This is a genomic window from [Roseibacterium] beibuensis, from assembly GCF_039542305.1.
GTDB classification, from domain to species: domain Bacteria; phylum Pseudomonadota; class Alphaproteobacteria; order Rhodobacterales; family Rhodobacteraceae; genus Roseibacterium; species Roseibacterium beibuensis.
In genome coordinates, this window is sequence record NZ_BAABHW010000005.1 from 221023 (window position 1) to 277597 (window position 56575).

At 66.8% G+C, this 56575-nt stretch carries 58 protein-coding genes and 1 tRNA gene (2 of these 59 running past the window's edge); 28 read left to right on the forward strand and 31 right to left on the reverse strand.

Features of this window, described 5'->3' with window-relative positions; all coding sequences use genetic code 11:
* Positions 1–153, forward strand: partial view of a PQQ-dependent sugar dehydrogenase gene (locus tag ABD923_RS15960; protein ID WP_405048328.1) — the 3' end only. It extends 1071 nt beyond the left edge of the window; 153 of the gene's 1224 nt are visible here — the last part of the coding sequence; its start codon lies beyond the left edge, outside the window; its stop codon occupies positions 151–153.
* 76 nt (positions 154–229) lie between these two features.
* Here the strand turns inward: ABD923_RS15960 and ABD923_RS15965 are convergent, their stop codons facing one another.
* From ABD923_RS15965 to ABD923_RS15995, 7 genes are all read right to left on the reverse strand, one after another.
* Positions 230–685 (reverse strand): hypothetical protein, encoded by a 456-nt coding sequence (locus ABD923_RS15965; RefSeq protein WP_259552286.1) that lies wholly within the window; start codon positions 683–685, stop codon positions 230–232.
* Between the two features lie 121 nt (positions 686–806).
* Positions 807–2732: a hypothetical protein gene (locus tag ABD923_RS15970; protein ID WP_259552284.1), complete on the reverse strand. Its 1926-nt coding sequence runs from the start codon at positions 2730–2732 to the stop codon at positions 807–809.
* 199 nt (positions 2733–2931) lie between these two features.
* Positions 2932–3381 (reverse strand): hypothetical protein, encoded by a 450-nt coding sequence (locus ABD923_RS15975; RefSeq protein WP_259552282.1) that lies wholly within the window; start codon positions 3379–3381, stop codon positions 2932–2934.
* Between the two features lie 46 nt (positions 3382–3427).
* Positions 3428–3838: a hypothetical protein gene (locus tag ABD923_RS15980; protein WP_259552280.1), complete on the reverse strand. Its 411-nt coding sequence runs from the start codon at positions 3836–3838 to the stop codon at positions 3428–3430.
* A gap of 439 nt (positions 3839–4277) precedes the next feature.
* Positions 4278–5606: a trigger factor gene (gene tig, locus ABD923_RS15985; RefSeq protein ID WP_259552276.1), complete on the reverse strand. Its 1329-nt coding sequence runs from the start codon at positions 5604–5606 to the stop codon at positions 4278–4280.
* A 137-nt stretch (positions 5607–5743) separates the two neighbouring features.
* Entirely contained in the window at positions 5744–6679 is a 936-nt protein-coding gene (locus ABD923_RS15990; RefSeq protein WP_259552275.1) for a lysophospholipid acyltransferase family protein, read from the reverse strand.
* Positions 6680–6802: 123 nt separating this feature from the next.
* Positions 6803–6887 (reverse strand) — tRNA-Leu (locus ABD923_RS15995).
* 288 nt (positions 6888–7175) lie between these two features.
* Here ABD923_RS15995 and ABD923_RS16000 point away from each other — a divergent pair.
* Positions 7176–7703: a Hint domain-containing protein gene (locus ABD923_RS16000; RefSeq protein ID WP_259552273.1), complete on the forward strand. Its 528-nt coding sequence runs from the start codon at positions 7176–7178 to the stop codon at positions 7701–7703.
* Positions 7704–7709: 6 nt separating this feature from the next.
* On the opposite strand, the gene ABD923_RS16005 is transcribed toward ABD923_RS16000, so the two are convergent.
* Complete coding sequence (locus ABD923_RS16005; protein ID WP_259552271.1) at positions 7710–9254, reverse strand: NAD(P)H-hydrate dehydratase; 1545 nt, start codon at positions 9252–9254, stop codon at positions 7710–7712.
* A gap of 191 nt (positions 9255–9445) precedes the next feature.
* Here ABD923_RS16005 and ABD923_RS16010 point away from each other — a divergent pair, with 191 nt between their 5' ends.
* On the forward strand, positions 9446–9784 hold the full coding sequence (locus tag ABD923_RS16010) for a P-II family nitrogen regulator (RefSeq protein ID WP_259552269.1): 339 nt from the start codon (positions 9446–9448) through the stop codon (positions 9782–9784).
* A gap of 100 nt (positions 9785–9884) precedes the next feature.
* Complete coding sequence (gene glnA, locus ABD923_RS16015; protein WP_259552267.1) at positions 9885–11291, forward strand: type I glutamate--ammonia ligase; 1407 nt, start codon at positions 9885–9887, stop codon at positions 11289–11291.
* 70 nt (positions 11292–11361) lie between these two features.
* Here the strand turns inward: glnA and ABD923_RS16020 are convergent, their stop codons facing one another.
* The 12 genes from ABD923_RS16020 to ABD923_RS16075 form a co-directional block, all read right to left on the reverse strand.
* Entirely contained in the window at positions 11362–11946 is a 585-nt protein-coding gene (locus ABD923_RS16020) for an MliC family protein (protein WP_259552265.1), read from the reverse strand.
* 86 nt (positions 11947–12032) lie between these two features.
* The gene (locus ABD923_RS16025) at positions 12033–12242 is read right to left on the reverse strand and encodes a hypothetical protein (protein WP_222186880.1); all 210 of its coding nucleotides are present in this window, start codon (positions 12240–12242) and stop codon (positions 12033–12035) included.
* A 109-nt stretch (positions 12243–12351) separates the two neighbouring features.
* Positions 12352–13038, reverse strand: a complete 687-nt coding sequence (gene scpB / locus ABD923_RS16030; protein ID WP_259552263.1) for an SMC-Scp complex subunit ScpB — start codon at positions 13036–13038, stop codon at positions 12352–12354.
* Positions 13035–13832 (reverse strand): segregation and condensation protein A, encoded by a 798-nt coding sequence (locus ABD923_RS16035; RefSeq protein ID WP_259552261.1) that lies wholly within the window; start codon positions 13830–13832, stop codon positions 13035–13037. Before ABD923_RS16035 ends, scpB begins: the two co-directional genes overlap by 4 nt.
* Positions 13825–14841, reverse strand: coding sequence for a glycoside hydrolase family 3 N-terminal domain-containing protein (locus tag ABD923_RS16040; protein ID WP_259552259.1), 1017 nt, complete (start codon positions 14839–14841; stop codon positions 13825–13827). Before ABD923_RS16040 ends, ABD923_RS16035 begins: the two co-directional genes overlap by 8 nt.
* A 1-nt stretch (position 14842) precedes the next feature.
* The gene (locus ABD923_RS16045; protein ID WP_259552257.1) at positions 14843–15901 is read right to left on the reverse strand and encodes an SPOR domain-containing protein; all 1059 of its coding nucleotides are present in this window, start codon (positions 15899–15901) and stop codon (positions 14843–14845) included.
* Between the two features lie 99 nt (positions 15902–16000).
* Entirely contained in the window at positions 16001–17731 is a 1731-nt protein-coding gene (argS, locus tag ABD923_RS16050; protein ID WP_259552256.1) for an arginine--tRNA ligase, read from the reverse strand.
* 89 nt (positions 17732–17820) lie between these two features.
* A complete protein-coding gene (locus ABD923_RS16055; RefSeq protein WP_259552254.1) occupies positions 17821–18168 on the reverse strand; it encodes a hypothetical protein in 348 nt (115 codons plus the stop codon).
* On the reverse strand, positions 18165–18620 hold the full coding sequence (locus ABD923_RS16060; protein WP_259552252.1) for a hypothetical protein: 456 nt from the start codon (positions 18618–18620) through the stop codon (positions 18165–18167). The genes ABD923_RS16055 and ABD923_RS16060 overlap by 4 nt, the downstream gene beginning before the upstream one ends.
* Before the next feature lie 59 nt (positions 18621–18679).
* A complete protein-coding gene (locus ABD923_RS16065; protein ID WP_259552250.1) occupies positions 18680–20536 on the reverse strand; it encodes a cation:proton antiporter in 1857 nt (618 codons plus the stop codon).
* 198 nt (positions 20537–20734) lie between these two features.
* Positions 20735–21082, reverse strand: a complete 348-nt coding sequence (locus ABD923_RS16070; RefSeq protein ID WP_259552248.1) for a hypothetical protein — start codon at positions 21080–21082, stop codon at positions 20735–20737.
* A 59-nt stretch (positions 21083–21141) separates the two neighbouring features.
* The gene (locus ABD923_RS16075; protein ID WP_259552246.1) at positions 21142–22320 is read right to left on the reverse strand and encodes a deoxyguanosinetriphosphate triphosphohydrolase; all 1179 of its coding nucleotides are present in this window, start codon (positions 22318–22320) and stop codon (positions 21142–21144) included.
* Between the two features lie 137 nt (positions 22321–22457).
* Between ABD923_RS16075 and ABD923_RS16080 the strand changes: the two genes are divergently transcribed.
* Positions 22458–22784, forward strand: a complete 327-nt coding sequence (locus ABD923_RS16080) for a HesB/IscA family protein (protein WP_259553083.1) — start codon at positions 22458–22460, stop codon at positions 22782–22784.
* A 77-nt stretch (positions 22785–22861) separates the two neighbouring features.
* Complete coding sequence (locus ABD923_RS16085; RefSeq protein WP_259552243.1) at positions 22862–23263, forward strand: SpoIIAA family protein; 402 nt, start codon at positions 22862–22864, stop codon at positions 23261–23263.
* Between the two features lie 3 nt (positions 23264–23266).
* Here the strand turns inward: ABD923_RS16085 and ABD923_RS16090 are convergent, their stop codons facing one another.
* Positions 23267–23623, reverse strand: coding sequence for a hypothetical protein (locus ABD923_RS16090; RefSeq protein ID WP_259552241.1), 357 nt, complete (start codon positions 23621–23623; stop codon positions 23267–23269).
* 167 nt (positions 23624–23790) lie between these two features.
* Between ABD923_RS16090 and xth the strand changes: the two genes are divergently transcribed.
* A complete protein-coding gene (gene xth, locus ABD923_RS16095; protein ID WP_259552239.1) occupies positions 23791–24573 on the forward strand; it encodes an exodeoxyribonuclease III in 783 nt (260 codons plus the stop codon).
* Here xth and ABD923_RS16100 read toward each other — a convergent pair.
* The gene (locus tag ABD923_RS16100; protein ID WP_345229529.1) at positions 24570–25580 is read right to left on the reverse strand and encodes an AbrB family transcriptional regulator; all 1011 of its coding nucleotides are present in this window, start codon (positions 25578–25580) and stop codon (positions 24570–24572) included. The two genes, xth and ABD923_RS16100, sit on opposite strands and share 4 nt — an antisense overlap.
* Before the next feature lie 495 nt (positions 25581–26075).
* Between ABD923_RS16100 and ugpB the strand changes: the two genes are divergently transcribed.
* From ugpB to ABD923_RS16155, 11 genes are all read left to right on the forward strand, one after another.
* Positions 26076–27398, forward strand: a complete 1323-nt coding sequence (gene ugpB, locus ABD923_RS16105) for a sn-glycerol-3-phosphate ABC transporter substrate-binding protein UgpB (RefSeq protein ID WP_259552235.1) — start codon at positions 26076–26078, stop codon at positions 27396–27398.
* Between the two features lie 79 nt (positions 27399–27477).
* Complete coding sequence (ugpA, locus tag ABD923_RS16110; protein WP_259552234.1) at positions 27478–28359, forward strand: sn-glycerol-3-phosphate ABC transporter permease UgpA; 882 nt, start codon at positions 27478–27480, stop codon at positions 28357–28359.
* Positions 28359–29207, forward strand: a complete 849-nt coding sequence (gene ugpE, locus ABD923_RS16115) for a sn-glycerol-3-phosphate ABC transporter permease UgpE (RefSeq protein ID WP_259552232.1) — start codon at positions 28359–28361, stop codon at positions 29205–29207. Before ugpA ends, ugpE begins: the two co-directional genes overlap by 1 nt.
* Positions 29208–29210: 3 nt before the next feature.
* A complete protein-coding gene (locus ABD923_RS16120) occupies positions 29211–30263 on the forward strand; it encodes an ABC transporter ATP-binding protein (RefSeq protein ID WP_259552230.1) in 1053 nt (350 codons plus the stop codon).
* Between the two features lie 151 nt (positions 30264–30414).
* Positions 30415–31080 carry a Crp/Fnr family transcriptional regulator gene (locus tag ABD923_RS16125; protein ID WP_259552227.1) on the forward strand — a complete coding sequence of 222 codons (666 nt, stop codon included), beginning with the start codon at positions 30415–30417 and terminating at the stop codon, positions 31078–31080.
* A 115-nt stretch (positions 31081–31195) separates the two neighbouring features.
* Positions 31196–31681: a YeeE/YedE family protein gene (locus tag ABD923_RS16130; protein ID WP_259552226.1), complete on the forward strand. Its 486-nt coding sequence runs from the start codon at positions 31196–31198 to the stop codon at positions 31679–31681.
* Positions 31682–31695: 14 nt separating this feature from the next.
* Entirely contained in the window at positions 31696–32145 is a 450-nt protein-coding gene (locus ABD923_RS16135) for a DUF6691 family protein (protein ID WP_259553082.1), read from the forward strand.
* Between the two features lie 30 nt (positions 32146–32175).
* On the forward strand, positions 32176–33060 hold the full coding sequence (locus tag ABD923_RS16140) for an MBL fold metallo-hydrolase (protein ID WP_259552225.1): 885 nt from the start codon (positions 32176–32178) through the stop codon (positions 33058–33060).
* Between the two features lie 124 nt (positions 33061–33184).
* A complete protein-coding gene (locus ABD923_RS16145) occupies positions 33185–34858 on the forward strand; it encodes a bifunctional protein tyrosine phosphatase family protein/NAD(P)/FAD-dependent oxidoreductase (RefSeq protein ID WP_259552223.1) in 1674 nt (557 codons plus the stop codon).
* Between the two features lie 140 nt (positions 34859–34998).
* Positions 34999–36747 carry a SulP family inorganic anion transporter gene (locus ABD923_RS16150; protein WP_259552221.1) on the forward strand — a complete coding sequence of 583 codons (1749 nt, stop codon included), beginning with the start codon at positions 34999–35001 and terminating at the stop codon, positions 36745–36747.
* A gap of 123 nt (positions 36748–36870) precedes the next feature.
* Complete coding sequence (locus tag ABD923_RS16155; protein ID WP_259552218.1) at positions 36871–37446, forward strand: peroxidase-related enzyme; 576 nt, start codon at positions 36871–36873, stop codon at positions 37444–37446.
* A gap of 7 nt (positions 37447–37453) precedes the next feature.
* On the opposite strand, the gene ABD923_RS16160 is transcribed toward ABD923_RS16155, so the two are convergent.
* Positions 37454–38977 (reverse strand): tetratricopeptide repeat protein, encoded by a 1524-nt coding sequence (locus ABD923_RS16160; protein ID WP_259552216.1) that lies wholly within the window; start codon positions 38975–38977, stop codon positions 37454–37456.
* 120 nt (positions 38978–39097) lie between these two features.
* Between ABD923_RS16160 and ABD923_RS16165 the strand changes: the two genes are divergently transcribed.
* The 5 genes from ABD923_RS16165 (at position 39098) to ABD923_RS16185 (ending at position 44891) form a co-directional block, all read left to right on the forward strand.
* Entirely contained in the window at positions 39098–40630 is a 1533-nt protein-coding gene (locus tag ABD923_RS16165) for a UbiA family prenyltransferase (protein ID WP_345229534.1), read from the forward strand.
* Positions 40627–41049: a GtrA family protein gene (locus ABD923_RS16170; protein ID WP_405048327.1), complete on the forward strand. Its 423-nt coding sequence runs from the start codon at positions 40627–40629 to the stop codon at positions 41047–41049. The genes ABD923_RS16165 and ABD923_RS16170 overlap by 4 nt, the downstream gene beginning before the upstream one ends.
* Positions 41046–42371, forward strand: coding sequence for an FAD-binding oxidoreductase (locus ABD923_RS16175; RefSeq protein ID WP_259552210.1), 1326 nt, complete (start codon positions 41046–41048; stop codon positions 42369–42371). Before ABD923_RS16170 ends, ABD923_RS16175 begins: the two co-directional genes overlap by 4 nt.
* Entirely contained in the window at positions 42368–43105 is a 738-nt protein-coding gene (locus ABD923_RS16180) for an SDR family oxidoreductase (protein ID WP_259552209.1), read from the forward strand. The genes ABD923_RS16175 and ABD923_RS16180 overlap by 4 nt, the downstream gene beginning before the upstream one ends.
* Positions 43106–43379: 274 nt before the next feature.
* Positions 43380–44891: a hypothetical protein gene (locus tag ABD923_RS16185; protein WP_259552206.1), complete on the forward strand. Its 1512-nt coding sequence runs from the start codon at positions 43380–43382 to the stop codon at positions 44889–44891.
* A 110-nt stretch (positions 44892–45001) separates the two neighbouring features.
* On the opposite strand, the gene ABD923_RS16190 is transcribed toward ABD923_RS16185, so the two are convergent.
* Positions 45002–45379: a PAS domain-containing protein gene (locus ABD923_RS16190; RefSeq protein WP_259552205.1), complete on the reverse strand. Its 378-nt coding sequence runs from the start codon at positions 45377–45379 to the stop codon at positions 45002–45004.
* Between the two features lie 283 nt (positions 45380–45662).
* Here ABD923_RS16190 and ABD923_RS16195 point away from each other — a divergent pair, with 283 nt between their 5' ends.
* Together ABD923_RS16195 and ABD923_RS16200 are read left to right on the forward strand one after the other, a co-directional pair.
* The gene (locus ABD923_RS16195) at positions 45663–45917 is read left to right on the forward strand and encodes a hypothetical protein (protein ID WP_259552203.1); all 255 of its coding nucleotides are present in this window, start codon (positions 45663–45665) and stop codon (positions 45915–45917) included.
* Positions 45918–46032: 115 nt separating this feature from the next.
* Positions 46033–46212, forward strand: a complete 180-nt coding sequence (locus ABD923_RS16200) for a hypothetical protein (protein ID WP_259552201.1) — start codon at positions 46033–46035, stop codon at positions 46210–46212.
* 217 nt (positions 46213–46429) lie between these two features.
* On the opposite strand, the gene ABD923_RS16205 is transcribed toward ABD923_RS16200, so the two are convergent.
* On the reverse strand, positions 46430–47452 hold the full coding sequence (locus ABD923_RS16205) for a formylglycine-generating enzyme family protein (RefSeq protein ID WP_259552199.1): 1023 nt from the start codon (positions 47450–47452) through the stop codon (positions 46430–46432).
* 4 nt (positions 47453–47456) lie between these two features.
* On the reverse strand, positions 47457–49223 hold the full coding sequence (locus ABD923_RS16210; RefSeq protein ID WP_259552197.1) for a hypothetical protein: 1767 nt from the start codon (positions 49221–49223) through the stop codon (positions 47457–47459).
* 331 nt (positions 49224–49554) lie between these two features.
* Between ABD923_RS16210 and ABD923_RS16215 the strand changes: the two genes are divergently transcribed.
* The gene (locus tag ABD923_RS16215) at positions 49555–50148 is read left to right on the forward strand and encodes a hypothetical protein (protein ID WP_259552195.1); all 594 of its coding nucleotides are present in this window, start codon (positions 49555–49557) and stop codon (positions 50146–50148) included.
* Here the strand turns inward: ABD923_RS16215 and modC are convergent.
* From modC to ABD923_RS16240, 5 genes are read right to left on the reverse strand one after another with little or no spacing between them, the layout of a single operon-like run.
* Entirely contained in the window at positions 50145–51227 is a 1083-nt protein-coding gene (gene modC / locus ABD923_RS16220; protein ID WP_259552194.1) for a molybdenum ABC transporter ATP-binding protein, read from the reverse strand. The genes ABD923_RS16215 and modC overlap by 4 nt on opposite strands.
* Entirely contained in the window at positions 51224–51916 is a 693-nt protein-coding gene (gene modB / locus ABD923_RS16225; protein WP_259552192.1) for a molybdate ABC transporter permease subunit, read from the reverse strand. Before modB ends, modC begins: the two co-directional genes overlap by 4 nt.
* Positions 51917–51919: 3 nt before the next feature.
* Positions 51920–52672 (reverse strand): molybdate ABC transporter substrate-binding protein, encoded by a 753-nt coding sequence (modA, locus tag ABD923_RS16230; RefSeq protein ID WP_259552191.1) that lies wholly within the window; start codon positions 52670–52672, stop codon positions 51920–51922.
* Positions 52673–52729: 57 nt separating this feature from the next.
* Positions 52730–53086 carry a winged helix-turn-helix domain-containing protein gene (locus ABD923_RS16235; RefSeq protein ID WP_259552188.1) on the reverse strand — a complete coding sequence of 119 codons (357 nt, stop codon included), beginning with the start codon at positions 53084–53086 and terminating at the stop codon, positions 52730–52732.
* Entirely contained in the window at positions 53083–53637 is a 555-nt protein-coding gene (locus tag ABD923_RS16240; protein ID WP_345229530.1) for a pyridoxal-phosphate dependent enzyme, read from the reverse strand. Before ABD923_RS16240 ends, ABD923_RS16235 begins: the two co-directional genes overlap by 4 nt.
* 216 nt (positions 53638–53853) lie before the next feature.
* On the opposite strand from ABD923_RS16240, the gene ABD923_RS16245 reads away from it, so the two are divergent.
* Together ABD923_RS16245 and ABD923_RS16250 are read left to right on the forward strand one after the other, a co-directional pair.
* On the forward strand, positions 53854–54939 hold the full coding sequence (locus tag ABD923_RS16245; RefSeq protein ID WP_259552186.1) for an efflux RND transporter periplasmic adaptor subunit: 1086 nt from the start codon (positions 53854–53856) through the stop codon (positions 54937–54939).
* 11 nt (positions 54940–54950) lie between these two features.
* Positions 54951–56575, forward strand: the 5' portion of a protein-coding gene (locus ABD923_RS16250) for an efflux RND transporter permease subunit (RefSeq protein WP_259552184.1). It continues 1435 nt past the right edge of the window; 1625 of the gene's 3060 nt are visible here — the first part of the coding sequence; the start codon lies at positions 54951–54953; the stop codon falls past the right edge of the window.

Here is a 56575-nt window from a genome sequence, read left to right on the forward strand (position 1 = left end):
CTGGACCTGAACGGCGACACGGTCGCGGGCGAGGAATGGCTGATGCGGGGGATCGGCCGCGTGCGCGACATGGCCGTGGACGAAGACGGCGCGATCCTGACCGTGCTGGACCTGCCCGATGCGCCGCTGGTGCGCCTGGTGCGCGAGGACTGATCGGACCGCGCTTCACGTCTGAAACGCAAAACGGCCCGCCACTCGGCGGGCCGTTCGCATGTCCGACCGTCTTGGATCAGAAGGTTTCGAGCGTCAGCGTGGCCGAGCAGTAGCCGGTGCCGTAGGTGCCGACCCAGACGTCCCACACGCCGTTGACCGGGTTGTAGACGTCGATCGAGGGGTTCAGGTTGCCCAGCCCGTCATCGTTGAACCACCAGCCGCCGGTCGAGTCGTTGACCAGCAGGACGGTGTCGCAGCTGCCCACGGCGCGGATGTTCAGGCGGTTGTAGCCCTGCAGACCGTCGATCTGGAATTCGAAATCGGGACGCGAGATGACATAGCCCGAGTGGTTGAACCCACAGTTGCGCAGGTACTGGTCGCCCCCGGCGGTGACCGAGTAGCTGTTCGGCGTCCAGAGGTCCTGGCCGGTGGTGTAATAGGATTGGACACCGGGAAGCTGCCAGTTGGGACAAGCGGTCGCGATGCCGGTCATGCCGATGAGGAAAAGGACGGCGGCGAGAAGACGTTTCATGGGAAGATATCCTTGGACTTAGACGTGTTGTTCGTTGGTGGACCCAGGCTCAGGTCCGGTTCGGGGGTGGCCGGGGCCGCTGTCGGGGCGGCGGCCCAGGCCCTTTTGTCGGGGCGCTTCCTCAGAAGTTCCAGGTTTCGAACTCGACACTGGCCGGGCAGCTGGTCCCGCCATAGGTGCCGACCCAGACATCCACCCGGCCGTTCAGGGCCTGCGTGTTGGTCAGGTTCAGCTCCGGCGTAAGGCTGCCGCCCGAGTCATCGTCAAAATGCCACTGACCAAAGGCGTCACGGACCAGAAGGGTGGTGTCGCAGTCGGAGTTCACCTCGATCTCGAGCCGCCCGTAAGAGGCCATATCGCTGAGATACATGGTGAAGTTCGGCGCGGCATTGGCATAGCCACGCCCCGGCAGACCGGCACAGTTGGAAAGCGGCGTGCTGCCTCCGGCCATGGTCTGGAACGTGTCGGGGCCATAGAGGTCCGAGCCGGTCGACGAGATGACCATGCCCTGAAGCTGCGGGTTGGGGCATCCGCCGATGGGCTGCGGCATGGGCTGCGGCATCGGCTGCGGCTGCACCGTCGGCATGGCCTGCAGGGTGAAGGTCGCCGGGCAGCTTTGGCCGCCGAAGGTGCCGACCCAGACATCCACCCGGCCGTTCAGCGCCTGCTGGGGCACGTCGAGGCGGGGCTGAAGGCTGCCGGCACCGTCGTCGTTGTAATACCACTGGCCGTCGGCACCATGCACCAGAAGCGTGGTATCGCAGGAGCCGTTGGCTTCGAGTTGCAGGCTGTAGCCCTGCATGCCCGACAGGTAGAGGCTCGTCTGCGGTGCGATGGTGGCGGTGCCGCCACCCTGGACGCCTGGGCATTCCGAGACGCGGGTTTCAGAGCCCATGGCGGTCAGCGTGAAGGCTTGCGGCTGGATCAGTTGGCCCGCGGTGAAGGTCAGCGCCGGGCCCGCGATCGTCGGGTTCGGGCAGCTTTGCGGCGCGGGCGGTGCCAGCGGGATGGCCTGCGCGGTGATCGTCGCCGGGCAGCTCTGTCCACCGCCGAAGGTGCCGACCCAGACATTGAGCTGGCCATTGGCGGCCGAGGCCGGAATGGTCAGGCGGGGCTGGAGGCTGCCTGCGCCATCGTCGTTGTAGTACCACTGGCCATCTGCGCCATAGGCCAGAAGCGTCGTGTCGCAGGACCCGTTGGCTTCGAGTTGCAACTCGTAGCCCTGCATGCCGGACAGGTACATCGTGTATTGCGGCGCCATGGTGGCGGTGCCGCCGCCGGATACGTTCGGGCAGCTGTTCACGCGGGTTTCCGAGCCCATCGCCATGCCCTGGAAGCTTTGCGGTTGCAGAAGCTGGGCGGCGGCGAAGCTGAGCGGCTGGCCGGTCATGGAGGGGTTGGGGCAGACTGCCTGCTGCATCGGCGCGGGGGCCGGGGCGGGCATCGGGGCGGGTGCGGGAGCGGGAGCCGGGGCCGGAACTGGCGCGGGAGCGGGCGCAGGCACGGGGGCCGGAGCAGGTGCCGGAGCGGGTGCTGGCGCAGGCGCGGGGGCCGGCATCGGGGCGGGCTCGCCGCCGCCTGCCATCTCGTTGGTCAGCGTCAGCGTCGCGTCGCATCCGCCACCGAAAAAGGTGCCGACCCAGACATTCACCGTCCCGGTCATCTGCGCGGGGTCCTCGATGGTGATCGCGGGGTTCAGGCCGTTGGTGTCATCGTTGAACAGCCACTGGCTGTCCGAGGTGTAGACCAGCATGGCGGGGTCGCAGTCGCTTTCGACCGCGAAGGTCACGTTGCGGCCTTCCATTCCGAAAATGTCAAACGAATAATCGGGGGCCGACCGGAACTGCCCGGTGCCCAGAACGCCAAGGCCGCAGGCATCGAGCGTCTGATCGCCCCCGGCGGCGACGGCAAAGCTCTGCACGCTGCCCGGCGCCGCGGCGTCGCTGGTATAGGGTTGCGCTCCGGTGGCCAGCAGGCCGCTGGGACAGGCCATGGCGGCCCCTCCCATCGCGGCAAAGCCGATCACGCTGAGGGTGAGAAGACGCATGGTTCGGTTCCTTCCTCGCTGCGCGAGAGCCTTCCGGCCAAAATCATGGGCGGCGGACTCACGTCTCTGTTGGATGCTTCAAGTCTATGTGTTCGCAGTGTTTGTCGTAATTGCGGAAACCCTGACCTTTTGCATGCAACCATGACGATACTGCGGGGTCCTGGTTTCTCATAGGAAAAACCTTGTCTCCTGATTGGCTTCAGTGGCGTGGCCACCCCAGGTGGGGGGCCGCGCCGAAGGGAAAGGCCGAGCAATCCGCGCCGACCGCGTCGCACAGGGCCGACAAGCGCCCCAGCGGCTCGAGACCGGGCGAGGTCCAGGGCCGATCCGCGCGCGGGGCCGGGTCGAACTGATACTCAAACCGATGCGCCATGCCGGGCGGGACCAGCGCAAAGGGCCAGGCCGGGAAAGACGGCCTGCGGTGGGACCAGCCCGGCCAACCCTCCCAGCGCGGGGCGGGATCGGGCGTGCGCCAGGCGGGGGGCATATGCGGATGGTCGGGCCACGCGAAATGCGGGCGCTCCAGATCGTGGGGCGGGGTCATGGGCCACCAGTCATGCGCCTGCGCGGGCGCACTCAGGATGGCCCCGGCCAACGCCACGGCCAGAATTGGCTGGGCACGGTGGCGGCGGGGAAAAAGGCGGGACATCTGAAAAACTCCGGCAAAAATGCGGGCTGTTTGACATGCGGCGCGTTCAGCGCAGGCGGGCAAACACCTCCGACGGGAGGGGGATGGCGCGGATCATCGCGTCGCGGTCCCCCGAGGGGGCGACCAGCCCGCTGCCATGGCTCAGAACCGTGTGGCGCTGTCCGTTCTGCACGATGGTCGCCACATTCGCGCCGAGGGGGGCGGCCTCTGGCAGGGCGGCGATCGCGGCGGGGCGTTCCACCGGGCGCAGCGAGGTCGCGGGCGCAAGGCCGATGGCGATCAGGATGCGCGTAAAGAAGCCGGGGTCTGCCGTGGGCTCGACCGGCGCGGTCGCGGGGGCGACGGCCATGGGCGCGGCCTCGTAGGTGACGATGGTGTCTGCCGCGACCGGCGCGGCCAGAAGGGCCATGGAAGTGGCGGCGGCAAGGACGGGGCGGAGGAGAGAGGGGCGGGTCATGGGAAGGTCTTTCTGCTGCTCGATCTTGGGGCTTGGAGGGCTCAGCGCAGGGGCGCGTGCGCCGGGGTGACAGAAGTTTGGGGATGGAAATGGGTATCGGCCCGGACCGCGGAGACGGACACGCCGAGGGACAGGCCCAGGCCGATACCGATGAAAAAGAGCTTGTTGAAAGTCATTTCGCTGCCTCGTGTGTCAATCAGGTGATGAATGGATCGGGTTGAAAGGGTCTTGAGTTCCGAAAGGCACCGCCGGGGATGGCGGCGATGGGAAAACCCTGCACCCAAGGCGCGCTGTTATCCAATATCGGGGCGGCGCTATCGCCTGACGCGGGGTCGGAACCGCCCTGCCCCGCAGAGGGGAGACACCGCACAAGCCCAATGAAAAAAGGCGGCCCGCTGGGGGCCGCCTTTCCAAAAGCGATTGATGTGGCGCCTTGGGCTTACTCGTCTTCGAGCGCGTCCACGGCGGCCTTGAGATCGTCCTTCGAGACCTCTTTCTCGGAGACCTCGGCCAGTTCGAAGACGTAATCGACGACCTTGTCCTCGAAGAGCGGTGCGCGAAGCTGCTGCTGGGCGGCCTGATTCTGCTGGATGAACTCGAAGAAGGCGCGTTCCTGGCCCGGGTACTGACGGGCCTGGTTCATGATCGCCTGGGTCATCTCGGCGTCGGTGACCTGCACCTCGTTCTTCTGGCCAAGCTCGGCCAGCAGAAGGCCCAGCTTCACGCGGCGCTCGGCCAGTTTCTTGTGCTCGTCGGTCGGCTCGATCTCGGGGTGATCGTGGCCCTGCACATCGGGGTTTTCCTCGTGCCACAGCTGGTGGGCGATCTGGCCTGCCTCGGCCTCGACGAGGCTGGGGGGCAGCTCGAAGCTCACCTGCTCGTCCAGTTGGTCGAGCAGCTTGCGCTTCATCACCGCACGGGCGGCGCCCGCGTATTCCGCCTTCAGGCGCTCGGTGATCTGGCCTTTCAGCGCGTCGAGATCCTCGGCGCCGTATTTCTTGGCAAGCTCGTCATCGACCTCGGCCGGGACGGGCTTTTTCACTTCCTTGACGGTCACGTCGAAAACCGCGGCCTTCCCGGCGAGGTGCTCGGCGCCGTATTCCTCGGGGAAGGTGACCTCGACGGCCTTTTCCTCGCCCTTCTTCACGCCGATCAGCTGATCCTCGAAGCCGGGGATGAAGGAGTTGGAGCCCAGAACCAGCGGGTAATCCTCGGCCGCGCCGCCTTCGAAGGCCTCGCCGTCGACCTTGCCGACGAAATCGATCACGACCTGATCGCCATCGGCGGCCTTGCCACCCTTCTTGGTGGCGAAGTTCTGCGCGCTTTCGGCAAGGTTCTTCAGCGCGTCCTCCACATCCTCATCGGCGGGGGCGACGGTCATCCGCTCCAGCTTGATGGCCTTGTAATCCACCTCGGGGATCTCGGGCAGCTTTTCGTAGGCCATGGACACGACGACATCGTCGCCTTCTTTCCAGTCCTCGTTGACCATCTTGATTTCGGGCTGGGCCGCGGGGCGGTCGCCGGTTTCATCGAGGTGGCCCTGCATCGCGCCATCGACGGCTTCCTGCATGGCCTCGCCCATCACGCGGGGGCCGAACTGCTTGCGCAGGAGCGCCATGGGCACCTTGCCCTTGCGAAAGCCCTTCATCTGCACCTCGGGCTGCGCCTCGGCCAGTTTCTCGGTCACGCGCGCCTCCAGATCGGAACCGGTGATGGTGATCTGGTATTCGCGCTTGAGGCCTTCGTTCAGGGTCTCGGTGATCTGCATAGGGGTCCTCACGGGATCGGGGCCGCAACCGGGCTTTCCGGCGCGGCACGCGTTGGGTCTTTAAAATCAGGGGCCCTTCTAGGTGCCGTGCGGAAGGTGTGCAAGGGGGAATGGGCACGACGCGCGCGGCTCGGCGGTCAGTAGACGGGCGGTGCGCCCTCGGGCCGGTGCAGGAAGCGTTCGAGGCACCACCAGTAGGGAGCGGGATCGTCGCGGATCAGGTCCTCGATGGCGGCATTCACGCGGCGGGTGTCGGCCTCGATATCGTCCGAGGGGAAATCCGCCAGCGGCGGGCGGATGTCATAGACCAGCGCGCCGTCGGGGTCTTCGCGGTAGCGGACGGGCAGAACGATGGCTCGCCCCATGCCGGCAAGGCGCGCGGTGGCCGTGGTGGTGCCCGCCGGAATGCCGAAGAAATCCACGTAGACCGCGCCCTTGTTGGCCTTTTCGAGGTCGGGGGCGAACCACGCGACGCTGCCCGAGCGCAATTCACGCACGATGCTGCGGATATCCTTGCCGGGGATGATCCCGTCGCAATATCCCGAGCGCGCCCAGCGCAACACCGCATCGGCGGCGTCCTGCCCCGGCTGGCGGTAAACGCCGACAAGGCGGCGTCCGCCAAGGGGAAGCTGCCCGGTCAGGCTGCCATGCACCTCGGGCGCGCCGTAATGCCCGGTGAGCAGCAACACCCCCTGCCCCGTCGCCAGCGCGGCGTCGAGATGCTCCTGCCCGTCGATCCGGGCCAACGGGTAGGCCGGGCGCGTGCGATGCTGGCGGATCCAGACCTTGAGGCTTTGCAGAAGCGAAAGGGCGAAGCGGCGCGTCGTATCCCGCGCCAGCCGCGCGCGGGCCGCGTCGTCCATCTCGGGCAGGCAGACCTCGAGGTTGCGGGTCGTGACATGACGGAACCGCCTGATGCGCCACAGGCCCCACCCAAAGGGACGCGCCAGCGCCCGCCGCGCGCCCTCGGGCAGCCATGCCACAACGAAAGCGCCGCCAAGCAGCAGCAGGATCGGCCAGTTGCGGGGCCGGATCAGCAGGTGCAGGGGAAATCGGGGGCGCGCGACGCTCATGCCGGGTTGCATAGCGGCCCGCGCCGGATGCGTCCATCGCAAGCGCGCGGATCGCCGGGAGGCAGCCGTGTCGCGGGGGCGCTGGTGGGACACCGTCCTGCCCTCATCTGCACTACGGCAGGTTGGTGCGGGTGAAGGGACTCGAACCCCCACGCCTCGCGGCGCCAGAACCTAAATCTGGTGCGTCTACCAGTTCCGCCACACCCGCATCGCGGGCGTCTTTAGCAGAGGCTTCGGGCGGTGGCGAGGCCCATTTCAGCCCTGCCCCTGCCGCGAATTCGGCACAATTGGCCCGTTAATTGAATGGAAAGGTTTCGACCCCATGATGGTGGAACCGCTGCCCGGAGACGCTACGGCCATGTCGATCCAGTTCCGCCGCCCCTTCCCCGAATTGCGCTTGGCGCCAGAAAACGCTGTGCCGAACGGTCCCGATGCCCTATGCTCGCCCCATAAAGAACGAGGCACGGAGTGCCCGCAAGATCGAGCAGGTGGTTCCATGACCCCATCACAGACCGGCGCGGCCCCGGGGTCGCGCAGCGCGTCGGCGTTGCGGATCGGCCAAGGGGCCGGTGGCGTTGCGCCTGACGCGCAGATCATGACGGCGGACGGGATCATCCCCGCCGCCTATCTTTCCGCTGGCGACAGGATCATCACGCGGCGCGGCCTTCGCCCGCTGCGCGCCATCCTGCGCCGCAGTCTTAGGCCCGGTGCGCCCTGTGTGCTGGTCGGCAAGGACGCGCTTGGCGGCAAGCCCGAGCGGGACGTGGTTCTGCTGCCCGGCCAGCGGGTGCTGATCCGCGACTGGCGGGCCAAGGCGATGTGGGGCCGCGAGGCCGCCGCGCCGGAGCTGCGACAGCTGGTCGACGGGCAATATATCCGCTGGGTCGAGGATGGGCCGGAGGCGGTTCTGCAGCTTTATTTCGGCCAGCCCGAGATCCTCTATGCCGACGGGCTGGAACTGGCCTCGGCAGATCCGCTGCCGAAAGGCGCGAAACCGACCGGGACGGTCAGCACCAGGGCCTGATCCGGGTCAGAGCGTCGCCAGAACGGACGGCAGGGCCTCGGGCAAATCCTCGGCGATCAGGCCGGGACCGACGGCGCGCGCAGCCTCGACATGCAGCCATGCGGCGGATGCCGCGGCCTCGACGGGCGCAAGACTCCGCGCCAGCAACCCCGTGATCAACCCCGCCAGAACATCGCCCGCCCCTGCCGTCGCCAACCAAGGCGCGGCGCGGTCATAAGCGGCGGCATGGATGGCGGCCCATCCATCGGGTGCGGCGATCACCGTATCGGGTCCCTTGAGCAGAACGACCGCGCCGGCCCGCGCCGCCGCGTCGCGGGCGGCATCGACGCGGGAATAGGCCGGCCCGGTGTCCGGCTCGCCGCGCAACCGTTCGGCCAGATCGGGGAAGAGACGTGCGAATTCGCCATCGTGGGGCGTAAGGACTGCCCGGTCGTGCAGCCGCGTGAAGAGCGCCGGAGGGTCCTCGGCGAAGGAGGTCAGCGCATCGGCGTCCAGCACGACCGCGCGGTCCTGGTCCTGCAACGCCGCGCCGATCAGCACGCGCGTCGCCTGCCCCACGCCGAGGCCCGGCCCGAGGCAGAGCGCGTTCAGCCGTCCATCCTCCAGCAGCGCGGCCAGATCCTCGGCCCCGTCGCAGCGGCGCAGCATGATCGCGGTCAGTTGCGCCGCACATTCCATCAACGCCGATCCGGGCGCGGCCACGGTCACCAGGCCCGCCCCCACCCTGAGCGCGGCGCGCGCCGCCATCCGCGCCGCGCCGGTGCGCCCCATCGGACCGGCCAGGACCAGCGCGTGCCCGTGGTCGTATTTGTGACCGGCGCGTTTTTGGACCGGACCGGGGCGCGTCACCAGCCGGATCGCGTCGCTCGGCGGTGAGGGCTGGCGCAGGCCGATATCCACGATATCGAGCGCGCCGCACTCCTCGGGGCCATCGGCAAGGTAGTGCCCCGGCTTGGCCGTGTGGAAGGTCACGGTCAGATCGAACGAGTGCGAAAGGCCCATGCGCCGCCCACTGTCGGAACAGAGGCCCGACGGGATATCTACGGCGACGGCCGCGAAGCCGAGCCCGTGGTCGCGCAGCTCCAGCATCTGGGCGAAGGCATGGCTCAACGCCTCGCTCAGCGGGCGCGCGAGGCCGGTTCCGAACACGGCATCGACGAACAGATCGGGGGGTGCCGCCCGGACCGCGGCGAACTCTGCCTCGGACAGGTCCGCAAGGTTCAGGACGCCCCCGCGTTCTATCCATCGGCGGTGGTTTTCGGCGGCATCGGGCGGCAGTCTGGCCGGGTCCCCCAAGGCCCGGACCGACACCTGCCAGCCCCAATCGTGCAGCAGGCGGGCGATAACATAGCCATCGCCGCCATTGTTGCCCGGCCCGCACCAGATCACGGCGCGGCGCGGGGCGGCGGCCAGGTCGGGCCAGCGCGCGAAGATCGCGTCGACCACCCCGCGCCCGGCGCGCTCCATCAGGGCGAGTCCCTCTGCGTGCCCGGCGGCCATCTCGGCGCGCTCGAAATCCCGCATCTGCGCGGCGGTCAGAAGCCCCGTCACAGGACTCGCCCGGGCCTGAGATTCAAAACTGCTGTATTTTTGTGCGCCATGCTCAATCCTTGATCGCCATTCGCGGAATCCCGCGTCGGTTTGCCCAACGAACAGGCTAGCCGATGGACGGCCCGGTCACAAAGTGGTGTCACGGGTCCGCGCGGCACACGCTGCGGTCAAAGGCGAGGAGACACCCAAAGATGAAAAAGATCGAGGCGATCATCAAACCCTTCAAGCTCGACGAGGTGAAGGAGGCTCTGCAGGAGATCGGCATCCAGGGCCTGTCTGTGACCGAGGTAAAGGGCTTTGGCCGCCAGAAGGGCCACACGGAGCTGTATCGCGGTGCGGAATACGTGGTGGATTTCCTGCCCAAGGTGAAGATCGAGGTCGTTCTGGCCGACGATCAGGCCGAGGCCGCGATCGAGGCGATCATCGCGGCAGCCAAGACCGACAAGATCGGCGACGGCAAGATCTTCGTCTCCGACATCAGCCGCGCCATCCGCATCCGCACGGGCGAAACCGACGAGGACGCCCTGTAAGCGATTTTCGCGGTCGGCCCGCGCCAGGGCTGGCCACATGCTGCAACCTGTTCGGGCCCTGCGCCCGGCGATCCGACCAAAACGTCAAGGGAAGGTCACGATGAGCAAAGAAAACGTATTGAAGATGATCAAGGATGAGGATGCGGCCTATGTCGACATCCGCTTCACCGATCCGCGCGGCAAGCTGCAGCACGTCACGGTGATGTCCGATCAGGTCGACGAAGACTTCCTTGAGGAAGGCTTCATGTTCGACGGCTCGTCGATCGCGGGCTGGAAAGGCATCGAGGCATCGGACATGAAACTGATGCCCGACACCGAAAGCGCCTATGTCGATCCCTTCTACGCGGAAAAGACCATCTGCCTGCACTGCTCGGTCGTCGAGCCCGACACGGGCGAGCCCTACAACCGCGACCCGCGCGGCACGGCCCAGTTGGCCGAAGCCTACCTGAAGTCCTCGGGCATCGGTGACGCGGCCTATTTCGGCCCCGAAGCCGAGTTCTTCCTGTTCGATGACGTCCGCATCTCGGTCGAGATGAACAAGGTGTCCTACGAGGTCGACGCCCAGGACGCATCCTGGAACGGCGACACCGAGTACGAGATGGGCAACATGGGCCATCGTCCGGGCATCAAGGGCGGCTATTTCCCGGTCAACCCGACCGACGCGGCGCAGGACCTGCGCTCGGAAATGCTGTCGACGATGAAGCAGATCGGCATGAAGGTCGACAAGCACCACCACGAGGTGGCCTCGTGCCAGCACGAGCTTGGCCTGATCTTCGACAGCCTGACCAAGCAGGCCGACGAGCTGCAGAAGTACAAGTACATCATCCACAACGTGGCGCATGCCTACGGCAAGTCGGCCACCTTCATGCCCAAGCCCATCTCGGGCGACAACGGCACCGGCATGCACGTCAACATGTCGATCTGGAAGGACGGCAAGCCGCTCTTTGCCGGCGACAAGTATGCCGACCTGTCGGATGAGGCACTGTACTTCATCGGCGGCATCCTGAAGCACGCCAAGACGCTGAACGCCTTCACCAACCCGTCCACCAACTCCTACAAGCGCCTGATCCCCGGCTTCGAAGCCCCGGTTCTGCGCGCCTACTCGGCCCGCAACCGGTCGGGCTGCGTCCGGATCCCGTGGACGGAATCGCCGAAGGCCAAGCGCGTCGAGGCCCGCTTCCCCGACCCGTCGGCAAACCCCTACCTGTGCTTCGCCGCCCTGCTGATGGCCGGCCTCGACGGCATCCAGAACAAGATCCACCCCGGCGAGCCGTCGGACAAGGACCTGTACGACCTGCCGCCCGAGGAACTGGCCGGCATCCCGACCGTCTGCGCGTCCTTGCGCGAAGCCCTGGAGGCGCTGGAAGCCGATCACGACTTCCTGCTCAAGGGCGACGTGTTCACGAAGGACCAGATCGAGGGCTACATGGAACTCAAGTGGGAAGAGGTCTACGCCTTCGAACACTGCCCGCACCCGGTCGAGTACAAGATGTACTACTCCTGCTGATCGCGGGTCACGGAACAGGGAAAGGGGCGCCGGTTCGGCGCCCCTTTTCGTTTGTGCGGTTAGGTCGCGATCAGCAACCGTCGTTGAAAACACCCGGCAGATCGAAGCCCGGCGCACACAGGATGCCGCCCCAGTGATAGGCCTGCTGGCCATTGGGCATCTGGATCAGCCAGAAGCTGAAGCCGTTGAAGAACTGGCCCGAATCCTCGATCAGCGTCACCGGCGTACCTTCGGGCAGGCTGCCCACGTCCTGGAACTGGACGCCCGGCCCCGCCCGCAGGTTGCCGCCGAAGGAGAAGCCCGCGAAGGTCTGAACCGGCACCCCGATCGTACCGCCGCCGGGGGTGGAAGTCGCCACCACGCGGCAGGACAACTGCACGCCCTCGGCAATGAAGAACACCTGTCCCTGATGCTCGATGAACTCGACCCCGGAGCCCGGATCGGCATAGCGGCTGCCGCTGCCGGACACGGCGGGTTGCAGGATCAGGCGCCGCTGCTGCCCGGTCGCAAGTTGGGTGACGTCGGCGCCGACGACATCCTCTTCGTCGAAATAGGTGGCGCGGATGCCGATGCCGTCATGGCTGCCGCAATCATATTCCGTGTTCGCCTGCGCGGAAGCCGCAAAGATGAGGCCCCCGAAAGCGGCAAGTATCATGTGTTTCAACAAATCAATTCCCCTGTTCACGCGTAAAACAGGGAAAGCCTACACCGATCCGAGCAGCTTGCGCGCGGAATCTGTCTTCAGAAGCGTGTAAACCGGCGTGCGGTGCGCATCATCTGCCGCGCGTTGCGCTGGGTGTTGCGCAGGCTGGCGCGCTGCTCGGGCGATGGTTCTTCGCCGGGCTGCCCGCCATTGCGGCGGCGGGCGATCTGTTCGACCCCGGCATCGACGCCCTTGTGCACCAGCTTGTTGATCAGCGGGCGCAGGATCATGTGAAGAATGCGGTCCATGGGCGGTGCCCCTTCTGCTCTGGTTGTCGGGGTCTCCCCGGTTCTTGCGACGCAATATAACACCAATCTGGCGAAAATCAGGCCCCCGCCCCGCCGATACGTTGCGCGATCAGAGATCGTCGTCATCCTCGGCCTCGGGTCCGTCTTCGCCGAACATGTCGCCCGTGTCATCCCGCGGCAATTCCGGGCCTTCTGCATCGGGCGGGCGGCTTTCCAGAAGCCCGGCCTCGCGCAGTTCCTTCAGCCCCGGCAGGTCGCGGGCGTTTTCCAGCCCGAAATGGTCGAGGAACCCCTCGGTCACGACATAGGTGACGGGCCGGCCCGGAGTCATGCGCCGGCGGCCGAACCGCACCCAGCCCAGATCGATCAACTGGTCCACCGTGCCGCGGCTGACCGAGACGCCGCGGATCTCTTCGATCTCGGCGCGGGTGACGGGCTGGTGATAGGCGACGATGGCCAAGGTCTCGATCGCGGCGCGCGACAGTTTCCGCGTCTCGACGGTTTCACGCGCCATCAGGAAGCCGAGGTCGGGCGCGGTGCGGATCGCCCAGGCATCGCCCACGCGCACCACGCCCACACCCCGCCCCTCGTAGCGGCGGCGCAGCAGTTGCACGGCCTCGGCCGGGTCGCAGCCATGGGGCATGCGCGCGGCCATCTCGGCGACCGACAGCGGCTCGGCGGTGGCAAACAGCATCGCCTCGACCATGCGCTCCTGCTCGCCCAGGGGCGGGGCGCGGAACAGGCTTTCCTCGGTCGGCGCGCGGCTGTCCTCGGGCGTTTGCGGTGTTTCGGTCATTCCTCTCTCCGGCGGAGGTGAATGGGCGCGAAGGTCTCGGATTGGCGGATCTCGACGCGGCCGGCCTTCACCAGTTCCAGCGAGGCGGCGAAATGGGCGGCGGTGGCGGCGCGGCGGCGTTTCGGGTCCATCTGCCAGCCATCGGGCAGGTAGCTCATCAGGTCGGTCCATTCACCGGCGAAGCCGACCAGCGGGCGCAGGCGGTCCAGCGCCTCTTCCATGGTGAAGACGTCTTCGCGGTCCATCACGTAGGGGCGGAAATCGTCGCGGGTGCGGATGCGGGCATAGGCCTGCAACAGGTCGATCAACCCGGCGGTGTAGGTGACGGATTTGGCCGTGGTCATCACCTCGGGCGCGCCACGGGGAAAGCGGTCGCGGCCAAGGCGATCGCGGGCCATCAGCTTGGCCGCGCAGTCGCGCATGGCCGACAGGCGTTCCAGCTGGAAGGCAAGATGGGCCGCCATATCCTCGGCCGAGGGCCCCTCCTCGGTCGGGTCGGGCGGAAGCAGGAGGCGCGATTTCAGGAACGCCAGCCAAGCCGCCATGACAAGGTAATCGGCGGCCAGCTCAATGCGCAGCTTGCGCGCCTTCTCGATGAAGACGAGGTATTGCTCGGTCAGCGCGAGGATCGAGATCTTGCGCAGGTCCACCTTCTGCGTGCGCGCCAGCGACAGGAGCAGGTCGAGCGGCCCCTCGAACCCGTCCACGTCGACGATCAGCGCCTCGGCCGCGCGGCGCGAGGCGACGGCATCCCAGTCGGGCGCGTCGTTTGCCGGGGTCGGCGTGTCAGCCATAGACCTCTCCGTCCAGAAGGTCGGAAAGGTCGGCCTCGGCGGCCTCGATGTCAAGCGGCTGGCGGCGGTTGCGCAGCGCCAGCGCGGCCTCGCCCATGGCGATCTCGGCGCTGTCGAGGTCGCCCGCACCGACCACGACCTGCTCCATCTCGGCCCGGTCGCCGTTGCAATGCAGGATCAGGTTGCACCCGGCGGCCCGCGCCCGCGTGGCGCGCTCGCCGATGGGGCCGGGCAAGGCGCCCATGGACAGGTCGTCGGTCATCAGAAGGCCGGTGAAGCCGATCTCGGAGCGGATCATCTCGATCATGGCGGACGAGAGGGTGGCGGGCACCTCCTCGTCGAGCGCCTCATAGACGATATGGGCCGTCATGCCCAAGGGCAGGTCCACCAGTGGTTTGAAGGCCGCGAAATCGGTGCCGCGCAACTCGTCCGCCGAGGCGGTGACGCGCGGCAGGTCGAGATGGCTGTCCACCTCGCCCAAGCCATAGCCCGGCAGGTGTTTGAGCACCGGCAGCACGCCGCCGTCGAACAGCCCCTCGGCCACGGCGCGGGCGGCGCCGATCACCGCGTCGGGCGTGGTGCCATAAAGGCGGTTCAGGAGAATCGGATGCGTCGTGTCGCGCGCCACGTCGGCCAGCGGCATGCAGTTCACGTCAATGCCCACCTCGCGCAGTTCATGCGCGATCAGGCGCGCGCGCAGATACATCGTGCGGGCGGCCTTGCCCGGCCCGGCCTGCGCCATCTGGTCGAGCGCGGGGCGCCACTGCCGCCAATATGGCGGGCGCATGCGCTGCACGCGGCCCCCTTCCTGGTCGATCAGAACGGGGGCGTCGCGGCCCACGGCCTCGCGCAGATCCTCGGTCAGGGCGCGCAGTTGCGCGGGATCCTCGATGTTGCGGGCGAAAAGGATGAAGCCCCAGGGCTGCACTTCGGCGAAAAAGTCGCGCTCTGTCGGCCCGAGGGTCGGCCCGGACGGCCCGAGGATCGTGGCCGAGATCGCCGTGGTCACGTCAGCGAACCGTGACGGGGATGCAGGCGGCCCCTTGCGCCACCAGCGCGGCGCAGAACCGGCGCGAGGCGGCCAGATCGTCGAAGCCCGCCGCGCGCAGGCGGTAGAAGCGCTGCCCGCCGGAGGAGGCCTCCTCGATCACGCGCGGGCGGCCCGCCATGAAATCGGGGAAGCGGCTTGAAAGACGGTCCCATTCGGAGCGCGCGATTTCGGCGGTATCGAACGCGCCCAATTGCACCAGCCGCGTGCCGTCGGGCAGGTCGGCGGGGGCGATCTCTCGCACGCCGGTGCCGCCGGGGGTGCTGACCTCCAGCGCCACGTCTGCGCTGTTGCCCGCCAGAACGGCGGGCGCATCGGGGTTCACGGCGCGGGCGAAGCCGGCGGGGCGGATCATCGGGCGCAGCGAGGTGCGCACGCCCGGAACCGAGGCGGGGATGACGGCGAATTGCGGCTCGGCCGGGGCCGCAGCGGGTTCAGGCGTGGGATCGGCCGCCGCGATCTCGGCTGTGACGCCCTCGTCCGGGGCGACGGCGGCTGCCGGGGGCGTCTCGTCCAGGGGGACGCTCGAGGCCAGAAGGCGTTCGATCAGGGCCTGCGTCGCGTCCGGCACGGACGGGCCCGCGGGCGCAGGGGCCGCGGCGGGTTCGGGCGCGGGTGCCGCGACGGCCGCGGCGGAGGCATTGTCGAAATCAAGCTCCTGCAACTGGACCGGCGGGGGCGCGAGGACAAGCTGGTCGGGCACCGGCGCGGCCTCTTCCCCTTCGGCAAGGCGATTGACGGCAAGGCCCTGGTGCGGGGCCTGCGTGCCGCCGGGATCTTCGGGGGCGACGCGCATCGGGCCTTGCAGCGCCCGCACGACCGGCACGCCGGACACGTCGCGCATGGTCAGCTGCCAGCCCCAGACGCCCAGGCCGACCACGAGGCCGATCGACACCAGCGCCCCGGCCCAGTTGACCAGGGTCCCGATCGTGGACGCGCCACGCTGGGGGGGATGCTCGCCATAGGCGTCGTAGTCGCGATAAGACTCCGCGTCGTCTTCGAAATAATCGATATCCGCCATGCCTGCCCTCAACTTCGCGCCCCGTGCCTCGGGCGTGCAAAGCACGGACCCGGCCGGGGTGACTTGACTGCTCGTCCCGGCCGTCGTGGCGTTTTCGCCTTACATCTTCTCGACCGGAGTTACGCCCAAGATACCAAGACCGTTGGAAATGACAATCGCCACGGCCCGGATAAGGGCCAGTTTCGCGGCGGTTGTTGCCGGATCGTCCTCCTGCATGAAGCGCAGGGCGGGATTGGCGTTGCCCTTGTTCCACAGCGCGTGGAATTCCGACGCGAGGTCGTAGAGATAGAAGGCGATGCGGTGGGGTTCATGCGCCTCGGCCGCGATCTCGACCAGGCGGGGCCATTCGGCGAGCTTGGCGACCAGCGCGAACTCGGCCGGATCGGCGATGGCCGACAGGTCTGCGGGCGTGTCGGTGGGCAGCCCCGCCTCCTCGGCCTTGCGCAGGACCGAGTGGATGCGGGCATGGGCGTATTGCACGTACCAGACCGGGTTGTCCTTGGACTGCTCCAGCACCTTGTTCACGTCGAAATCGAGCGGCGCGTCGTTCTTGCGGGTCAGCATGACGAAGCGGGTCACGTCCGCGCCGACCATCTCGACCACGTCGCGCAGGGTGACGAAGGTGCCCGCGCGCTTGGACATTTTCAATTCCTGGTCGCCGCGCTTGAGCTTGACCAACTGCATCAGCTTGATGTCGAGCGGCACGCGTTCGGCGCTGAGCGCGGCGACGGCGGCCTTCATCCGTTTGACGTAACCGCCGTGGTCGGCCCCGAAAATGTCGATCAATTCGTCGAAGCCACGGCTGACCTTGTCGTAGTGATAGGCGATGTCGGGCGCGAAATAGGTCCAGCCGCCATCGGATTTCATGATCGGGCGATCCACATCGTCGCCGTACTCGGTCGATTTGAACAGCGTCTGTTCGCGCGGCTCCCAATCCTCGGGGGTCTTGCCCTTGGGCGGTTCCAGCGTGCCGCGATAGATCAGGCCCTTGCCGTCGAGGTCCTTGATCGCGGCCTCGATCTGGCCCGTGCCGTAAAGCGATTTTTCCGAGAAGAACACGTCCATCTCGACGCCGAGCGCCTTCAGGTCGGCGCGGATCAGGTCCATCATCGCGTCGGTGGCGTAGTCGCGGATTTCCTCCAGCCAGACAGCCTCGGGCTGGTCGACCCATTGTTCGCCCACTTCCTTGGCCAGCGCCTCTCCGACGGCGATCAGGTAGTCGCCGGGATAGGTGCCTTCCTCGAAGGCGACGGTCTGCCCCAGCGCTTCGAGATAGCGCAGGTAGACCGACCGCGCGAGGACATCGACCTGCGCGCCGCCATCGTTGATGTAATATTCGCGGGTGACGTCATGGCCCGTGTAGGCCAGCAGGCTGGCCAGCGCGTCGCCGAACACCGCGCCGCGCGTGTGGCCTACATGCATGGGGCCGGTGGGGTTGGCGCTGACGAACTCGACATTGACCTTGCGCCCCTGCCCCAGATCGGACCGGCCATAGCCCGCGCCGGCCTCGAGCGCGGCGCGCACCTGCGCGCGCCAGCTGTCGCCCGACAGGCGCAGGTTCAAAAACCCCGGCCCCGCCACTTCGGCGCTTGCGATGCGGGCGTCGCCGCGCAGCTTTTCGGCCAGTGCCTCGGCGATGTCGCGGGGCTTTTTCCGGGCGGGCTTGGCCAGCACCATCGCGGCGTTCGTGGCCATGTCGCCATGCGCCGCGTCTCGGGGCGGTTCGACCGCCACGTTACGCGTATCCAGCCCCTCGGGCAGCGCGCCCTCGGCGGTCATGGCGTCAAGGCTCTCGATCACGAGCGCACGGATATCGGCGAAGATGTTCATGGCGGAAGATCCCTTGGAGTTGTGCGGGGTTTATCACGCCGCACGGCGGGTTCAACAGGATCGCACGCCCATATCGCCCCGCCGCGTCGTTACGGCCCGCACCGGACATAGGTGCGCGACCATTGCTCCCCCACGAGGACCATGCCGCCCTCGAACGAGGGCATGATCATGTAGCGCCGGGTCCAGGTTTGACCTTCGCCGCCGCACTGACCGTCGAACAGGATCGCGCCCGCCATCCCCCGCACCGGGACGGGGTTGGTCAGCTGGCAGGTGGATTCCCAGAACTCCAGCCGGCCGGGGCTGACGGTGACCATGCCGTCGCTGATCCCCGCAGGGCAACTGTCGGGATGATACCGCCCCGGGGCCACCTGCTGCGCATTGGCCATCAGGGTCGAGGACAGGATGGTCGCCAGGGCGGCGACGGTCGTCAGTTTCATTGGTCGGTGACCTCCTCTTCAACGTCTTCGGCGGCATCTTCTTCCGGCGAACCGTCCCCGTCTGCGGCGGCGTCATTCGCGGGGACCGGGCCGGCGGCCCCGCCCCCTTCACAGGAATAGAGCGTCTCGCCCAGGCCGCGTAGAACGACGACCATCGAGTCCGGCTCGGGCCCCTCGCCGAAATAGATGCGCGCCTCGAACGTGCCATCCGCGTCCTCGCAATTGCCGTCATAGAGGAATTCCTCGTCCAGCAGACGCAGGCGCGTGGGGTTGAAAAGCTCGCAACATGCACCGTCGAAGCACAGTTCGGGAAAGGTGAGCGTGGCCACTGCCGCGCCCTCGGCCGGCCCGCCGCCCTCGGCGCAGACGGAATAATAGGTGCCGTTCGCGGGAAAGGCGGCAGCCGAAAAAGGCAGGACGGCAAAGGCGACAGCGGGGATCAGGCGGCGCATGGCGGCACTCCGGCGGCAACAGGGGTGTGGGTCCATGGTGCCGCGCGGGCGGGTTTCGATCAACTGTCGGTTGCAGCCTTTTTGCCATTCACGTCCGGCGGCGGCTGCTCGCCTGCATCCTCGGGGCGCAGCGTCAGCAGGCGTGCACCCGCCCCGGCCTCGACCTTGTCGTCGGGGCCGACGAGGCGCAGGGCGCCGCCCGCCCCGATCACGCCGATCAGCATGGCGTCGGGCCGCTTGGCGCGCCAATCCTCCAGGGTGAATTCCTCGGTCAGGCCGGTCAGGCGGAACTGCCAGCCCTGCCAGACGCGCAACTCCATCTCGCGATAGGTCGCCCCATCCCCCAGGGGCCGCCCGCCCAGCGTGGCCGGCAAGGCATGGCGCACCTGTTCGCTTTTCTCGCGCGTGACCTGGAACACCTTTTCGCGCCCCATCTCGGGCGCGAGGTCGGTGGCGACCAGCGTGTTGTAGGCATCGTTGTCGGTGGCCGCGATCAGGGTGGAGTAGCCGACGAAATCAATGCGATGCTCGGCCGCCTCGGACAGGACATCACCGAAGAAGGTGGGAATGCCCGCCTCGCGCGCGCGGCGCAGGTGGCCACGGTTCGCATCGGCGATCAACACGGGCACCTCGGCCTTTTTCAGCGCCTCGGCCAGAAGGGTCGTCCAGCGCGAGCCGCCGACGATCAGCACGCCGGGTGTGCCCGCAGCGGTCAGGCCCAGCGCCTTGGCGAAGGGACCGAGCGTGAAGCCGTGCAGCACCACCGTGGCGGCCACCAGCACGAAGGCCAGCGGGCCGATCAACGCGCCATCCTCGACGCCAAGTTGCACCAACCGCTCGCCGAACAGGCCCGCGACAGCGACCAGAACCACCCCGCGTGGACCGGTCAGGGCCACCAGCAATTGCTCGCGGTATGGAATGCCAGACCCGATGAGCGAGGCCATCACGGTCAGGGGCCGCGCGACCAAGACCACGGCGGCGACGAATAGCGCCGCGCGCCAGTCCAAGCGTCCAAGGGCCGAGAAATCGAGCGAGGCCGCCAGCAGGATGAACACGCCCGAGACCAGCAGGATCGTCGCGTGTTCCTTGAAGCGGCGCAATTCCTCGTAACTGGGCAGGTCGGCATTGGCGATGACGAGGCCCATGATGGTAACGGCGAGAAGGCCACTTTCATGCAAAACCGAGTCCGAGAGCGCGAAGATGGCGATCAACAACACGAACAGGACCGGCACTTTCATATGCTCGGGCACCTGCCCGTGGCGGAAGGCGCGGGCAAGGCCATAGCCCGCCGCCACGCCCGTGATGGTGGCTACGGCCACGCCCATCACCAACTCGCCCGCGGCACTGCCGACGGAGGTGGCGCTGTTGAGGACCAGCACGACCTCGAAGGCCAGAACGGCGGCAAGCGCGCCGAGCGGGTCGTTGACGATCGCCTCCCATTGCAGAAGCGCCGCCGGACGGCGCGACAGCCGCGCCTGCCTGAGCAGCGGCGCGATCACGGTCGGCCCGGTGACGATCATGATGCCGCCGAAAACCGCCGAGCTTTCCCAACTGAGCCCCGCGCCGTAGCGCAACGCCAGCGTCGACAGGAGCCATCCCAGCGGCGCGCCCACGAAGACGAGGCGTTTGACCCCCACCGCCGCGTCCGACAGCGACCTAAAATTTAGCGTGAGGCCGCCCTCGAACAGGATCACGGCGACCGCGATGGCGATCAGCGGCTGGGTCAGCGGCCCGATATCGCGCGCCGGGTCGAGCACTCCAAAAACCGGGCCGATCAGCACGCCCGCGACCAGCATCAGCACGATACCGGGCAGGCGCAGTTTCCAGGCGATCCATTGCGCACCAACGCCCACGACACCGACAAGCGCCAGGGCCGTGACAGGGGACAGGGCGCCATCCGCCGGGGTGACCGCCATCAGACAGCCCCCTTCGTCATCACATGAACCGCTCGATCAGCCATAACCTTCACCCCTTGCCCTACGCCGAACGGGCCGAGCCTATTGCCCGCCCCGATGCAACCCAACCCCTTGAACGCCCTAGCGGTTCCATGTGCGCAAAGGTGGTGCGCGCCGCAGGTTGGGCAACTGCGTGGACGCAATGCCGGTTAGACCGGCCTAGTCGCAGGACACGAAGCTGTCTTCCAGATCGCCCGTGCGCATCACGAGGTTGCCGTCCGCGTCGAAGGACAAGACCACCGTCTCGGGGCTGGGGCCGGACCCGTAATCGCAGGTCAAGGTGTATTGCACCGCGCCCTCGGGGGCGTCCTGCGCGACCGGGTCGGTCAGGGTGCAGGGCGTCTCGTAATAGGCGACGGTCTCGCCCTCGATCCGCAGCGCCACGGCATCGGCCTCGCCCGAGCAGTAGCCGTATTCATAGGTGCCGTCGAACCCATCGGCAGCCAAAGCCGTGGGCACCAGAAGGGCCGCCCCGGCCATGCGCAAAAGAAAAGATCTCGTTATCATGCGAACGCTCCCTGATCTCGTTGGATGACCAACGATTGCAGATGGGCGCGCGCCTGTAACTAGAGGTTTTCCAGCGGTCGGATGATCTCCACCCCCTTGTCGCCGAAGATCCGCTGATGCGTCTGGAGGGCGAAGCGGTCGGTCATCCCGGCGATGTAATCCGACACGATCCGCGCCAGTTGGGTTTCATCGCCCGCGACGTCTTCGACATCTTTGCGCCATTGCTTGGGCAGTTCCTCGGGATGGGCCATGAAGAACGGAAAAAGCTCCATGACCACGCGCGTGACCTCGACCCGCATCTCGACCACGGCGGGGGCGCGATACATGCGGTGGAACAGGAAGTCCCGGATCACCTTGAGATCGGTGAAAAGCGCGTCGGAGAATTGCACGATGGGGCGGCCCGCCTCGCGGACATCGCGCACCGTCTCGGGGGCCAGATCGGCAAGGGTCGCCTGCGCCTGCCCGATCACGTCCTCCACCAGAACGCCGAAGAAGCGCCGGAGCGCCTCGTGCCGGCGACGGTAGTAGTTGAGGCCGGGATAGCGCGCATCGACCTCGGCGAAACAGGCGCCCAGGATCGGCAAGTCGGCCAGTTCGTCGGTCGAGAACAGCTCGGCCCGCAGCCCGTCATGCAGGTCGTGGTGGTTGTAGGCCACGTCATCGGCGATCGCGGCAACCTGCGCCTCGGCGCTGGCATGGGTGTTCAGCTCCAGATCATGGCGCGCGGTGTAATCGGCAAGCGCCCATGGCACGGGCGCGGGCACGGGGCCATTGTGTTTGGCAATGCCTTCAAGGGTTTCCCAGGTCAGGTTCAAACCGTCGAATTCGGCATAATGGCGTTCGAGATGGGTGACGATGCGAATGGCCTGCGCGTTGTGATCGAACCCGCCATAGGGCTCCATCACGGCCTGAAGCGCATCCTCGCCGGTATGACCGAAGGGCGGATGGCCAAGGTCATGGGCCAGCGCCACGGCTTCGGTCAGTTCCTCGTCGAGGTTGAGGGCGCGGGCCATGGTGCGCGCCACCTGCGCCACCTCGATGGAATGGGTCAGGCGGGTGCGGAAATAATCGCCCTCGTGTTCGACGAAGACCTGCGTCTTGTGCTTGAGCCGCCGAAACGCCGAGGAATGGATGATCCTGTCGCGGTCCCGCTGGAACGGTGTGCGAAACGTGCTCAGATCCTCGGGCATGAGGCGCCCGCGGCTTTGAGCCGGATCGCTGGCATAGGGTGCACGCATCCCCTTTGGTCCCCTTGTTCCTGTCGCATCCCCTGCCCGGGCTGCGCCGCCTTGTTTGCGCTTGGGCGTCCTCATATATTCGAATGCAGAGAAATGCGACAGCCGAACGCCCGAGGAGAACGCGCATGACGCTGACCCTGACAGTGCCCCCGAAAGTGACCGACCGCGCCTTTGCCCGGTTGGCCGAGATCAACGATGCCTCGGGCGAGGCGAAGGCCCTGCGCGTCGCGGTCGAGGGCGGCGGCTGTTCCGGTTTCCAGTACGACATCAAGCTGGACGATCCGGCCGAGGATGATTTGGTGCTGGAACGCGATGGGCAGAAGGTCGTGGTCGACAGCGTCTCCCTGCCCTTCCTGGCCGATGCGGTGATCGACTTCACCGAGGAATTGATCGGTGCGCGGTTCACCATCGACAACCCGAACGCGACCTCGTCCTGCGGCTGCGGCACGTCCTTCTCGATGTAAGCGATCTTGACCCCGGTCAAGGCGCCGGCCCCTTGGCCGCGCGACGCTGACCCGTGTCGGACCCAAGGAGAGCGCCCATGACCACGCCGCTGTTTCATTCCACCCGCGAAAGCGACACCCTTCTCGTGATCGAGGCCCATGGCGCGATGGATGCCCGCGCGATGGAAGTCGCGCTGACCCTGCTGGTCGATGAGATGAAGGGGATGCATCACGGCGCCTGCCTTGTGCGGGCGGAAGGCGTCGAATGGCCGAGCCTTGGCGCGATCGGCGTCGAGATCCGGCACTGGGTCCAGATGATGGCGATGGTCGAGAAACTCGACAAGGTCGCGGTGCTGACCGACGAGGGCTGGGTGCGCGCCATCGCCTCGATCGAGTCGGCGTTGATCCCCAACCTCGTGATCCGGGCCTTTGCCCCGGACCAGGAAGACGCCGCGCGCGCCTGGCTGGCCGAACCGCTCAGCCAGGACGCGACGGCGTAAGGCTCAGGCCTCTTCGTTTTCCTTGGCGGCCCCGGCGCGGGGCTGGCCGACGCGCGGTTCCGGCACGCGGGCCGCGGGCACGCGCGGCTGCGGCACGTTCGGCTTCAACTCGGTCCTGGCGTCGGGCTTGACCTCGGGCGCGGTTGCCGCGTCGGGCTTGGGCAGGGCCAGCGCCTCGTCCTGGAACTGGTCCGGCACCTCGGGCACGATCTGCCCGGTTTCGAGGTCGATCATCACGCGCGGCTTGGTCGGCATCGCGTCGATCATCTCGTTCAGTTCGCGCACCAGCCGCTTGAACCTGTCGCGCTGGCTTTCGGATTTCGGGGCGGGCTTGGCGCCGCCACGGAAGAAGTTGAACATCGGGATTCCCAGTTTTTTGACAAGACGAGAGTCATTCTAGCTTATGCTGCGGCGCGGAAAACCGTCCGCATCGTCTCATGGGGGTGGATCGGCCAAGCCTTGCCGATGACGGGCTTGGCAAGGGCGCGCCGGGCGGGCAGAAAGGGCCAAACGACCGGGGGGCCTCCATGCGCATCGCGACATTCAACATCAACGGCATCAAGGCACGGGCCGAGGCGCTCTGCGCCTGGCTGGACGAGGCCGCGCCCGACGTCGCGCTGTTGCAGGAGATCAAGTCGGTCGACGAGAATTTCCCGCGCGAACTGTTCGAGGATCGCGGCTACAATGTCGAAACGCATGGCCAGAAAAGTTTCAACGGCGTGGCGATCCTGTCGAAACTGCCGCTTGAGGATGTGTCGCGCGGGCTGCCCGGCGATGACGAGGACGAACAGGCCCGCTGGATCGAGGCGACGGTAACCGGTGACAACCACTCGGTGCGGATCTGCGGCCTTTACCTGCCCAACGGCAACCCGGTGCCGGGGCCGAAATACGACTACAAGCTGGCCTGGATGGAGCGGATGCGCCGCCACGCCGCCGGACTGCTGGAAACCGAGATGCCGGTGGTGATGGCGGGCGATTACAACATCATCCCGCAGGACGAAGACGCCGCCAAGCCCGAGGCCTGGACCGAGGATGCGCTGGCCTTGCCGCAAAGCCGCGACGCGTTCCGCCGGATCCTGAACCTCGGCTACACCGAGGCGATCCGCGCGCGCACCGCCGCGCCGGGGCTTTTCTCCTTCTGGGATTACCAGGCAGGCGCGTGGCAGCGGAACAACGGCATCCGCATCGACCACCTGCTGCTCAGCCCGCAGGCGGCCGACCTGATGACGGAAGCCGGCATCGACAAGGACGTGCGCGGGCGCGACAAGCCCTCGGATCACGTGCCGGTCTGGATCGACCTCGCCGCCTAGTCCGGCTTGCCGATCTTCGCGATGGCGAGGGGGGCCAGCACCGACAGGAACAGCCGCCGGTAGATATGGTGCGCGGCGGTAAAGGCCGGGTCCGCGCCCAGCATGATGCTGAGGGCGGCCATCGTCTCCAACCCGCCGGGGGCGAAGGCGATCAGCAGGTCGGTCAACGGCAAATCCGTCACCGCCCGCACGAACAGCGCCGCGCCCAGGGTCACGGCAACGGCCAGGCCCGTCAGCACGCCCGAGGCCGCCGCCGCGCGCGCGATCAGGGCGAAGGTCACGCCGTTGAACCGCGTGCCGATCAGGCTGCCCATGATGGTGAAGGTCGGGATCGCGACCCAGGCGGGCGGCGCGCCCGTGACCCAGCCCGCCCCGTGGGCGAGGCCCGAGACCGCCATGCCCGCCATCACCAGCGCGGCGGGCACCTTCAGCCGGAGGAAGACGAGCCCCAGCGCAACGCCCAACACGGCCAGCAGCAGCATGGTGGCGAGGTCCAGCGTCTCGGTGATCGGGGCGGTCATCGACAGGTCCGCATCGCTGGCCAGCGCCACCACGACCGGCACGACCAGCGTCAGCAGCAGCACCCGCAGCGACTGGATCACCGTCACCACCCGCACATCCGAGCGGATCGAGGCCGAAAGCGCGATCACGAAACTCAGGTGCCCGGGCATCGCGGTCAGCCGCGCCGTGGCCGCGTCGAAGCCGAACATCCGCTGCACCAGCGCGCCCCCGCCGAAGACGATCAGCACAAGGCCAAGGGTCAAGGTGACCAGCGGCACCGGCCATTGCGGCAGGGAGGCGACCACTTCGGGCGTGATCCCCGCACCAAGGCTCAGGCCGATCATCACGAAACAGGTATTGCGCAGCCAGTCGGGGATATGCGTCTCGACGCCCCAGAGAGACACCGCCGTCACCACGGCGGCCGGCCCCGTCAGGAAGGGCGCGGGCACGCCCGAGGCCCAGCCCAGCACCGCGCCCACCGCCCCGGCGAAAAGCGCGGCGGCCACGGGCCTGACCTGTGACAGAAAAGAACGCGGGTGCATGGCGCCGGTTTATCCCCTCTGCCCCCCGCCTTACAGGGGCATCCCCCGTCCCGGTATCTCTGGTTTCGCGACGCCATCGTCGCATGCCGGCACGGCTGGAGCGCGGCAGGCGGACGCGCGCGGGACCGGGGGCGCACCGTGGGAGGCGATGTTGACCGGATAGCCCATGGGCTGCCGAAGCGCCCGCACGCTCAATTCGCCCCATCGGTAATGCTCTGATTTCACGTATGGAAACGGTCACTCAACCCAGAGGCGCGCGCCGCGCCCCGCGCCCTCCCCGAGGTGGAAAACGACCTGACGTAAGGCAAACTCTTGCCAGATACGGGCGGCTTCGTAACATTAGCGTCACATAACAACGATAACCGCCACGTCGGGCGGCCTTTGCGCTGCCCGTCCACCTGATTGAACCCAACAGGAGGGCCGTGTGCCTCTGACGCGCACGGTCTTTAGGAGAGACATATGACCTTCCGTATCCTTGCCGCGGCGTCCGCGGCCAGCGCCGTCGCCATTTCGGCCGCCCTGCCCGCTTTCGCTCAGGACCGTGCCGAAGTCGAATTTTGGCACGCCATGGGCGGCCAGCTGGGCGAGCGCGTCGACCAGTTCGCCTCCGACTTCAACGCCACGCAGGACAGCTGCACCGTCACCGCCGTCTACCAGGGCAACTATACCGAAACGATGACCTCGGCCATCGCGGCGTTCCGCGCCGGTGAACAGCCCCATATCGTGCAGGTCTTCGAGGTGGGCACCGCCACCATGATGTCGGCGGCCGATAACGGCGCCATCTACCCCGTTCACCAGCTGATGGAAGACGCGGGCATCGAGTTCGACGAAGCCGCCTATCTGCCCGGCGTGATCTCCTACTACTCGGACACCGATGGCAACCTGCTGTCGCTGCCCTTCAACTCGTCCACGCCGGTGATGTGGTACAACGCCACCCTGCTGGAAGAGAACGGCCTCGACGTTCCGACCACCTGGGACGAGGTCTGGGCCGCGGCCCGCGTCCTGCGCGACGCCGGTGTGCCCTCGCCCGTCGGCTTCGGCTGGCAATCCTGGACCCAGATCGAGAACTACTCGGCCTGGCACGACCTGCCCATGGGCACGCAGGAAAACGGCTTTGCCGGTACGGATACCGAGTTCACCTTCAACAACGAAGCGGTCGTGAACCACATCCAGGCCATCGCGGATGCCGGTGAGGAAGGCCTCTTCACCTATGGCGGCCGTCGCGGCGACTCGCGCGGGATGTTCGTGAACGGCGAAACCGCGATGTGGATCAACTCCTCGGCCTATTACGGTGGCTTCGTGAACGACATCACCGAGTTCGAGTTCAGCCAGGCGATGATGCCGCTCGACACCGCGGTTGCCGACGCGCCGCAGAACTCGATCATCGGCGGTGCAACCCTGTGGGTTCTGCAAGGCGGCGAAGAGGCCGAGTACGCCTGCACCGCGCAGTTCCTGTCGTTCCTGTCGACGGCCGAGCAGCAGGCCGACTGGGCCGGGTCGACCGGCTACGTGCCGATCACCACGGCCGCCTATGAACTGATGGGTGAACAGGGCTTCTTCGACGAGAACCCGGGCACCGACGTCGCCATCCAGCAGCTGACGCTGAACCAGCCCACGCCGAACAGCCGTGGCGTGCGTTTCGGCAACTTCGTGCAGATCCGCGACGTGATCAACGAAGAGCTGGAAGCCGTCTGGTCCGGTGACAAGACCGCACAGGAAGCAATGGATGCCGCCGTCGAGCGTGGCAACGAGCTTCTGCGCCGCTTCGAGGCCGCGAACTGATCGCATCACATGACCGGGCCGGGCGAGAAATGTCGCCCGGCCCTTTTCCAGTTCGACGAACCCGGGCACGATCCGACATATGAAACGCGTTGTATTTCGCAGCTGGTGGCTGCCATACCTTCTGGTCGCGCCACAGATCGCGATCACGCTGATCTTTTTCATCTGGCCCGCCTACCAGGCGCTGGAAAGCTCGCTCTATATCGAGGACGCGTTCGGCTTTTCGCGCAACTTCGTCTGGTTCGAGAATTTCGAACAGCTGTTCAGCGATGCCGGCTACCTGCGGTCGTTCAAGACCACGCTGATTTTCGGCCTGTCGGTCACCTTCCTGTCGATGTCGATGGCGCTTGGTCTGGCCGTCGCCGCCAACCGGGTGATCCGCAGCGCCACCGCCTATCGCACCTTCCTGATCTGGCCCTATGCCGTCGCCCCGGCGCTGGCGGGTGTCTTGTGGTTCTTCATGATGAACCCGACGCTCGGCATCGTCGCCTACTGGCTTGAGGCGATGTTCGGCTATGACTGGAACCACTACACCAGCGGCAGCGAGGCGCTGATCATGGTGACCATCGCCGCGGCGTGGAAACAGATCAGCTACAACTTCCTGTTCTTCCTCGCCGGGCTGCAATCCATCCCGAAATCCCTGATCGAGGCGGCGGCCATCGACGCGGCCAGCCCCGCGCGGCGGTTCTGGACCATCGTCTTTCCGCTGCTGTCGCCGACGACCTTCTTCCTGCTGGTCGTGAACCTCGTCTACGCGTTCTTCGACACGTTCGCGATCATCCACGCGACCACCTCGGGCGGGCCTGCGGACGCGACCTCGATCCTCGTCTACCGCGTCTACAACACCGGTTTCGTCGGGCAGGATTACGGGTCGAGCGCGGCGCAATCGGTCGTTCTCATGGCGCTGGTCATCGGGATGACGGTGATCCAGTTCCGCTTCGTCGAACGGAGGGTGAATTACTGATGGTCGAAAATCGCCCCCTCCTGAACATCCTCACGCATCTGGTGCTGATCGCCGGGATCGTCTTCCTGTGCTTCCCGGTCTGGATGGCCCTCGTGGCCTCAACCCACCCGGGCGAGGCGCTGGTCCGCAGTCCGATCCCGATGTGGTTCGGCGACCAGGGCTTCGAGAATTACCGCCAGCTTCTGACCGGGGGCGTGCCCGCCACGGGCGGCGTCCCGGTGGCGCAGATGATGTGGAATTCGCTGATCATGGCGCTGGGCATCACCATCGGGAAGATCGCGATCAGCCTCTTGTCCGCCTACGCGATCGTCTATTTCCGCTTCCCCTTCCGCATGGTGTTCTTCTGGCTGATCTTCATCACCCTGATGCTGCCGGTCGAGGTGCGGATCCTGCCCACCTATGACGTCGTCGCGTCGCTGGGGATGCTCAACAGCCATACCGGCCTGATCCTGCCGCTGATCGCCTCGGCCACCGCGACCTTCCTGTTCCGGCAGTTCTTTTTGACCGTGCCGGACGAGCTGGTCGAAGCCGCGCGCATCGACCGCGCCGGGCCGCTGCGGTTCTTCTGGGATATCCTGCTGCCGCTGTCGCGCACGAATATCGCGGCGCTGTTCATCATCCTGTTCATCTACGGCTGGAACCAGTATCTCTGGCCGTTCCTCATCACCACCGACCAGGACCTCTACACCATCGTCATGGGCATTCAGCGCATGGTGAACGTGGGCGAGGGCCTGCCGATCTGGCACCTGACCATGGGCACGGCGATCCTGGCGATGATCCCGCCGGTGATCGTGGTCCTGGCGATGCAGCGGCTCTTCGTGAAGGGCCTTGTGGAAAGCGAGAAGTAAGACATGGCCGAGCTGATCCTGAAAAACGTGGGCAAGACCTATCCGGGCGGGGTGACCGCCGTATCGGGCGCCAATGTCGAGATCGAGGACGGCGAATTCGTCGTGCTGGTCGGTCCCTCGGGCTGCGGCAAGTCCACGATCCTGCGCATGATCGCCGGTCTGGAAGAGATCACCGAGGGCGAGGTGCAGATCGGCGACCGTGTCGTGAACACGCTGGAGCCGGGCGAGCGCGACATCGCCATGGTGTTCCAGAACTACGCGCTCTACCCGCATATGTCGGTGCGCAAGAACATGGAATACGGCCTCAAGAACCAGGGCATGCCGCGCGACCAGATCGCCGAGCGCATCGCCAAGGCGGCCGAGACCTTGCAGATCGCGCAGTATCTCGACCGCAAGCCGCGCGCCCTGTCGGGCGGGCAGCGCCAGCGCGTCGCCATGGGCCGCGCCATCGTGCGCGAACCGGCGGTGTTCCTGTTCGACGAGCCGCTGTCGAACCTCGACGCCAAGTTGCGCACGCAGCTGCGGGCCGAGTTGAAGGACCTGCATATGCGCCTTGGCGCGACCTTCGTCTTCGTCACCCACGACCAGGTCGAGGCGATGAGCCTTGCCGACCGGATCGTCATCATGTCCGAGGGCAGGATCGAGCAGATCGGCACGCCGATGGACCTCTACCGCAACCCGGCCAGCAAATTCGTGGCCGAGTTCATCGGCGCCCCGCCGATGAATGTCTTCGACCTCGGCGCGACGGCGGGCCGGGCATTGGCCGAACTGGCCAATGACACGCCACCGGGCGCCGCGTTGATCGGTATCCGCCCCGAGTCGCTGCGGCTGGCGCATGACGGACCGGAAGGGACCGTGACGCTGGTCGAGGCGCTTGGCGCGGAAAGCCTGATCCACCTGCGCATGGGCGAAGACCGTGTCATCCTGCGCGCGGGCCACGAAGGCACCCATGTTCAGGAAGGGCAGACGGTGCATCTGGGGGGGGATGCCGACGCGGTGACCTTCTTCAATTGCGAAGAGCGGACCATTTCCCCCGTCATGGCCGCCGCGCAGTAGCGCGGCGCAGATTTCCTCGAGGAAATCTGGCCGGAAATCTCGAGATTTCCGCCCGCACCCGGTACGCACGCCGCTTTGAAGCCTGCGTGCGATTGACCCGTGGGCCATGGACCGCCATGTGAATGGCGAGACAGCACGAAAGACGCACCGCATGACCGATGAATCCTGGATCACCCGTTTCGACGGCCTGAGCCGGCTGGAGCCGCGCATCCAGGAGATCCTTCTGTCGCGCTCAACCGTCATCGATGTGAAGGCCGGGACGGTGCTGTTCGGGCCGGGACGTGCGCCGCAAAACCTGCTTCTGCTGCTCGAAGGCACCGTGCGCGTCCAGCAGACCTCGGACACCGGGCGCGAAGTGGTGCTTTACCGCGTCACGGCGGGCGAAAGCTGCGTGCTGACCACCGCCTGTCTGCTGGCTTACGAGGATTACTCGGCCGAGGGCGTGGCCGAGACCGACATCCGCGCCGCCGCCATTCCGCGCCACGTGTTCGACGACCTGATCGCGGCCTCCAAGGAGTTTCGCAACTTCGTCTTCTCGGCCTATTCCAAGCGGATCACCGACCTGTTCCACGTGGTCGAGGAGATCGCCTTTCGCCGCATGGATATCCGCCTTGCGCAAAAGCTGCTGGAACGCGCCGAGGGCGACACGGTCAAGGCCACGCACCAGCAGATGGCGGCCGAGCTGGGCACCGCGCGCGAGGTCATCTCGCGCCAGCTCAGCGAGTTCCAGCGCCGCGACTGGATCGAGCAGTCGCGCGGCACGATCCGCCTGACGGACCGCGCCGGACTGGAAAAGCTCGCCGCAACCCAAGGCTGAGAGACACCTTACCCGATCCCCTGAAACGGTCTTGTGTGACTAGATCACTGAACGGCGCGCGCCGGTTCGGTATGCATTCGGATGCGAACAGGAGAAACTTTCTGCAAGGGCTTGCTTGCAAAGGAAAACATGCAGCCATGACGCAGAATCACCCAGGAAACGAGGCATGATCGAAACAGCATTCACCCCCTTCCAATCGCTTGCTGGCGGCGTCCTGATCGGGCTGGCCGCCACGCTTCTGATGTGGACCCTTGGCCGCGTGATGGGCGCGACCGGCATCCTGGCCGGTTTGCTGGCCCCCGCATCGCTCTATGACTTCGGCTGGCGCGCCGCCCTTCTGGCCGGCATGGCCACCGGCCCCATCGCCTATTTCGCCGTCATGGGCGAAATGCCCCCGATCGAGGTTCCGATCTCGACGCCGATGCTGCTGATCGGCGGGTTCATCGTGGGCGTCGGCGTCACCTTCGGGTCGGGCTGCACCAGCGGCCACGGCGTCTGCGGCATGGCCCGCCTGTCGAAGCGCTCCATCGTGGCAACGCTCAGCTTCATGGTGACGACGGCGGCCACCGTCTACGTCGTCCGCCACGTGTTCGGAGGGTAAGCGCGATGAACGTCCTGCGTATCCTTTCGATCTACCTGATCGGCCTTGTCTTCGGCATCGGCATCGTCATCTCGGGCATGGCAAACCCGGCCAAGGTCCTGAACTTCTTTGACTTCTTCGGCATCTGGGACCCAAGCCTGATCTTCGTGATGGGCGGTGCCGTGACCGTGGCCTTCGTGGGCTACCGCCTTGTCCTGCCGCGCCCGCGCCCCTTGTTCGAGGGCCGCTTCCAACTGCCGACCGCAACCAGGCTCGACGCCAAGCTGATCGGCGGCTCGGCCCTGTTCGGCATCGGCTGGGGCATCGCGGGCTTCTGCCCCGGCGGCGCCCTGCCCGCGCTCGGCACCGGCCGGATAGAGGTCATCCTGTTCACTGCCGCGCTTCTGGCCGGCATCTTCGCGGCCAGGGGCATCCAGGCCCGGCTGCGCACCCGCACCACGCCGACCGCCACCAGCGGCGCGTAAGACATTCCGGTATCTTGGAGGAGACCACCCATGAGCGACTATCCCGTCAACATGAACGTCCACCCCGAGGTCGAGCCGTTCTTCGACCCGGCCACCAACACGATTTCCTATGTCGTGAAGGACCCCAACTCGACCAGCTGCGCCATCGTCGACTCGGTGATGGATATCGACTACGCCGCCGGCCGCATCACCTATGACAACGCCGACGCGATCATCGCCTATGTCAAGGACAAGGGCCTGACCGTCGAGTGGCTGATCGAGACCCATGTCCATGCCGACCACCTGTCGGCCGCGCCCTACATCCAGGAGCAGGTCGGCGGCAAGATCGGCATCGGCAAGAACATCACCGTGGTGCAGGACACGTTCGGCAAGGTTTTCAACGAAGGCACCGAGTTCCAGCGTGACGGCAGCCAGTTCGACGCCCTGTTCGAGGATGGCGACAGCTACGAGATCGGCGGCATGCGCGCCGTCGCGATCTACACGCCCGGCCACACGCCCGCCTGCATGACCCATGTGATGGGCGACGCGGCCTTCGTCGGCGACACGCTGTTCATGCCCGATGGCGGCTCGGCCCGTGCCGACTTCCCCGGCGGCGATGCCGAGACCCTCTACGACTCGATCCAGAAGGTCCTGTCGCTGCCCGACGACATGCGCCTGTTCATGTGCCACGACTACGGCCCGAACGGCCGCGACATCAAGTGGGAGACCACGGTCGCCGAGGAGAAAGAGTTCAACATCCATGTCGGCGGCAGCAAGACGAAAGAGGATTTCGTCAAGTTCCGCACCGAACGGGACGCGCAACTCGACATGCCCAAGCTGATCATCCCCTCGCTGCAGGTGAACATGCGCGCGGGCGAGGTGCCCACCGACAAGGATGGCCGCCCGATGCTGAAAGTGCCGGTCAACGCGCTGTAACCAGCCCAAAGGCCCGCCGCCGAAAGAGAGACCCTTCGACCATCCGAAGGTTGAGGGGGCGGGCCGGTTTTACTTTCCCGGGTGCGAACGACCACCCACCGGGATTTCAGGAGGAGCATACCACATGGACGCCAAGGCCATTTCAGCCAATCTTTCGGTCGCGCCGCAGATCACCGCCGATGACGTAGAGAAAGCCAGGAACCAGGGCTTTCGCGCGATCATCTGCAACCGCCCCGACGGCGAGGGCATGGACCAGCCCAACTTCGAGGAAATCGAAGCCCGCGCCAACGAACTGGGCATGGAAGCCCGCTACCTGCCGATCGACCATGGCAAGGTGACGGAGGCGGACGCCCGGTCGTTCGACGACATGCTGGGCGAATTGCCCGGGCCGGTTCTGGCCTATTGCCGCTCCGGTACGCGGTCGGCCACCCTCTGGTCGCTCAGCCAGGCGCAGCGCCTGTCGGTCGCCGATATCCTCGCCGCGACCAAGGCCGCGGGCTACGACATGGCGGGCGTGGTGCGCCGCATCGTGAACGGCGGCAAGACGCCGACCGACAGCGCGGATGCGGAATACGACGTGGTCATCGTGGGCGCGGGCGCCGCTGGCGTCTCGGTCGCCTCCAGCCTCAAGTCCCGCAAGCCGGGCCAGACCATCGCCATCATCGACCCGGCCGACATCCACTATTACCAGCCGGGCTGGACCATGGTGGGCGGCGGCATCTTCGAGGCCCCCAAGACCGCCAAGACGATGGGCAGCCTGATCCCGCAGGGCGTGCATTGGATCAAGTCCGCCGTCGCGGCCTTTGAACCCGACAAGGACGTGGTCGTCCTCGATGGCTGTCGCGTGGTGAAATACAAGCGCCTCGTCGTCTGCCCCGGCCTGAAGCTCGACTGGCACAAGATCGACGGTCTCGTGGAGACGCTGGGCAAGAACGGCGTCACCTCGAACTACCGCTACGACCTTGCCCCCTACACCTGGGAGCTGGTCAGCAAGATGCGGCAGGGGCGCGCCATCTTCACCCAGCCGCCGATGCCGATCAAATGCGCCGGCGCGCCGCAGAAGGCGCTGTACCTGTCGGGCGATCACTGGCACCGCACCGGCGTGCTCGACACGATCGACATCCAGTTCATGAATGCCGGTGGCGTGCTGTTCGGGGTCAAGGATTACGTCCCTGCCCTGCAAGCCTACATGAACCGCTACAAGGCCGACCTGAACTTCTTCCACAACCTCACCGCCATCGACGGCGCGGCGAAAAAGGCGTGGTTCGAGGTCAAGGACCCCGATCAGGAGGTGCGCACCGTCGAGACGGAGTTCGACATGATCCATGTCGTCCCGCCGCAGACCGCGCCCGATTTCATCCGCGTCTCGCCCCTGGCCGATGCGGCGGGCTGGGTCGATGTCGATCAGGCCACCCTGCGCCACAAGACCTATGAAAACATCTGGTCGCTTGGCGACGTGATGAACGCCCCCAACGCCAAGACCGCCGCCGCCGCCCGCGTTCAGGCCCCGATCGTGGCCGAGAACGTGGCCGACGATATCGAGGGCAAATCGCCCACGGCGCTGTATAACGGCTATGGCTCCTGCCCGCTGACCGTCGAGAAAGGCAAGATCGTGCTGGCCGAGTTCGGCTATGGTGGCGCGCTGCTGCCGAGCTTCCCGAAATGGGTGATCGACGGCACGAAACCCACCCGCGCGGCGTGGCTTCTGAAAGAGCAGATCCTGCCGCCCTTCTACTGGAAGGCGATGCTGCGCGGGAAAGAATGGATGGTGAAGCCCGAGAAGGTCTCCGCCTCCTGACGCCTCCCCGGGGCACTCATCCCCAAAGCCCCGGGGTGACAGAGGGGCGGCCCGACAGGAAACGCCGGGCCGCCCCCGCCCTATTCGCCGCGCCTGCCCGCGCCCGCCCGCACCGACAAGAATAAAGACGGCCCAGACCCATGATCTCTTCCCTTCGCAAATACGTTCCCGTGCTGGATTGGGGGCGCCGCTATGACCGCGACGCGCTGCAAAACGACCTGATCGCGGCGGTGATCGTCACGATCATGCTGATCCCGCAATCGCTGGCCTACGCGCTTCTGGCGGGCCTGCCGCCCGAGGCCGGTCTTTACGCCTCGATCCTGCCGATCATCCTGTACGCGATTTTCGGCACCTCGCGCGCGCTGGCCGTGGGCCCGGTCGCCGTGGTCTCGCTGATGACCGCCGCCGCCGTGGGCCAAGTCGCCGAGCAGGGCACGGCGGGCTATGCCGTCGCCGCGCTGACACTGGCGCTATTGTCGGGCGGCATCCTGCTGGCCATGGGCGTGTTCCGGCTGGGTTTCCTTGCGAATTTCCTCAGCCACCCGGTGATCGCGGGCTTCATCACCGCCTCGGGCGTCATCATCGCGGCCAGCCAGCTCAAGCACATCCTCGGTGTCGACGCGAGCGGCCATAACCTGTTCGAACTGGTGGTGTCGCTGATCGAGCATCTGCCCGAGACCAATTTCGTCACACTGATCATCGGCGTTGCGGCCACGGCCTTTTTGTTCTGGGTCCGCAAAGGGCTGAAGCCGATGTTGATCTCCAAGGGCGTCAAGCCGCGCCTTGCCGATATCGCGCAGAAGGCCGGGCCGGTGGGTGCGGTCGTGGTCACCACGCTGGCCGTCTGGATCTTCGGCCTGTCCAACTGGGCGGGCGTGTCGATCGTGGGCGAGGTGCCGCAATCCCTGCCGCCCTTCACCATGCCGGACCTGTCGCTCGACCTTGTGTCTGCCTTGTTCATCCCCGCGCTGCTGATCTCGATCATCGGCTTCGTCGAGTCGATCTCGGTCGCGCAGACGCTGGCCGCCAAGAAACGCCAGCGCATCGACCCCGACCAGGAGTTGATCGGCCTGGGCGCGGCCAACGTCGCCGCAGGGTTCTCGGGCGGCTACCCGGTGACCGGTGGGTTCGCGCGCTCGGTCGTGAATTTCGACGCGGGCGCCGAGACGCCCGCCGCCGGCGCCTATACCGCCGTGGGCCTTGCCATCGCCGCGCTTGCGCTGACACCGCTGGTCTTCTTCCTGCCCAAGGCGACGCTGGCAGCCACCATCATCGTCGCGGTGCTCAGCCTCGTCGATTTCTCGATCCTGAAAAAGACCTGGACCTATTCCAAGGCCGATTTCGTGGCCGTGGCCGCGACCATCCTGCTGACGCTTGGCTTCGGCGTGGAAACCGGCGTCTCGGCGGGCGTGATCCTGTCCATCGGCCTGCATCTCTACAAGACCTCCAAGCCGCATGTGGCCGAGGTGGGGCTGGTGCCGGGCACCCAGCATTTCCGCAACATCAACCGCCACGAGGTGCTGACCGACCCCAACCTGGTCACGCTGCGCATCGACGAGTCGCTCTACTTCGCCAATGCCCGCTTCCTCGAAGACCTGATCCAGGACCGCGTGACCGAGGATTGCCCGGTCAAGCATGTCGTCCTGATGTGCTCGGCGGTGAACGAGGTGGACATGTCGGCGCTGGAAAGCCTCGAAGCGATCAACGAACGCCTGCGCTCGATGGATGTGCAACTGCACCTCTCCGAGGTGAAAGGCCCGGTCACCGACCGCCTGAGACGCTCGCATTTCCTCGATGAGCTGACCGGTCGCGTGTTCCTTTCGCAATACGACGCCTGGGCCGCGCTGTCGGGCAAGGGCCCCCGCTCGGATCTCGCCGCCGCGCAGTAGGGGGCGCGTGCTCCTCGAGGAAAACGGCCCGGAAAACTCGAGTTTTCCGCCCCCTCCCCTGCCCGCTTGCCTCGCGAGGGGCGGGCGGGCACTCTCCGCCCTGACACGAGGGAGGAGAAGACCATGCCGCAACCCGATCACGTCTCGATTTACGACCTGCCCGACCCGTCGGAGCTCGACGAGGACATGCAGCGCTATTTCGAGATCTGCGCCGAGAAACTGGGACTGGTGCCCAACGTGCTGCGCACGTTTTCCTTCAACCAGGAAAAGCTGCGCAACTTCGCGGCCTATTACAACACGCTGATGCTGGCGCCCTCGGGGCTGAGCAAGCTGGAGCGCGAGATGGTGGCCGTGGTCGTGTCCTCGGCCAACCGCTGTTTCTACTGCCTCGTCGCTCACGGTCAGGCGGTGCGCGCGCTTTCGGGCGATCCGCATCTGGGCGAGATGCTGGTGATCAACTACCGCGTCGCCGATCTGGACGCGCGCCCGCGCGCCATGCTCGATTTCGCGTGGAAGCTGACGACCGCCCCGTGGGAGGTGGATGAACCCGACCGGCAGGCGCTGCGCGATGCGGGCCTCAGCCAGGCCGATATCTTCGACCTGGCCGACGTGATCGGATTCTTCAACATGTCGAACCGCTTTGCCATCGCGTCCGACATGATGCCGAACGCCGAATATCACGCGATGGATCGCGGCTAGGCCGGGCTTATTGCCCGGCCAGCGCCCGCGCGCCCGCCAGCGTGCCCGGGCCGACCATGGCATCGAGCGCCCCGTCATACAGATCGCGTGCCTGCAGGATGCGCTGAAATTCCAGTGCCGTCTCCCGGTCCCATGGCGGGGTGCGGCCGTTGACGGTGCCGCGCATGGTGACGGGGTCGACCTCGCCGGTTTCCAGGGCGCGCACGTATTCGGCGGCGGCAAGGATCGGGTCGCGCTCGGTCCCGATGCCCTGCTCCAACAGGAAGGCGCGGGCCGCGATGGCCTCGGGCGCGCCGTTCTCGGCGGCGAACCCGACCCAGCCGTAGCGGCGCTGCGGGTCCGGCTCGATACCCGGTGCGCCCCGGTCATAGAGTTGGGCCAGGCGCAGCGCGGCCGAGACATCCCCCTCGCGCGCCAGTTCCGTCAGGATCGGCACGGCGCGGCTGGCATCGGGCAGTTGCGCGGTGGTGCCGGCAGGCACATCATCGCCCGTCAGGTAGATGTCGAGGAGCGCCGTGCGCGCGCGGTGGTAGCCCGCCTCGGTCGCCATCTCCAGAAGGCGCAGCATCTCGTCGCCGTCGCGCGGCACGCCGCGGCCCAGGCGGTGCATCTGCGCCAGGGTCACCATCGCCTCGGTATCGCCCAGGTCAACGGCTTGGCGGTAGTACTCGACGGCCCGGTCCACGTCCTCGTCGATGGGACGGATCCCCAGAAGGTAGTAGTCGCCCAGCCGCGAATAGGCCGCGCCGACGCCGGCCTCGGCAGAGCGTTCATAAAGCCGCACGGCCTGCCGGTGTTCGCCGGTCACCTGCGCGATGGTGGCCAGGTGGAAAAGCGGGCCGCCCTCCTCCGGCAGGGCCTCGGCGGCGGCGATGCAGTCGCGCTGCGCGGCGGCCAAGCCCTGGAAGATCTCGCGCTGTGCGGCCTCGGTCTCGGCGATCTCGGCGGAGGGCTCCCCGGCGGTGTCCATGCAGGCATCCAGCAGAGCCTGTGCCGCCGCCGCTTCTTCCGCCGCGATGCGGGCGGCTTCTTCCTCGGCGGCGATCCGGGCGGCTTCCTCCTCGGCGGCAATGCGCGCGACCTCCTCCTCGGCAGCGATCCGAGCCGCCTCCTCTTCGGCGGCAATCCGGGCGGCTTCTTCCTCGGCTGCAATCCGGGCGGCTTCTTCGGCAGCGGTTTGCGCCTCGGCCTCTTCCGACGCGGCGGCTTCGTCCGAGGCCGTTTCGCCCAAGGTCATCACCACCGGCTCTCCCGTCATCGCCTCGACCACGGCGGCTGCGGCCGCCTCGGCGCCCGGCAAATCCGGGGCTGCTTCGGCCTCGGCGGTGTCGTCTGCCTCCGGGGCCGCCATCTCTTCGGCCATCTCGGCCCCGTCGACCGGGTAATAGGGCATTTCGCCTGTCATCGCCTCTTCCACTGTGGTGGCGGCGCGCGCCAGTCCCTCCTCGGTCTGGCCGAGGGCGGGGGCGGCGGCGGCAAGCGCCAGCGCAGAGACGAGCAGGAACGGTCGGGTGGCGGGGGGCAACGTCACGGCAAATGTCCTCGAAAACTCAAATGGGTCGGCGGCGACGATAGCCGCGCCACCCCAGCCTGTCGATAGCCGTAGGAAAAGCCTATGCGCCAGAAAGCACTGGCAAATCAGCCCCCCTTGGTGCACCTTCCCGACCGGTTTGAAACGCAAGGGGACCCCGCCCTGGACAGCACGCCCGATCCGACCGCGCCCGGCAGGCCCGCCGCAGGTGCAGCGCCCCTGCCGCCGGAAGCGGTCGCGGGGCGCGTGCTGGTGGTCGATCTGGACGGCACGCTGATCCGGTCGGACATGCTGCACGAAAGCTTCTGGTCGGCGGCAAGCAGCGATTGGCGCGTGCCGGGGCGCGCCATTGTCGGGCTCAGCCGGGGGCGCGCCGCGCTGAAGGCCGATCTTGCGGGCCGCGCCCATATCATTCCCGCAGAATTGCCCTACAACCCCGAGGTGCTGGCCCGCATCGACGCCTGGCGCGCCGCTGGCGGGCGCACGGCGCTGGTGACAGCGACGGACGCGCGGCTCGCAAGCCAGATCGCGACGCACCTCGGCATCTTCGACGAAGTCCATGGCTCCGATGGCAGCCGCAACCTGAAGGGCGAGGCCAAGGCCGCCTTCCTTGTCGACCGCTTCGGGCGCGGCGGGTTCGTCTATATCGGGGACAGTTCCGCCGACCTCGCCGTCTGGCGCGAGGCCGCAGGCGCCATCACCGTGGGCGCCAGCGACAAGACCCGCGCGGCGCTCAAGGCGCAGGGGATCGAGGCCGAGCATCTCGATGGCGGCGCGGGCGGCATGGCGGCGATGTTCAAGGCGCTGCGCCCGCATCAATGGCTGAAGAACCTGCTGGTCCTTGTGCCCGTCATCGCCGATCCGGGCCACGGCGCGGGGGCGCTTCTGCCGATCCTGGCGGCCCTGGTGGCGCTCAGCCTCTGCGCCTCGGCGGGCTATGTCCTGAACGACCTGCTCGATCTGGCCGACGACCGCAGCCACCCGCGCAAGTGCAAGCGCCCCTTCGCGTCGGGGGCTTTGTCGGCGGCGACGGGCACGTTCATGATGCCCGCGCTGCTGCTGACAGGCCTTGCCGTGGCGCTGTCCGTCTCGCCCGCGCTTTTCGGTGTGGCGGCGCTCTATTTCGTGTCGACCATGGCCTACTCGGTGAAACTCAAGCGCCATGCCATCGTCGATATCTGCGTGCTGGCCTTCCTGTTCACGCTGCGCATCATCGCGGGGGGCGCGGCCGTCGGGATCGGCTTGTCCGTCTGGCTCCTTGCGTTCTCGATGTTCACCTTCTTCGCGCTCGCCGCCGTCAAGCGCCTGGGCGAGATGAGCGAGGCAGGCGCCGCCGGGCGCGAGGTGTCGCGGCGCGGCTACCGGGTGGAGGATCGCCCGCTCCTGAGCCAGATGGCCATTGCCTCGGGCTACCTCGCCGTTCTGGTGCTGGCGCTTTACGTCGACCAGCCCGATGTGCAGGAGAAATACGCCACGCCCTGGCTGCTTTGGGGGGTCTGCCCGATGCTGATCTTCTGGATCAGCCGCATGACGCTGGTGGCCAGCCGGGGCGAGATGGACGACGACCCGCTGGTCTGGACGTTGGAAAACCGCACCAGCCGAATGACCGTCCTGATCATCTCGGCCCTGATCGCGGGGGCGCTATGGGTGTGAGGGGGGCCACTCTGGTCGCGCGTTACGCAGGCTTCGCGGTGCTGGCGGTTCTGGCCAACCTCGCCGCACAGCGCCTTGTCCTGTCCGGCGCCGACCCGGTCACGTCCACCCGCTTTGCCGCGGCCATGGCGGTCGGCACGTTGGTGGGGCTGGTGGTGAAATACCTGCTCGACAAGCGATGGATCTTCTACGACCGGACCAGCGGCGCCAAGGCGCAGGGGGCGCAGTTCCTGCTCTACTCGGCCATGGGCGTGGTCACGACCTTGATCTTCTGGGTCAGCGAGACCGCCGCCTGGATCATCTGGGGCACGGATGCCGCGCGCGAGGCGGGCGCGATCCTCGGCCTGAGCGTGGGCTATGTCACGAAATACCTCCTCGACCGCCGCTATGTCTTCAACCGGGCGGAGGCACGCGCATGAGCATTCTGTCGGGCTGGGGCCGCACCCCGAAAGCCGCCTGCCACGTCGTCCGCGCCCGCACCGAAGGCGACGTCGCCGCATCCCTGGGCGACACGACGCTCATCGCGCGCGGCAACGGGCGCTCCTACGGCGACAGCGCGCTGAACCCCGCCCTGACCCTCGACATGCGCGGCATGGACCGGATGCTGTCCTTCGACGCCGAAAGCGGCACGCTGGTGGCCGAGGCCGGTGTCCTGCTGGAAGACATCATCGACACGTTCCTGCCCCACGGCTGGTTTCCCGCCGTCACCCCAGGCACCAAGTTCGTCAGCCTGGGCGGCGCCATCGCGGCGGATGTGCATGGCAAGAACCACCATCGCGACGGCGCCTTCGGCAGCTTCGTGGACTGGATCGAGGTGATGGGCGCCGATGGGCAGGTCACCCGGGCCTCGCGCGACGGGAATTCAGACCTCTTCGGCTTCACATTGGGCGGTATGGGCCTGACCGGCGTGATCCTGCGCGCGCAGATCCGGCTGCGCCGGGTCGAGTCCGGCTGGATCGTGCAACAAACCCTGCCCACCGGCACGCTGGAAGAGGCGATCGACGCGTTCGAGGCCAATCTCGACGCGCTCTATTCCGTCGCGTGGATCGATTCCGCCACGCAAGGGCGGCATCTTGGCCGCTCCCTCGTCATGCTGGGCCATCACGCCACCCCTGACCAGTTGCCATCGGACAAGCGCCGCACCCCCTTCGCGGTCAAACGCAAGCGCGCCAAGCGCGTGCCGCTGGATTTCCCCGGCTTTGCGCTCAACCGCTACAGCGTCCGTGCCTTCAACGAGCTCTACTACCGGATGGGCGCGCGCAAGGCGGGCCGCGCCATCGTCGATTGGGACACGTATTTCTACCCGCTGGACGCGATCCTCGACTGGAACCGCATCTACGGAAAACGCGGCTTTTTCCAGTTTCAATGCGCGCTGCCCACCGACACGGCGCGCGCGGGCATGCATCAACTGGTCGAGCGGATCGCCGCCTCGGGGCAAGGCAGCTTCCTTTCGGTGCTGAAGCGGTTTGGCGCGCAAGAGAGCCGGTTTTCCTTCCCGCAAGAGGGTTATACCCTCGCCCTCGACTTCCCCGCCAATGACAGGAGCCTTGAGCTGATGGATGCGCTCGACCGGATCACCCTCGAAAACGGGGGGCGGTTCTACCTCGCCAAGGATGGGCGCGTGCCGCGCACGGTCTTTTCCCAGGCCGACCCGCGCGCCGCGGAGTTTGCCGCGCTGCGCCGCGAACAGGGATGGGACCGCGCCTTTGCCTCGCTGCAATCCGAAAGGCTGGGGCTATGAAAGGCGGCCCGGTCCTGATCCTCGGCGCGACCTCGGGCATGGCGCGCGAGATCGCGCGTTCCTTCGCCGCCTGCGGGCACCCGATCCAGTTGGCGGCCCGCAATGTTTCACGGCTGGAGGATGACAAGGCCGACCTGGAAACGCGGCACGGCGTCGCCGTCACCCTGCACGCGTTCGACGCGCTGGACCTCGCCAGCCACAAAGGCTTCGTCGAAGGCCTGCCCGCCCTGCCCGACATCGCCATCTGCGCCGTGGGCGCGATGGGCACGCAGGAGGAAAACGCCGCCGACCCCGAGAAAGGGGCCATAGTGATGCGCGCCAATTTCGAAGGCCCCGCCTCGATCCTCGGGCATCTGGCCAACGCGATGGAGGCGCGCGGCTCGGGCACGCTCGTCGGCATCTCCTCGGTCGCGGGCGATCGCGGGCGCGCGTCGAATTACGTCTACGGCTCGGCCAAGGCGGGGTTCACCGCCTTCCTGTCGGGCCTGCGCAACCGGCTGGCCAACAAGGGCGTGCATGTCCTGACCGTGAAGCCCGGCTTTGTCGCGACCGCCATGACCGAGGGGATGGACCTGCCCGAAAAGCTGACTGCCGATCCCAAGGAAGTGGGCCACGCGATTCGAATTGCCGTGCAGTCGCAGAAAAACGTGATCTACATCCGCCCGATCTGGCGGCTGATCATGGCGATCATCAAGGCCATTCCCGAGCCGATCTTCAAGAAAACCGAGATTTGAGACGCAAAACACGCGCCGAAAGGTTCGATGAACCAGGGGGCGTTGCGGATTTCGGGGAAGATGCGCGCGGTACTGGCCGAATCTCGCGCAACAAACCGCCAGAACGGCGAAAATCTGCCAAGGGTGCAACAGGTCAAGAAAAACCCGCCTTGGTGTTGTTGCGAATTTAACACTTTCGGCTTACCCCAAACTCATGAAAGGGACAGTTATCGCGCAGAACGAGGCGCGACGTAGGGGCAGTGCATCCAGGCTAATGGACCGCAGTGATATCGTCTTGGCGACTTCCATCGCCTCGACCTGTATTGCCGCACTGTGCAGTTTCGTCGTTCTCTCGAACGTGTCCGACGCCCGTATCGGGTCTCGGAGCGCAACCGCCACCGAAGAGTTGGCCGCAATGCGGCCCGCCCCGCGCCCGACCGAGGCGCGCCAGTATCCCCAGGCCGAGGCCTCGGGGGCGCTGACGCTTGGGGAATTCGAGGATGAGCTTGCAGCCGTGCGCCAGGCGCCGCTGCTCACACCGATGCGCGCCCCGCGGCTGGCCCTGGCCACGCCGCAGGGTAGCGCGCCAGATGCCGTCGAGCCGGTTTCGGTGCCCGTCATGCTGGGCCGTCCGCCGGTCGAGGCCGTGCCGCGCCCCCAGATCGGGGTCGAGGTGGTGCAGGTTGCGCGCAACCTGACCACGGCCCGCGCACTGGCCTTGCCGACGCCGTCCGTGCGGCCCGAGGCGATCATAGCCCGTGCCGTCCCGATCGTGCCTGAAACCCCGGGTGCCGAGGGTGCACCCGAGGCGGCGCCCTCGGTCCTGCTGGCCGCCGTCAGCCCGCGCCCGGCACTGCGCCCCGAGGGGCTGGCCGACCGCTTCCCGGTCCGCGCCACGCCCGGTCGTGCCGATCCCGGAATCCAGGTCGCCCGCGCCGTCGAGCCCGAGGAAGAAATCACGCTGGCCCGCTACGAAGATCCGGGCCGCCCCAGCCTTCTGGGTCCGCGCGCAGGGTCGAACCCCTGTTCGTCGCGGCTTGCCGACATCCCGCGCCGCCGTGGCAGCGCGCCCTCCGGCTCTGCCGTCATGGCGAGCCTCGGCAACGGGTCGGGCAGCGGACGCGACAACGCCATCGTCGCGCAGGCGCTGTCGGGCAACGTCCCGGATTTCCTGCGCGATCTGCAACCGGTCAGCTTCACCGGCATCGCCGGCGGCCGCCAGACCGAGATCACGATCTGCGTGACGCCGGATTACCTCGCCATCGGGTCTGATGCCGACCATGTGCGCGTGCCGCTGGGCCTGCCCGCCGCGCTGCGCGTGGCCGACGGGTTCGACATGATGCTGCCCACGACCCGCATGGTCGACGCGATCTATGCGCAGGCCGACCTGCGCCTGTCGCCCTCGCCCATGACGCCGGGGCCGCAAATGTCCTCGACCGACTACTTCCTGCGCCATGACGCGACGGTGGACGCCCAGTTCGCCCGTGCCGGTGGGCGTGGCGGCATCCTCGTCGCCGGGCACAAGAAGGACGTGGTCATCGCCAACCGCCTGAGCCGTGCGCCCGGACGGGTCGCGATCTATGGCTGGCACCGTTCGAACGGCAACCCGATCCAGCCGCTCTCGACCGTGCATGGCGAATACTACGCCGATTACAGCCACGGCATCCGGCTGGTCAGCCGCACGGCTTACGTCAATGGCCGCGCCATCGACCTGCGCAGCCTGCTGACCGATGGCCAGTATGCGAGCCTCTTGAACGACGATGGCCCGCTGAATTCCACGACCGTGCGGCTCGCCGCACTGCAATAACCGCAAGTCGCAAGACGAGGGACGCGGAAGAGCGAGGCCCGCCACCGGAACACCGGGGCGGGCCTTTCTCATGTGCCGATCCGGGTCAAGGAGCAGGACCGGTGCAGCCCTCAGACGGGATTCTGCGCACCCGCGAAATAGATCAGGCGTCCGTCGCCATCATAGATCGGTCGGATGCGCAAACGGTTCACGAAGGGCGACCCGTCCTTGCGGTAATTCAGGATATCGATGGTAAACCGTGTCTCGGCCTTAAGACCGTACCGAATGGCCTTGATCGCGTGCGGGTTGGTCTCTGGGCCTTGCAGGAACCGACAGTTTCGCCCGACAGCCTCCTCCGGGGTATATCCGGTCTGGGCCTCGAACTCGTCGCTGACATAGATCATCGGATTGTCCGGGAGCGATGGGTCTGAGATCACCACGCTCATTTCGACCTCATCTTCTTCCAGCAAAGATCTGACGAAAGCCGTGTCGTCGTTCCTGTTTTCCATGCGATGGCTCCCTCATTTACAACACCGGATCATGCGGTCGTCCCAAGATGCTGCCTATCGCATGTTCGCTGCGCACTCCAATGGCAATTTGGGTCGGAGGCACCGCAGGTCGCCAATCTCGCCGGCGGGATCGGCCTGCGTCCGGGTTCGTCTCCGCCCACCGTCAGAGATGTTCAAGCCCCCGGTCGCAGGGTCCGGACGCCGCTGCCACGCGGGACGGTTCCGGTGGACCCTGACGCAGCGGTATGCTATGGCATGCCTCGGAACATGAGGGGGAACCGGCATGTCAGCAAGCGATATCCTGATGCCCGCCTGGCAGTCTTCTCGGACGGTGGCCCTTGCGCTGATCGCTGGCTTTGCGCGCAAGACCGGATTTCGCACGCTTGAAGATCGCGTCGAAGCCCTTCCCGTCCGGTCTCAGGCCGTGATCGTGGGGCTGACACTCGCGCTTCTTTTAGGGTTCAGCCTGTTCGCTGCTCAGTTTGGCCTGCTCGGATTTGCCCTTTATCTTGCGGCGGTTGTCGTCATCATCGGCTGATCCCTTTCCTCATGGTTGTTGCGCTGCACCATTTTCAACTGCAGCCGTCATTGTCGCCGAAAAGACTGGCTCTACTTCACGGGTCACAGGCGACCACAGCAACCGAAAGAGAGGAATGACCATGGAAATCGGTGGCCTAATTCTGAACTTCGGTACGTTGGGTTTTGTTGTAGCCTTTGCCTACATCTCGGCCCGCGCGACCGAAAAATACCGCAAGTCCAATCCGCCGAAATCGTCCCTGTCCCGGGACGGCATCCAAGAGCGGCTTCAGCAGGCCCGAGTGACAGTGAAATGAAAACAGGGGTCCGGAACGTCCGGGCCCCTTTTGGTTGAGACCATCATCGGCTTCGGCATCTTCGGCATCGGCGCACCTATCCCGCTTCCGGTTACTCAGATCAGCCGAACAACATGCCGAGGCCGGATCATGGGCAATCAACGCCAACGCCCTCGCAGGGATCTGCGAGGGCGCTTTTCTTGGACCCTGCGGCCCTCGGCAACGGCGAAAACCGCGCTCAGATATCGCGGAAGCAGCGGAAACCGAGGTGGTAGTTGTGGTGGCTCGACGGCGACATCACGCGGCTGCCATGCCAGAACGGCGCGCGCCAGCGCGCCCAATGCTCATGCGCGCGGATCGTGTCCCAGATGAACCACGAGCCCTTCATCTCGGTCACGCCAAGCGTGGTCGAGCCGCGGCTGGCCATCTGGTCCTCGGCAAGCGGCAGGTTCATGTGCTCGGCGGCGTTGCCGTCGATGTCGTACACCCCCAGAGGCGAGCGGCATTCCGGGAAGGACCCCGCCGGGTAGGTGTTCGAGCCGCAGCCCTGGAAGCTGCCCCCGTTGCAGCCCGGCGATTTCGACGACCCCGTGGCGCAAACGCCCGAGCGCCATTGGCCGATGGAATAGAGGTTCCGGGTCGAGGCGTAGCGGTTGTTGTGCCAGCTGCGCATGGTGTTAACGGCCTGCGACATGCCCATGCCGCGGATCATGTCGAACGGGTAATCGGGCGGCAGAAGCTGACCGGCCGCCGCGCCTTCCCATTCATGGGCGTCGCCGATGCGCTTGCCCTCGGCCGCACAGAGCATCGCTGCCTCGTTGGCGCGCACCCAGGTCACCGGGTAGGCCATGGGGATGTTCGGATATTCGAACATGTCGGCACACACGGTCGCATCCGAAGGGCTTTGGGTCTGCGGATCGTAGAGCGGCACCATGAAGGGCTCGCCGCAGATGCGCTCGAACTCGCGGTTGCGGTAGCTGTTGCGCACCTGCTCGACCGACCCGCCCAGCCGCGCGGCGGCCTGTTCCGGCGTCATCGGGTGGCGCGTGACAGCGGGGTTGCCCTGCCCCATCCAGGGGGCCGCGGCGAAGATCTCGCGGATGCGGCGCATTTCGCCGGCAGACACGCCTCGGATCTCGCGCATCTGCTGGAACATCAGTTCGTTGTTCTCGGCCAGGGTCTGGCCCTGCGCGCCGCCCGACAGCATCAGCGCCGCCAGGGCCGCCCCGATGGTGGTTTTTAGGGTCGTTCCCAGTCGCATCACGTCACTCCCTCCGGATGAGATAGAAGAAATCGCGGTTATCGGGCGCGCTGACGAAGCGCGGAATGCGCCCTCCGTCCGAGCCGCGCACATCGACCTCGGCCATGCCGGTCACGAGGTGCTGCGCCTCCAGCTCCTCTTCCTCGCGCTGGTAGAGCGCCATGTAGGTGTGCTCCTGGCTGTTCATGTCCAAGAGCATGGCATAATCGCATTGGTACGCCTGGAAGGTGCGCGCCATGCCCGAGGGCGTCGCGGTCGAGAAATAGGCGTAGATCAGGAACTGCCGCCCCTCGACCGTGCGGGTGCAGGCCCCGGCGCGCAGGGTGCGCAGGTCGGCGTTCGCCGAGCCCGACCAGTTGCCCCCGCCCCAGGAGGTCACGCGGGCGCCAGGCACGCCGTCCTCGATGATCGCAACACCGTTCTGGCGCGCGAATTGAAGGGTCGACAGGAACTCGGCCGAGTTGTCTTCCTCGGTCCAGGTGCGCATGACGACCTCTCCGTCATGGGTCATGTACATGGTGGCGAGGTTTTCCCAAAGACGCGACAAGATCACCCCGTCCACCATGAAGCCGTAATGGTGGCCATAGTTGAAGGTCGCATAGTCGCCAAAGCGCCAGGCGCCATGGTCGCGCTTGAAGCCGCCGGTGAAGATGGCCGCGACCGACTCCGCGTAGGTGGGGTTCAGCGTACCGGTGCGCACCAGCGGATCGGGGCTGTCGAACCCGTCGGGGCCGCGGCCCTGGTAGTGGCGATGGCTGGGACGCGAGGACCAGCCAAGGCGCGGGTGGTCGGTGCCCGGCTCATAGCCGAGGGTGAATTCCCCCATGTCGAAGGCCACGAGGTAGACGTCGGCGCGGCTTTCCACGCCGTCGAGGCGGTTGGCTCCGGGCACCTGGAAAACCTCGCTAGCGATCATGCCGGGTTGCATGACGCTGGCATAGATGCCGTCGGCGCCGTCCACCTCGTACCAGCTACCGGCCTGCATGCCGTCCTCGGCGCCGAGAAGGTCAAAGCCCATATAGGGGCGCATCACCGGCGCACGGTCGAGCAGCGCCTCGCCCAGCAGGGCAACACCATCGACCTCTTCCTCGATCTCGAGCCCCTCGGACGAGACCATGAAAGCATCCTCGAAGAAGGTGCCCTTGATCAGGTTCACGATGGAGTCGCCAAAAAGCACGTTGTCGCGCAGGAACTCGGCCACGGCCTCGCGGGTGGTGCGGTTGCCCGTCACCGGGTTGCGCAGGAAGATCGACCATTCGCAAAGCGGTGCAAAGGGCAGGCCCGTATCGCGCGCCTCTTGCAGGCCATTGTCCTCCCACGGGGCGCAGAGGATTTCCTCGCCATCCTCGTCACCGGTGCCAAGCACGCGGATCGCCGGGGCGCCGTCATCTTCGACCAGCGAGATCTGCCAATCGTCCCGATCGGCGTTCTCCAGGTGGTAGTAGCGCGACGACCCGCCCTGCGGCGCGACCTCGAGGACGAACCAGGCGTTGACATAGGGGTTCATCGACGACAGGCGGTAGGTGGTGCCGTCCTCGGCCACCAGTTCCTCGGAATTCATGAAGGGCTGCATGGCCCAGATCGAGCCCGGCACGTCCGAACCCAGCGTCGCCATGCGTTCCGCGATGGTCTCGGCATCGGGCGGGGCGATTCCCTGCGCCGCGGCCATGGGCGCGGACAGGCAGGCCGCGACGGCCATCGGCGCGGCCATCGCACGCAGGCGGGCGTTGCGTGGCAGGGGAAAACGGTCATTCGAGACAGCTTTGAACAAGGAAGGGCTCCATGCTTGCAAATAAGGCTGCGGGCAGAGCGCGGCCGGTCGTGGAAATGTTCGGCGATCAGTGTTGCAACAAGTGCCCCTGTGACGCAACGGCGCGCTAACTATGGCGGTGATCAATTCGGCATCAGTGCAGATCTGGCACATTCGCTCTGCCGCAACGATATTCCTTGTGATTAACGAAGTCTTAACCTGATCGCGGATTAGGCTTGGAGGGTGCGCCCCGCGATATCGCGAGCGGCGGGGAACCGGATGGCCCGCGCCCTTCGGTCGGGGAGCACGCGCCGGGACACGTTACAAACCAATCGGACAAGGGGGCAAACCGATGGAACGAAAACGCAAGACCGAACTGGACGCGGGGCTGGCCGTCGCGGCGCTGAGGACGGGAAACCCCGGCGCAGCCCGGCAGGCGGCCGAATCCGGTCTGAGCCACAGCCCGGGGGACAAATCGCTGCTGCGACTGCTGCTTCTGGCGCAGATGAGCATGGAGGACCGCGACGCCGCGCAACAAACCGAGGCGCGGCTGGCCACGGACACGCTGGATGACGACACGTTCGATGTGCTGCTGGCCGCGGCGCTTGCGGCCAACCGCGTGTCCGACGCGCGCGACCTGATTGCCCGCGCCGACCGGGAGGCACAGGTCTCTGCCCCGCTGCGCGCGATGGGGCGGTCGCGAATCGCGATGCATCTGGGCGATGTCGAAGCGGCAAAGGCCATTCTCGTTTCGGCGATCGAGGCCCATCCCGAGGCCACCGCCCTGCGCGCGATGATGACCGAAACGCTGATGGCGTCGGGCGGCGCGGCCTATGCCCGCGATGTGCTGGGCCGGTTGGGTCAGCCACCGAAGAACCCCGACCCCGAGGACGCGGTCAGCACCCGCCCCCCGGCCCCGCCGGAGGATACCGCCAAGGGGGCTTAGCCGCTGACATCGTCCGGCGCGATGGACACGGTCTTGACGATGGCGAAACACTCCGCCCCCTCCGACAGCCCGAGCGCGCCGACCGACCGCTGCGTGACCCGTGCCAGCACCCGTCCGGCCGGCGTGTCCAGCGCGACCATCGCACCCGGTCCCGCGCCGCGCCGTATGCTGTCGATCCGGCCCGGAACGATGTTCAGGGCCGACAAGCCCTCGGGTCGCGTGCGCGACAACAGGACATCCTGCGCCGCGATGCGCAGGCGCACGGTCGTTCCAACCGTGGCCGCCACGCGCGGCAGGAACAGCGGCACCCCGCCCGCCTGCAACTCGCTCAACCCGTCTTCGTGATGGGCCGCCACGCGCGCCCCGATCACCGCCCCGGCCCCGCGCGGGCCAAGCGGCATCACCTCCGGATCGCCAAGCACCTCGGCCGCGGGCCCCTGCGCCACCACGCGACCGGCATCCAGCGCAACAACGGTGGTCGCCAGGCGGGCGACCTCGGCCGGGGAATGGCTGACATAGAGGATGGGCACCCTGGCCTCGTCCCGCAGCCGCTCGAAATACGGGATGATCTCGGCTTTTCGCGCCTCGTCCAGCGCGGCCAGCGGCTCATCGGCCAGGATCAGGCGCGGCGAGGACAGGAGGGCGCGGCCCAGTGCAACGCGGCTTTTCTCACCGCCGGAGAGCGCGCCGGGTCGCCGAGACAGGAGGTGTCCGATCCCCAGCATCTCGACCACCCGGTCGATTTCGGCCTGCGGTGCCCGCTCGGGCGCAAACCACCGCCCGAAGGTCAGGTTCTGCCGCACGGTCAGATGCGGGAACAGGCGCGCGTCCTGAAACACGTAGCCGAGCCTGCGGTGATGCACCGGCAGGTTCACCCCGGCCGCGCGGTCGAAAAGCGGCATGCCGTCGATGGAGATCCTGCCCGCATCCGGGTGAAGAAGTCCCGCCACGGAATTGATAATGCTTGTCTTTCCAGACCCCGACCGCCCGAACAGCGCGGTTATGCCGGACGGCGCCGATATCTGCACATCCAGCTGGAAGCTTTTGAAATCGTGCTGAATATCAATCTCGACACTCATGCGCTGCCAACCCGCCGCGCCACCGCGCGCGCCAGCCATTCCGACAGGACCAGCGCGGCCATCGCCACCCCGACCGACACGAGGACCAGACGCACGGCCGCGTCCTCTCCGCCCGGCACTTGCAGGAAGGCGTAGATGGCCGAAGGCACCGTGCGGGTTTCGCCGGGAATGTTCGAAACGAAAGTGATGGTCGCGCCGAACTCTCCCATCGCCTTGGCGAAGGCGAGGATCGCGCCCGCGATGATCCCCGGAAGCGTCAGGGGCAATGTCACCGTCAGGAAGACCCAAACGCGCGAGGCGCCCAGCGTCGCGGCCGCCCGCTCCAGCCCGGGATCGACCGCCTCGATCGACAGGCGGATGGCGCGAACCATCAGGGGAAAAGCCATGATCGCCGCGGCAAGCGCCGCACCCGTCCAGCGAAAGGCCACCGGCAGGCCCACGGCCTCCAGCACGCCGCCGACCGGCCCCTGGGGCCCGAAGCCCAGCAAAAGAAGGTAGCCCGTCACCACCGGCGGCAGGATCAGCGGCAGGTGCACCAACCCGTTCAGCAGGCCATGGCCCGGAAACCGCCAGCGGGCCAGCGCATAGGCCACGAAGATGCCAGGCGGCAAGCTGGCCGCCACGGCCACGGCGGCCACGCGCAGTGACAGGCGCACTGCCTCCCATTCCGCGGGGCCGAGCCAATCCACCGGTCAGCCCCCCGGCGCCCAGAACCCGTGTTCGGCGATGATATCGACCGCGGGCGAACGTTGCAGATAGTCCAGAAAGCTTTGCGCCGCGTCGCCGCTGCCCACGATCCGCGCCGCCGGATAGGTAATCGGCGGGTGGCTGTCCTCGGGGAAGACGCCAAGCATCCGCACGTCAGGGGTGCTGACCGCATCCGAGTAATAGACGATGCCCAGCGGCGCGGCCCCGGTCGCGACCAGCATCAAGGCCGCGCGGACATTGTCGGCCTCGGCCACCTGCCCCGCCACGGCGTCCCATAGCCCGAGATGATCCAGCGCCGCGCGGCCGTAGATGCCCGCCGGTACGGCCTCGGTCAGGGCCATGGCGAGACGCCCGCCTTCCAGCATCGCGCCAAGGTCGAGCGAGGGCGTGATGTCGACCTCCGCCATGGCCGCGTCATGGGCAATCAGGACGATGCGGTTCAATGTCAGGTCAAAGCGCGACCCCTCGACGATCCGGCCATCGGCTTGCAGCACATCCATCCAGTCGGCATTGGCCGAGATGAACACGTCCGCCGGCGCGCCCTGCGCGATCTGGCGGGCAAGGGCCGAGGACCCGGCGAAGGACAAAACGACGCCTGTGCCGGTTTCGTCGGTGAACCGCGCCGCGATCTCGCCCAGCGCCTCGGTCATCGAGGCGGCGGCGAAAACCGTCACGTCCTCGGCCACCGCGGACAGTGGCATCAGGGCAAGGCACAGGCTGGCAATCAGGCGGCGCATGACATCTCCCGGTCCGGTCGGCACAGGTATTGCGACGGCAGACGCTTGAGGCAAGCGTTATTTTCCGCCAGACATATCGGTGAGCAAGGCGCTCAGGGCCGCGATCTCCTCCGCGCCCGCCTCGGTCGCCAGGGCTTCCAGCCGGCGGTAGCGCGTCAGCACCTCCTCCCCCAACTCGGTCAGATGCGCGCCGCCCCCCTGTTTTCCGCCGCGCACCCGCGCGACCAGCGGGCTTCGGAAGGCGCCATTCATCTCTTCGACGAGCGACCAGGCGCGCTTGTAACTCATCTCCATCCCGCGCCCGGCGGCGGCGATGGAGCCGGTCCTGCGAATGCCGTCGAGCAGATCGGCCTTGCCGGGCCCCAGCATCGCGTCGCCGATCATCAGGCGCAGGCGCAGGCGGGGCGCAGTCATACCGGGATCGCCTGTCCCGCGCCCGCGCCCTCGGCGACGATCCGATCCTCGCAAAACAAGGTTTGCATGGCGCCGTAGATCTCTTCCTCGGTGAGCACGACGGTGTCATCCAACAGGTCGCGGCACAACGGGAAGGACAGCTTGTTCACCATCCCGATCCCACCGCCGAGACTGTCGACGAGGCTGGGAACTTCCTCGACCTCGACCGGATGGCCCGCCTTTAAGGAATCGAACATTGCCGCGCCACGCTCCATGCTGATGCCGATCACGCGGAACGCGGGGTCGATCGCCTTGGCCGCAACGGCGATACCGGCGGCCAGACCTCCGCCGGAGAGAGGCACCAGCAAGGTTCCGACATCGGGCCGGGCCGCCATGGCCGTGAGGGCCCCGCGCAGCTTGAAAGCGCCGATGGGCTGCATGTTCTCGAGCTTCAGCGGCACCTCTTGCCCGGCCAGCGCGGAAAAGAACGGGGACGGCACAAGCGGCGTGGCATCGGCCACGCCCTTGATGCACCGAGCGGCGCCCAGTATATCGGCAAATGTCACGGTCATTTCCCCTCCGACACGGTAGACCGATGGCACCCTCGCCCTGTACAGAGACCCGGTGCAACGCTTTTCTGACAGCGCCCATGCCGTGACGTCAGGCGATGGGCGGTGAAAAAATTATATGCGCTCGTCATGCAAATGCGTCATGGGCGTCTACAAAACCATGCCAGCGCCTCCTATTTGCGGGGCCTGTCCGTTTCGACCGAGCCGAGGATCCGTGCCATGTTCCCTTCGCGCCGCGCGGTGCTAGCCGCCGTTCTTGCCGTTTTCGCCCTGCCCGTGCCCAGCGCCCATGCCCAAGACGAGGCAACGGGCGAGGCCCCGGCCGAGATCATCCGCCCCGTGCGCCTGATGACGGTGGGGGACGGGGCCGCGGGGCTTACACGGCAATTCTTTGGCCAGATCGTTGCGCGGCAGACGGTGGACCTCGCCTTCCAGGTGGGCGGCCAGGTCGTGGAGCTTGAGGCCGAGGAAGGCGCCGAGATCCCCGCCGGCGAGATGATCGCGCAGCTCGACCTCGAACCTTTCGAACTGCAACTGCAACAGGCGCAATTGCAATACGACCAGGCCCAGCGCGAGGTTGCCCGCCTTGCGCAGCTGACCAGTTCCGTCTCGGAAGTGGCGCGCGAGGATGCCGAAACCCAGCTTGGCCTGGCCCGCGTGGCGCTGCGCAATGCCGAATTCTCGCTGGAGAACGCGACGCTCCATGCCCCGTTCGATGCACTGGTCGCATCGCGCAATGTCGCGAATTTCACGACCGTCAGCGCGGGCACGCCCGTTGTGCGCCTGCATGACATGTCCGAGATCCGGGTCGAGATCGACGTGCCCGAGGTCCTGTTTCAGCGTGTCGGTCAGGGTGCGGGGGTCGACCTCCGCGCGCGTTTCCCCTCCAGCGACCAGACCTTTCCGCTGGAACTGCGGGAATTCAACGCCGAGGCCTCCAGCATCGGGCAGACCTATCGCCTGACGCTGGGCATGCCGCGCCCTGAAGAAATCACCGTTCTGCCGGGCAGCTCGGTCACCGTGCTGGCCACCATCACGGGCAACGGCGCGCCCCTGATCGTGCCCGCCAGCGCCATTCGCATTGCCAATGACGGGGCGACCAGCGTCTTGCGCTTCGTGCCGGCGGAGGGCGGCGAAGACGGGTTGGGCACGGTCGAGGACGTCGCCGTCGCCATCGAACCCACGCGCGACGGACGCTTCGCCGTCACCGAGGGGCTGGACCCCGGCACCGAGATCGTCAGCACCGGCGCCCATGCGGTCACGCCCGGTGAAACCGTCCGGCGCTTCACCGGCTTCGCCAATTAAGGGGCCGCGCCATGACCATCGCCCGTGCCTCGATCGACAAGCCGATCATCACCTGGATCATCATCCTCGTCTGCCTGTTCGGCGGCATCTGGGGGTTCCTGACCCTCGGCCGCCTCGAAGATCCGGCCTTCACCATCAAGCAGGCCGTGGTCATCACCCAATACCCCGGCGCCTCGGCCGAGCAGGTCGCCGAAGAGGTCTCGGAACCGCTTGAGGCCGCGATCCAGCGCATGGGCGAGGTCAGCGAGATCACGTCGGTCAATCGCCCCGGGGTCAGCCGCATCGATGTGGAGGTCGAAGACACGATCCGCGGCGATGACCTGCCACAGGTCTGGACCGAGTTGCGCCAGCAGATCGACGGGGTTGTCGGCTCCCTGCCCGACGGCGCGGGCGCGCCCTTCGTCGATGACGGGTTCGGGGATGTCTACGGCATCTTCTTCGCCGTCACCGCCGAAGGCTTCACCGATGCCGAGCGGCACCAGTTGGCGACCTTCCTGCGCCGTGAGTTGCTGGCCGTGGACGGCGTCGCCGATGTCGAGGTCGCCGGCCTGCCCGAAGAGGCGATTTTCGTCGAACCCGATCTGGCGATCACGGCCCATCTGGGGGTCGATCCGCAGGTCATCGCACAGGCGCTGGCCGAGGCGGACTCGGTCGCCGACGCGGGCAGCATCGACAGCGAGACCGCCTCCACCATGATCCAGACCCCCGAAGGGTCGGACAGCGTCAGCGAAATCGCGGGCCTGTCCATCGGGGTCGGTGGCGATATTATCAACCTCTTCGACATCGCCGAAGTGAACCGGGGGCGGCAGGACGACCCCGACCAGATCCTCCGCTTCAACGGGACCGAGGCCTTTACCATCGGCGTCGCCGGTCTTGCCGATGAAAACATCGTGGACGTGGGCAACCGCGTCGATGCGCGCCTCGCTGAATTGCAGCCGGAAATCCCCTATGGAGTCGAGCTGCACCCGGTCTACCAGCAGCATGTCGTGGTGGACGAGGCCTCGAACGGGTTTCTCGTGAACCTCGCCATGTCGGTGGCGATCGTGGTGCTGGTGCTTGGCGTCTTCATGGGGCCGCGCGCGGCCATCGTGGTGGGGACGACCCTGCTTCTGACGGTGGTGGGCACCCTGTTGTTCATGGCGATCTTCGGGATCGAGATGGAGCGCATCTCGCTCGGCGCGCTGATCATCGCGATGGGGATGCTGGTGGACAATGCCATCGTGGTGGCCGAGGGGATGCAGGTTGCCATGGCGCACGGCAAAAAGTCCCGCGAGGCGGCCGAGGAAGCCACCGGCAAGACGCAGATCCCCCTGTTGGGCGCCACCGTCATCGGCATCATGGCCTTTGCGGGCATCGGCCTCAGCCCGGACTCGACCGGCGAATTCCTGTTCTCGCTGTTTGCGGTGATCGGTATCTCGCTGCTGTTGTCGTGGATCCTTGCCATCACGGTCACGCCGCTTCTGGGGCACTACTTCTTCAAGCAGGGCGAGGTGAACGAGGACGACGCCTATGGCGGCGTCATCTTCCGTGCCTATGGCGCGCTCCTGCGGGCTGCGCTGCGTATCCGGTGGCTGGTGGTCGTGGCGCTGATCGCCGTCACGGCGACGTGTTACGTCGGCTTCGGACAGGTGAAGCA

Bases quoted from the DNA above. Each gene is read 5' to 3' on its own strand.
- glnA (WP_259552267.1), top strand. From the start codon at position 9,885: ATGAGCAAAGAAAACGTATTGAAGATGATCAAGGATGAGGATGCGGCC.
- ABD923_RS16205 (WP_259552199.1), bottom strand. From the start codon at position 47,452: ATGCGACTGGGAACGACCCTAAAAACCACCATCGGGGCGGCCCTGGCG.
- modC (WP_259552194.1), bottom strand. From the start codon at position 51,227: ATGAGTGTCGAGATTGATATTCAGCACGATTTCAAAAGCTTCCAGCTG.
- ABD923_RS16125 (WP_259552227.1), top strand. From the start codon at position 30,415: ATGACCGATGAATCCTGGATCACCCGTTTCGACGGCCTGAGCCGGCTG.
- ABD923_RS16215 (WP_259552195.1), top strand. From the start codon at position 49,555: ATGGAACGAAAACGCAAGACCGAACTGGACGCGGGGCTGGCCGTCGCG.
- ABD923_RS15990 (WP_259552275.1), bottom strand. From the start codon at position 6,679: ATGAGCGTCGCGCGCCCCCGATTTCCCCTGCACCTGCTGATCCGGCCC.
- ABD923_RS16195 (WP_259552203.1), top strand. From the start codon at position 45,663: ATGTCAGCAAGCGATATCCTGATGCCCGCCTGGCAGTCTTCTCGGACG.
- ABD923_RS16245 (WP_259552186.1), top strand. From the start codon at position 53,854: ATGTTCCCTTCGCGCCGCGCGGTGCTAGCCGCCGTTCTTGCCGTTTTC.
- ABD923_RS16145 (WP_259552223.1), top strand. From the start codon at position 33,185: ATGGACGCCAAGGCCATTTCAGCCAATCTTTCGGTCGCGCCGCAGATC.
- ABD923_RS16140 (WP_259552225.1), top strand. From the start codon at position 32,176: ATGAGCGACTATCCCGTCAACATGAACGTCCACCCCGAGGTCGAGCCG.
- ABD923_RS16020 (WP_259552265.1), bottom strand. From the start codon at position 11,946: ATGATACTTGCCGCTTTCGGGGGCCTCATCTTTGCGGCTTCCGCGCAG.
- ABD923_RS16000 (WP_259552273.1), top strand. From the start codon at position 7,176: ATGACCCCATCACAGACCGGCGCGGCCCCGGGGTCGCGCAGCGCGTCG.
- xth (WP_259552239.1), top strand. From the start codon at position 23,791: ATGCGCATCGCGACATTCAACATCAACGGCATCAAGGCACGGGCCGAG.
- ABD923_RS16155 (WP_259552218.1), top strand. From the start codon at position 36,871: ATGCCGCAACCCGATCACGTCTCGATTTACGACCTGCCCGACCCGTCG.
- ABD923_RS16235 (WP_259552188.1), bottom strand. From the start codon at position 53,086: ATGACTGCGCCCCGCCTGCGCCTGCGCCTGATGATCGGCGACGCGATG.
- ABD923_RS16090 (WP_259552241.1), bottom strand. From the start codon at position 23,623: ATGTTCAACTTCTTCCGTGGCGGCGCCAAGCCCGCCCCGAAATCCGAA.
- ABD923_RS16180 (WP_259552209.1), top strand. From the start codon at position 42,368: ATGAAAGGCGGCCCGGTCCTGATCCTCGGCGCGACCTCGGGCATGGCG.
- ugpE (WP_259552232.1), top strand. From the start codon at position 28,359: ATGGTCGAAAATCGCCCCCTCCTGAACATCCTCACGCATCTGGTGCTG.
- ugpB (WP_259552235.1), top strand. From the start codon at position 26,076: ATGACCTTCCGTATCCTTGCCGCGGCGTCCGCGGCCAGCGCCGTCGCC.
- ABD923_RS16120 (WP_259552230.1), top strand. From the start codon at position 29,211: ATGGCCGAGCTGATCCTGAAAAACGTGGGCAAGACCTATCCGGGCGGG.
- ABD923_RS15975 (WP_259552282.1), bottom strand. From the start codon at position 3,381: ATGTCCCGCCTTTTTCCCCGCCGCCACCGTGCCCAGCCAATTCTGGCC.
- ABD923_RS16025 (WP_222186880.1), bottom strand. From the start codon at position 12,242: ATGGACCGCATTCTTCACATGATCCTGCGCCCGCTGATCAACAAGCTG.
- modA (WP_259552191.1), bottom strand. From the start codon at position 52,672: ATGCGCCGCCTGATTGCCAGCCTGTGCCTTGCCCTGATGCCACTGTCC.
- ABD923_RS16240 (WP_345229530.1), bottom strand. From the start codon at position 53,637: ATGACCGTGACATTTGCCGATATACTGGGCGCCGCTCGGTGCATCAAG.
- ABD923_RS16085 (WP_259552243.1), top strand. From the start codon at position 22,862: ATGACCACGCCGCTGTTTCATTCCACCCGCGAAAGCGACACCCTTCTC.
- ABD923_RS15980 (WP_259552280.1), bottom strand. From the start codon at position 3,838: ATGACCCGCCCCTCTCTCCTCCGCCCCGTCCTTGCCGCCGCCACTTCC.
- ABD923_RS16060 (WP_259552252.1), bottom strand. From the start codon at position 18,620: ATGCGCCGCCTGATCCCCGCTGTCGCCTTTGCCGTCCTGCCTTTTTCG.
- ABD923_RS16010 (WP_259552269.1), top strand. From the start codon at position 9,446: ATGAAAAAGATCGAGGCGATCATCAAACCCTTCAAGCTCGACGAGGTG.
- ABD923_RS16150 (WP_259552221.1), top strand. From the start codon at position 34,999: ATGATCTCTTCCCTTCGCAAATACGTTCCCGTGCTGGATTGGGGGCGC.
- scpB (WP_259552263.1), bottom strand. From the start codon at position 13,038: ATGACCGAAACACCGCAAACGCCCGAGGACAGCCGCGCGCCGACCGAG.
- ugpA (WP_259552234.1), top strand. From the start codon at position 27,478: ATGAAACGCGTTGTATTTCGCAGCTGGTGGCTGCCATACCTTCTGGTC.
- ABD923_RS16075 (WP_259552246.1), bottom strand. From the start codon at position 22,320: ATGCGTGCACCCTATGCCAGCGATCCGGCTCAAAGCCGCGGGCGCCTC.
- ABD923_RS16055 (WP_259552254.1), bottom strand. From the start codon at position 18,168: ATGAAACTGACGACCGTCGCCGCCCTGGCGACCATCCTGTCCTCGACC.
- ABD923_RS15965 (WP_259552286.1), bottom strand. From the start codon at position 685: ATGAAACGTCTTCTCGCCGCCGTCCTTTTCCTCATCGGCATGACCGGC.
- ABD923_RS16045 (WP_259552257.1), bottom strand. From the start codon at position 15,901: ATGGCGGATATCGATTATTTCGAAGACGACGCGGAGTCTTATCGCGAC.
- ABD923_RS16070 (WP_259552248.1), bottom strand. From the start codon at position 21,082: ATGATAACGAGATCTTTTCTTTTGCGCATGGCCGGGGCGGCCCTTCTG.
- ABD923_RS16200 (WP_259552201.1), top strand. From the start codon at position 46,033: ATGACCATGGAAATCGGTGGCCTAATTCTGAACTTCGGTACGTTGGGT.
- ABD923_RS16035 (WP_259552261.1), bottom strand. From the start codon at position 13,832: ATGGCTGACACGCCGACCCCGGCAAACGACGCGCCCGACTGGGATGCC.
- ABD923_RS16065 (WP_259552250.1), bottom strand. From the start codon at position 20,536: ATGGCGGTCACCCCGGCGGATGGCGCCCTGTCCCCTGTCACGGCCCTG.
- ABD923_RS16175 (WP_259552210.1), top strand. From the start codon at position 41,046: ATGAGCATTCTGTCGGGCTGGGGCCGCACCCCGAAAGCCGCCTGCCAC.
- argS (WP_259552256.1), bottom strand. From the start codon at position 17,731: ATGAACATCTTCGCCGATATCCGTGCGCTCGTGATCGAGAGCCTTGAC.
- ABD923_RS16190 (WP_259552205.1), bottom strand. From the start codon at position 45,379: ATGGAAAACAGGAACGACGACACGGCTTTCGTCAGATCTTTGCTGGAA.
- tig (WP_259552276.1), bottom strand. From the start codon at position 5,606: ATGCAGATCACCGAGACCCTGAACGAAGGCCTCAAGCGCGAATACCAG.
- ABD923_RS15970 (WP_259552284.1), bottom strand. From the start codon at position 2,732: ATGCGTCTTCTCACCCTCAGCGTGATCGGCTTTGCCGCGATGGGAGGG.